This window comes from Psychrobacter sp. NPDC078409 (assembly GCF_050268505.1).
GTDB lineage: Bacteria > Pseudomonadota > Gammaproteobacteria > Pseudomonadales > Moraxellaceae > Psychrobacter.
On the sequence record NZ_JBNNGW010000001.1, the window covers coordinates 1 to 57,671 of the forward strand.

The window sequence follows — 57,671 nt, forward strand, 5'->3', positions numbered from 1 at the left end:
CTGAGCACTGATGAAGACACGGCAGTGGCTGTGCCGCTCATAGGCGATGACATCGATGGCACCGTTGCCAGTGTCACGGTACTGCAAGTGCCGCCTACCAATCAAGGTGTGCTTACCTATGAAGATGATGGACAAACGGTTGAACTCACTCCTGGTACCGTATTAACTGCTGACCAAATCACAAGCGTTGTATTCACTCCCGCGCCAAACTTCAATGGACGAGTCAGCAACATCCAATTCAGCACCACTGACGATGATGGTGCCATCTCAGCGCCAGCCACCGTTGAGATCACGGTAACTCCTGTTGTTGACATCACTTATGTTGTTATCACGGGAGACGAAAATGTTATTGAAGGTAAAGAGGCTGAATACACAGTCAAGTTTTTAGATGAAAGTGGCAACCCTGTCGTGGTTACTCAAGCCACCGATGTTACCGTTATCTTCAACAATGTCAGCACCCAAGATGCCGACACCGGCTATAACAATGCCCAAACCATTACGGTCACCATACCTACCGGACAATCGAGCGTAGCACTTGACGTTGACACCATCGATGACTATCTTGCAGACGATGGCGAAAACTACAGTCTCACCATCACCAGTGTTGGTGCCAACGAATTTGAAGCCGTCGACTTTAGTGACGAGGCGACCAACACCGTCACCACCACCATCGACAGCAATAATGCAGGCGACAGCGCGAATGAGGGCGGACTTGATAGCAATGATGTTGTCTATGTCAAACTAACCGGTGATGACAGCCAAGTAGAAGCAGACGATGCTGTACTGACGCATACTTTATCGCTTGTGGATGCTGATGGTCAGCCTGTTGTTTTACCAGTAAGTGGCAGCGTAGTGGTTAATTTATCTTATCTTAACGATGAGACCACTGCGGTTGATTTTGATGCGAGTAGCAAGCTGACTACGGTGACGTTTAATGCCAGCACTGGCAATCAAATTATCCTCACCAACAGGGTATTAAATGATCAATTAAAAGAAGGCATCGAGAATTATCAGCTATCAATAAGCTCTGTTGATGGTACCAATAGTGGCTTTGAATCTGTCCAAATTGTTACTGAAAACAGTGTCACAGGCCAGATTGTCGATGACGTTGATCTCAAACCTGATGTCAATACTGTACAAGAAGATGGCATTTTAACCGCGACAGGCAATGTATTAGCTAATGACGAAGTCGGTACAGAAACATCCGTCAGCTTGCAGAGTCAGCCTAGCGATGCAAATGATTATGGCGCGCTGACGCTAAATAATGACGGCTCGTATACCTATGTTCTAAATAATAACAGCTCTACCGTACAAGCCCTTGCCAGAGGGGAGGCAGTTGAACAAGTATTTACTTACAGAGTAGGTGATGATACTCAAACCTTAACCATCACTGTAACTGGTACCAATGACGCGCCAACCTTGGATGTCTCTGATAATAGTAATACCACTGCCAATTATGCAACGGCTTACCAAGAGGGCGGTGTTCCCGTTGCTATCAGTGATAGTAGCGCTATTGCCGACATTGATAATAACGATACGATTGGCAATGTACTTATTGTATTAACCAACTCACAAACAGGCGATTTAATTGCCATTGAAGAAGGTGATCTACCAGCAGGTATTTCAGCCACATTGTTAGGAAATAGCCGCATTGAGTTGAGCGGGAGTGCAAGCTTAGCTGACTACCAGTCCGCTATTGATGCCATCACTTTTGCCAATACCTCTGCTACCCCTAGCGAAATAGACCGTATCATTGAAGTGACAGTCACTGATATAAATAATGCTAATAGCAATACAACAACGACGGTTATCAGTGTGGATGCGACACCGCAAGCAGTCGATGATACTGCCCAGGTCACTGAAGGCGGTAAAACTATATCGTCGAATACCACGTCCCTAAACTTACTAACCAACGATGATTTGGGTACGCCAAATACAACCATTACGTCATTCACATATTTAGATGAAAATGGCATTAGTCAAACAGGAGTAACAGGCTCTGTAATCGATACTCAATACGGCTCGCTAACTATCAACGCAAATGGCACGTGGTCATACACATCGGATGATACATCGGATAATCTAAATGGCATTATCGATAGCATCTCTTATACGATTACAGATGCCGATGGTGATACCAGTAGCGCTGATTTTAATATCACAGTGGATGACACGCAGCCCACGGCACTTATTCCTGAAGTGACGCTGAATGAAGATGATCTAACTGGCGGTACTGATACGACGCCTGATGCGCTACGAGTGACGCGTAACCTTGGTATCACTAAAGCTGCAGATGACATCAGCGATGTGATATTCACTGGTGTTACCACAGCAGGGCTAGAAGCTTTAGCGCTTGAGTCCAATGGCGAACCGTTGACTTACCAAGTGAGCAATGACGGTCATACGATGGTTGCTAGTGCCATAGGTAGTGAAGTGTTTACCATTACTTTGACCAATCCCACAGATAGCACTGGAGATGCGCAAGCGTTTATATTTGAGCTACAAGGTCAGCTAGATCACACTGATGGAGTTACAATCACTTTACCTGTCAAATATGAAATTCAAGATACAGACAGTGCCACGGTGCAACAGTTTAATGTCAATATCGCAGATGATAAGGTGCTGGCTACAGATGATACACCTGTAAGTGTGGTGGAAGGCTCGTACGTTGATGGTGATGATAGTACGTTACTTACCGGTAATGTTCTTGATAACGATAAAGGTGCAGATGCGGATTTGAAAATCAATACCTTTACTTATTTAGATACAGATGGCAATACGGTTGAAGATTCTACCGATTTTGGGGTGGGTCTCGAAACGCCGACAGGTATCTTAACGGTTAATGAAGATGGTAGCTGGACGTTTGCTGCTAATAAAGAGATTGATAATCGTGACCCTGCGCCTAACCTACAAGACGATGGCTCATTTAGTTATACACTAATCGATGCTGATGGTGATGTGTCAGATGCTGCTGAACAGCCTATAAGCGTAACAGACACCGCACCGGTTATCGAAAGCGATGAAAGCGTCGTCTTAAAAGAAGGTGATTTGTTCCCTGATTCTGGTACGGCTAGCACTTATGTGGTCAAAGTCGATTCCGCATTTACGGTCACTGGCAATGAGGATAATATCTCTGATATTTACTTTATCATGGGTGATGGCGATCCAATAAACGGCCGTTTCCAGAGCAGTGGGCTACCGCTTTATTATCGCTATGCTGAGGTCGATGGCGTAATAGATTATAGCACCCTATATGTGTCGACTACCCAGCGCGGCGATCTGATTGCGGATACAGTCGATAATCCTAACAACAATGTCATATTCAAAGTGGAAATTAACCCTGAGGGCTTGCCATATACTAGTGCAGATGCCCTGACTTATACCGCCACCCTCTATGATACGATCAGGCACGATAATATCGATGCTAATAATGACGGTAGATTAGACAATATTATATTTGATCTCGATTATGCGGTAGTCGATGAAGATGGCTCGATCACTGAAGATCAGTTCGATGTCGAAGTCGAAAATAGACTATTTAATAAAGATCTTGATTTTACTATTAATGAAGGAGACTTTGCGGACCTCACTGAGGATGAAAACATTGCCCCAAATGGCAAGGATGCCCTGTTAATCAATGCTGCTGAAAACTTTGATGGCGGTGTGGTCACCATATTGAATTATGATCTATCGTCATCGATAGATTTGCAAAGTGGTGAATTTATTTATATTGATGTCAACGGCAATGCCATTAATACCGATGATCAGAATAACCCAGCCATCGTTGGTAGTTTGAGAAATATTGGCAATGGGCAAATTGAGTTTAACCCAGAAGAAAACTACTCTTCTATCGCGACGCCAAACGATAGAGCTGATTTACCAAACAGACCTAGTAGTTATGAGCAAACCCCTAATGAATTTAACGATTTTTATAGTGTGATGTTTAACCTGCGTGCACAAGATGGGGGACAAACCTTAACCAGTAGAATTAATATCGAAGTAGATCCTGTTGCCGATGCGCCTATTATCGTTATTGACGCGGCTGAAGTTGATATCGTTGATGGTGTTTATACCAACTATGTTGAAGAGGATTCATCGACGCAGCTTGGTTTTATAGCACCAATCATTGGTGATAATGGGGTTGAGGCAAGTACGGATCTGAGTATCTATGATCCAAATTATGTGAATGGCACTAAGCGCGAGAATGATGACAATATAAACGGTGGTTCTGTTGATCGTACCGAACGTTTTGGGGCGATTACATTAAGCGGATTACCTGAAGGTGCCCAGCTATCTTATATTGATGGCAGCGGCACTCAGCAGATTATTATTGCCCGAACAGGAGATGATGGTACGGTCACGATCAAACTCACTGATGGTACTCATATTGCCGATAGTGAGTTTACGGCTGATGTTGAGATGACAAGTGACCAGTTTGAATCATTAATCGTCTTTCACCCAGATCAAGATGCCACTAACTTTACAGTAACCATGAGTGTCACTGAGTATGAAGTCGATGAAAATGGTGTACCTTATCCGCTAGAGCCTAACGACTCTAGCAGTGTAGATCCTGATAGTAGCTTGATAGCAGAGACCACATCAGTAGACATACTTATCGATGTACAAGCGGTGACAGATACGACGGTTATCGATTTACTAGAACCTGTGGCTCTCCCGCCTAGTACAACTTCTATCACTCTGTCAGACGAACCCAATAATGGCATTGATAAAAACGACACGATCAATGCGGTTATCGACGAAGACAGTAGTCTAGATTTGCAATCTATATTGAATGAGACATTTGTAGATACCGATGGCTCAGAGGAGTATTGGTATTCTATTGAAGGGTTAGGTGAGCTAAATGGTCAGGTGGTGACGGTCAATGGCGTCAGCTATACCGTAGCTGATGGCACAGTCGAGCTTCCAAGAGCGCAAGTGACGGCTGAGGATCTAGACCCAAGCTTTACCTTTACGCCGCCAGCAGATTTTGCGGGTGTTATTAATGCAACACTTACACTCAATACGCGAGATAGTGATTCCGATTCTATAGATGTTAATCCTGCTATTCAGATCGAGCAGACTTCTGTGCAATTGAATATAACGGTCAATCCTACCATCGATGTGACAGTAGTGGATCCACAGGTAGGGGATGAGGATGCAGCGATTGCATTATTTACAATAAATGATGCGGGCGATTCAGTCTTTACTATTACTGATCAAGATAGTAGTGAAACATTGTCAATAGTGGGTATCTTGAAAGATCAAATTGATGATTTGATTACTGCAGGTGCCGAAATTTCTCTAAACGGTACGCCTATCACGACAGCAGATTTGACAGATGAAGGGCTTTATTATGGCTTTAATGTCGATAGTTTGGATGGCTATACTATCACACCACCAGCGCATAGCAGTGCCGATATCGCGCTCACTTATTTTGTAGAGACTACTGATGGTTCTGTCGATAGTGATAACCCCATTACTGACAATGATACCTTTGATGTCACTATTAAGGTTACTCCAGTGGCTGAGAGTGCAAATATCGATAGCGATGGTGGTAATGGCACGGATGTCACTTTAAATCCAGATCATACCTATGCTGTACCAGCATTTGAAGATGGTGATGATGATGGTGTGAGCAGTTCAGCCCCTGTTTGGTACGACTTATCGACTGATGCTGGCTTTATTTTGCTTAATGGTTGGTCGAATGAAGATGATACCAACGACTTTGGTGAACCAAGCCATAACAATAATCGTACCGATTCAGAAGAGACCTTTGCCCGTCTGATCGTCCAGATTAAAGATGATAACGGTGACTGGGTCAATGCGAGTGGGGCTCAGTTCCGTTATGACATCGCAGGTGAGCCGCAGACTGTCACAGCAGGTAAAAATGGTGTAGACGTACCAGTGGCTGGGCTTAGCAGCTTGGCATTTATTCCGCCTAATAATTATTCAGGCGAATTACGTATTCAAGAGCAAGCGGTCACCATCGACTATGATGAAGATGATGATACCGCAACAGATAAAGTCCTATCTGGCGAATCTTTCCTTTATCTGACTGTGACGCCTGTTGCTGATGATGTGCTGCTTAGTGTGCAACCTGCTCAAGGAGTAGAAGATGCAGGTAGATCTAATGGTAATCCAACCGGTATAGACGGTTATACGCCAGCTGACACTATTGACACTCCAGAGGGGGGTATCGAGCTTAAGATAAAGGCACAGTCCAAAGATACAGATGGTTCTGAAACTTTCAACATCACTATCGATGCGTTACCAGATGGTGCCTCTCTCTATGTGTGGGATGCTGATAATAGCACAAACGGTGGCTATGTCTTGATCAACCAAAACTATGGCACAGTCAATGATATTGCCACGGTAGATAATGCTGGTATTACGTGGTCGGTCACGCTCACCGATTACCAAAACGATAAAGTACCGTTTTTCATACCCCCATTGAACAGTAATGACAACTATACGTTGCTAGTCAGTGGTGTGTCAGTAGATGGCGCGGACACCAGTGAGCCTAGCACACCATTAGCATTACCTATTAAGATCACTACAGTCGCGGATAAAATCCTCAATGATGAATTGAATGAAGTTACCTTTGATTATGATGGTCAAGCCTCAGATAGCTACGCAGTCATTCTTGAAGAAAGCGACTTAGATGCTGCTGATAATGAGATAGACTTTAATACTATTTTTCAGACACCAGAGGCTATCAGATCCTATGACAATGATGGCTCTGAAGTCGTAACCTATGTCATCACAGGTCTTGATGATAGATTTACCATGCAAGGTGCCGACGTAACCTTCATCGGTGGTCAAGGTACCGCCAGACAGTGGGTTGTGACTGATGAAGCGATCAATAATGGTGAGATAGTACTCAAAACTGAAGACAATTTCGCAGGTGAGATTAACTTTAATATCAAAGGCGTCAGTACGGAGAAAACAGGCGGTAGTGAGGCAAGTCAAAACATCCAGCCTGTACAAATATTTGTCAAGCCGGATGCGCTTGATAATGATGTGGTCAATCCTACTGCTGTGCAGAATGAAAACGCGTCTGTCACGTTAGACTTTGAGCGTGCCTTTAGGCGTACAGATAACACAGATAATTGGACATCAGGCGTTGAAGAGTTAAATAGTATGGCTATTAGCTTGACTGACCTTGAGGCACTTGGCGTTCAACTCACTGTTGGCAGCATTGACGGCGTCGGTGGCGTTGTCATCACAACTGATCAAGCAGACACTGAAGGATTTTATACCATCATTCGTGGTTCAAATGGTGAGTTTAACGCCAGTATCGAGGCTACTGCAGCTGAGCCTGCCAGTGCTCAGTCTGGTTTCGTCAATCATAAATCAGGCAATGATGTCTATCAATTTGGCATCAAATATACAGTGACCGATACCGTCAGAGCTACGAATAATGAGACGGCAGATATCGTCTATCAGACAACGCTAACCCGTGATACGAACTTCGTTGTAGACGTCCTTCCTATTACTGATGCGCCATCATTAGTCAATCTTGCTGAGATTGAGACTTCAGAGACCATTGATATCGTCAACGCCGATACGGCTGATGATGAATTTATTAAAACGGTCACTCTCACCTCACCAGACTTAGATGGTTCAGAGGTGTTTACACGAGTGCAAGTAGGCGGTGTGCCTGATGGTATTTTGGTGCAAGTGGATGCTAATGGTAATGGCACCTTCGTTGACGCGGTCAAAGCTGGTGACACTTGGTACGTCGTCTTTGATGATGAAACCATAGATACGTCTATTACGGCGAGCGTAGATATCAAGTTCAGTGTAAAAGCGGGTTATGATGTAGATAATGCAGAGAACGTACCTATTACGGTTACCGCCTATAACCAAGATGCACCTGATGTTGAGCAATTAGCACAGGCAATCTTTGATTTGACGCTTGTCACAGGTACGGACGGTGGTGGAGAGGTGCCTCCTGAGTTAGTAGCAGACCTCATCGTACAGCCCATAACTTTGACTGAGGATGGAGCCGGCCAATCTTTAAATAACTTTATCGTTGGTACACTTAATCAGGTGGCTTATGACAACCAAATGTCTGCACCGATATCATTCACCATTGCTAATTTGCCTGATGATGTGGTATTAGAATCGTCCAACGGGGTCTTGTTATCTAAACAAGGCAGTACATGGTTAATCAGTGGCAATGTAACCAGTGATAGTGATATTGCCGAGTTACTGTCTAATATTAGTATTGTTCCCACCAGTGATTACAGTACAAACAACCAAAGTGAGGCAGTTAATTTAGATATCTCATTTACAGCGACTGATAGTAATGGTGACTCTGAGACTGTGACAGCAGACGATCCAGCGTTTCCAATAGGTGATCCAGGCACGAATGACAGCACATTGATTGTGCTGCCTATTACCGATTACTTTAGTTTTCATGAAGACGATCCTACAGCACCACAGAATGACGATAACATCGTCATAGAGGAAGATGCAGAAAAAACCCTAACGTTGAATCTGACAAATACTGTAGACGTAGGTAATGTCGAAGTTATTGGCGGCAATGTCTATCTTCAGTTCGCTGACAGTGCTTCCATCAACGGTACGCTTAGGGACACCAATGGTGAGCCTTTAGATACAGTCTCTAACCCTACTGGATTGCCTGTAGGGACGTACTTTGCCTTGCCAGTGGGCACAGATAATCCTACGTCTGTAAGTTTTAACTTCGTTCCTGAACCGAACGAAGATGGTGCGACTGCGATTGAGGCGTATGTAGTACACAAGGAGACGACAGATATCTCAGATCATGACACAACTACGCTAGTATCACGCAAAGACTTTGAAATCACTGTTGAAAAAGGCGCTGATCCTTTGCTGTTCGTCGTCAATGAGGCCGCGTCAAACTTAACTGTAGATGAAGATCAGGGCGAGATCGGTGTCAATACTGATATCAATGTCGTTAGTATCGTGTATGACACCGTACAAACTGATGAAGATGATCAGCCTGCGACCTTCATACTTGATAATGTCAATGATAACTTTACCGTATACTATGTCAATGATAGCGGAGATATCGTCATAGCCAACAAAACAGGGACAGGGTCGTGGAGCTTGCCAAGTACCGAGATAAACCCGACGCCCGAAATATTTATTCAAGCACCAGAAAACTACAGCGGTACAAGCAGTGCTAATGTTTCAGTATTAAGTACAGATGGGTTACAGGGTGACGCCACAACCGTGGCGCTTGTGTTTAAACCAATAGCTGATGGCGTCGAGTTAACCCCGCAGAACTCAGCGAGTGACGCCTATACATGGGTTGCATTAAATACCAACGCTAAGATGGAAGACACCGACAGCAATGGTATTGATGAAGGAGGTAGTGAGACATTAACCTTGACGATTACCCCTGAAAGTGACAAGCCTTTTGATGAAACTATGCTATTTAGGATTGGCGACACAGGAGAGGTCATCGGCTTACGTAATGCTGAGGTCGATAGCGATGGGATATCTGTTGAATTTGTAGCGGGCAGCTATGTATTAAGTGGCGTGCCTAGCAGTAGTATTAACGATATACAGATTCTGTATCAGGCGTATAACGGTACCATCACTTATACAGGCAAAACTGTCGAGACCTCAGACCCTGAGCAAGTCTTCTCTAGCGAAGAGATCAAAACTGCGGATCTGAACCTGAGTGAGTCTGTCGCTATCGAAACAGGAGAGCAAAACGATACTATCACTACCACAAATCGTAGCACTACCGTAAACTCTGGTGCAGGTGATGATCGCATTACTGGCGGCGCTGGTGACGACTTCCTTGATGGCGGTACTGGTATTAATACACTAATAGGCGGCGCTGGGAATGATACGCTAGTATTCTCTGCTGACAATACCTTAATGGATGGTGGTAATGGTATTGATACTCTACTGATTAATGTGAATAATACTACTATCGATTTTGGTGACTTTGATAATAGCGTGATTGATAATATGGAGGTGATCGACCTGACTGGGAACGATGCGCAATCATTAATCAACATTGGCACCAATGACGTCATTACCATGACCGACAGTAATAATGAGCTGTTTATTAATGGTGATGATGAGGATGAGGTATCTTTGACCGCAGATTTTGTGGCGCAGCAAGTGTCTGATCAAGCAGACTACACCCAGTACCAAAGCACAATAGATCCAACAGTTAACTTATATGTCCATGACGATATAACCATACTATAAGTAGGGTGATTCAGAGTCGATATTTTTAGGTTAATTGCCTTGCAATTTAGTTGTTATATAACGAAAAGCCATAATTTATTATGGCTGTTTGTTGTTTAGTAACTGTAAGGCTTATAGGTTAATTAGTGCATACTCAATAATATTAATAGCATTGTCTGGGAAAAATACACTTCATATACTTGTATAGACCTTACTTCTTTATAAAAGAGTATCTCAAACCAAAAAACTCCCCTAACCATTCAAGTTAGGGGGACTTTTTTATGCGTATCGACATAAACTTATAATGTCTGTAAATCCATCGAAGCGAGGTGCATTAATGGTTCTTTGAGCTATTAGCAGTAATCATTGCTAAAAGATAAATGTGAATTAAGGTAACTATTTGATGAACATAGACATAAATTTATTAAAGACAACTCCGTAAGGAGGTTGTAATAAATTCATAGCATTTATTTTAGGCTGTACTAAAACGGGTTTCATATGACTAAAGCGTTCAAAACCAATCTTACCGTGGTAAGCTCCTATACCAGAATGTCCAACCCCTCCGAAAGGCAATTCATGTTGCAGGGCATGTAATACAATCTCATTAATACAGACACCGCCAGATACTGTATGTGTGCGAATACGCTTAATATCCTTTTCTGAATTTCCAAAAATATATAACGCTAATGGTCTAGGGCGTTCGTTGATAAATACGATAGCTTCATCTAACTTTTCATAATGTATGAGTGGCAGTACTGGTGCAAATATTTCATTTTGCATTAATGCACTCTCTAGTTTAGGTTCAGTTACGATAATAGGGGGCATTAAGCGTGAGTTGATATCTGGCTTCACTTCAGTTGTATGGTGAACATTCTCTTTCGGTATTTCGTCTAGATACTTTTGAACTCTAACAAACTGAGCACTATTGATAATATGGGTATAGTCCTTGTTTGTCGTGATTTTTGGATAATGCTTTTGCATCCATTTTTTAGCTAGACTAGTAAACTGCTCATGATACTTGCGATTTAACAGTACATAGTCGGGTGCTATACAAGTTTGTCCAGCATTTAGCGCTTTACCCGTCATGATTCTATTTACAGCACTTTCTAAGTTGGCATCATCTAGTACAATCACCGGAGATTTACCACCAAGCTCAAGAGTAACTGGGGTTAGATTCGGAGCCGCTGCTGCCATGACTTTTTTGCCTACTTCTGTAGAGCCGGTATAAATCAAATGATCAAACGGTAGCTCACTAAAAGCCACCGCGATATCAACATCACCTACAACAACATTTACCATCTCTGGTGAGAAATGTTTTTCAATCGCTTCAGCAAATGCCTGTGCAAATTTAGGGGCTGCTTCACTCATTTTTACCATCACACGGTTGCCTGCTGTCAGGGCATCTATCATTGGACCAATTGCTAAATATAGTGGATAGTTCCAAGGGACCATGATACCCACTACGCCCAATGGTTGTGGTTCGATTTCATTACGAGCTGGCAAGTAAACAGCTGAAACAGGTGCCTTTCGAGTTTTCATCCAAGACTCACCATGTTTCTTTGCATGACTAATGCTTGTAAAACTTGAAAATAATTCGGCAAACTTAGTTTCACCTTCACTACGTTGACCAAAATCTGCATTGATAGCATTAGTAAGTTTATCCTTATTTTTACTTAATAAGGCTTCAAGAGTTTCAAGTTGAGATTTTCTAGTATCCCAGTCAGTTATAGGTTCTTTGCGACTCAGTTTTTGCAGTCTCAAAAACTGGGCTTGTAGATCTTTCTTGTTGGTAATGATTGCAGGTGAGCTACTTACCGAAGAGCTGTTATCAATTTGAGTGCTATCCATCATTTTCATCCTTGAAATATTTTATGAAATTATCCTAGGAGTAAGGCATATAACCATACTCCTAGGATTTTGCGTAATTGAGATATTAATCTGGTAGTACTATTGCAAAAGAGGGGTCTGGTGCTTCGAATAAACTGAAAAAAGTAATTAGATTGGCTTGATTGCCTTCTATTTTTGAGTCAGCTGACGACAATATATCCTTGAATGCTACTTTGCCAATTAGTAAATCTACAAAGAGAGGATGTGTTAAATTCAAAGTTGTTTGTACAGCCTCTTGTGTTGCTTCTGTACTATCGATAAGTCGATAGTGTAGAACAGAGTTCTCAATCCATAGCAAATAACTTTCATTTTTATCTGTGAAATGAACTTTCAGATTTGTGTCGAGACCATTGGCTTCTTCAGATTTTAGACGGACAGAAAGTGCATCAAAGAAATTAGATACAGGTGTTTGTAAAAAAACATCTCTCATCGCTGACATCTCAACACCTGCATCAGGGGTTCCTTCACGTAACTCCTTTGCTCCTGTTAGATAACTATCACGCCATGGACCAGATTCTGCTTGGTAGCCTAATTGGTCATAAGTTTTTGCTAGCAACTCTCTAGCAGCCATATTACTAGGATCATCAAATACTAAATGATTTAGAATCTCGGCGGCCCATCTATAATTGCCTTCGTCATAAGAAGTTTGAGCTTGTTTCATAACTTTTGAACTACCACCTGCCAGCTTTACATAGGCAGATGCACGTTGTGGATCTGGTAAAGGATCTAAATGTGCAGGGTTTGCATCATACCAACCGATGTAATTTTGATACACGGCACGAGCATTATGTTTAATAGTGCCGTAATACTCACGATTTGAAAATTCTGAAGCTAGACTTGGTGGAAGTGTGATATCTTCAGCAATTTCACCTGGTGTCATGCCTTTATTAATACGACGTAGGCTTTGATCATGAATGAACTTATATGTGTCTCTTTGTTGTTTTAGAAATTTTTGAATACTATCTTTACCCCACATAGGCCAGTGATGGCTTGCAAAGTAGTATTCAGCCTCACCGAATTGAGTACGAGCCTCTTCGATATAATTACTCCACTTTAGAGCATCCCTTACTTTCGCACCTCGTAAAGTATAAAGATTATGCATATTGCGAGATACTAATTCAGCGCCAGACAATGCTTTATATTCAGGGAGATAGAACGTGAATTCGGCAGGTGCTTCTGAGCCAGGCGTATACTGGAACTGGAAATCTACACCATCCACATTTAAGTTAGTAGGTGTTTTACTAACCAGAATATTTGGCTCAATAATACTGAACTGTCCAAAGGCAGGACCTTTACCTAAACCACTATCTATGTGTCCGTATTCATTGCGGGGTAGGTTCTTACCATACATATATGATGAGCGACGAAGCATTGCTGTACCCGCAAGAATATTTTCACTGGTGGCTTCTTCCATAAAGCCAGATGGAGCAATAATTGGAATATTGTTTTTTTCAATATCTTCTTGAGAAAGAATGCCTAATGCACCACCAAAATGGTCAATATGGCTATGAGTGAAGACGACGGCACTAATATTAGTAGGCATATCAGGATGACGATCTGCAAGATGTGTCATAGCAAAATTATAAGCGTACTTTGCCGTTTCTTTAGAAGTTAATGGGTCGATAACAATCCAGCCTGTATCTCCTTTAATTAACGTCATATTTGATAAGTCAAACCCACGTAACTGATAGATACCTGGTCTGAACTCAAAAAGCCCTTTTATATTGTTTAGCTTAGCTTGTCTCCAGAGGCTTGGATTCACTGAATCGGGAGCTTCGCCTTGAATAAAGTTATAAGCCTTGGTATCCCAAACATACTCTTGAGGATCAGCTATAGATGGTATCTGTATGTTTTCAGGACTTGCAATGAGACCGCGGGTAGCATCTTTGAAGTCTTGAGGATCGTCTAGGTCTAATTGACTAACTGACTTGGCATTTGCTGCAATCGTAGTAGCAGTAGCTGCTTTACCATTACTCACTTGAGCTGTTGAAGTTGTACAAGCTGCAAGTAAAATGCTACTTGCTAGCAACAACATACGGCGAGAGTTATTCAAGATAGGTTTGTACGTGCTGAAATCTTGCATAAAGGTATTCCTTACCATAATAAAATCCATTTTTTATTTAATGATTATTTTGTATTTTTAACATTGAATTAATTGCTATCAATTCAATGCGCAACGCTTACATGACCTTTAGCCATTACCATGTCGGGCATGGTTTCATTTAATTTAACGGAGCCTTCAGTTTCAATACTTGTGCGACCGTGGCTTAGATGAAAACGCTCCATCTTTATTTCCTGAGCGATTTTTTCTGCAATGGCTATCGTTGGAGCGTTAGTATTTGCACTATTAAGGTGAGGCATAATAGAGGCGTCCACAACACGTAGTCCGATTACACCTCTAACTTTGAGATCTAGATCCACCACGGATTCAGCATCGGAGCCCATCCTACACGTGCCTACCGGATGATATATAGTATCTGACTTATTGCGGATATAACCTAACAAGCCGTCTTTATCCAGTGCGGAAGCTGCATAGTCTTTAGTAATATACTTGGCAATAGGTTGTTCTTGCATGATTTCGCGCGTACGTTGAGCACCTGCCACCATCATTTCCACATCTTTTGGATGGTCTAAATAGTTGGGATCGATTAATGGCGCGGCATTTGGGTCAGAAGACGCGAGTTTTACGGTGCCACGGCTTTCAGGTCTGAGATAACAGCTATGAATAGATACTGCATATCCCCACTTAACTTGACGACCATGATCGATGACTCTAGAGATAACAAAGTGAAGCTGGGTATCTGGCCAGTCTTTAGGTGTGGCATTTGTGGCACTAAAAAAAGCAGCCCCTTCAGCAAAATTGGTTGATAGCAGTCCAGTCCCATCTTTTCTCCAATCACGAGCTCCTTTCATAAGGCTGATGCCGCCAGCAAAACCTACACCAAATACGTCTTTTGTGTTCACCTCATAGTCAAACACAACATCAAGGTGATCTTGGAGATTTTCACCAACATTAGGAGAGTCATAGACAACACGAATACCGTGCTTTTCTAACTCTTCTTTAGGACCAATGCCTGATAGCATCAAAATCTTTGGAGAGCCAAAAGCACCAGCACACAGAATGACTTCTGCATTGGCCTTAATGGTACTTTGTTGGTTATCTTTGAGGTAAACCATTCCTGATGCTACTCCGTTCTCTATGAGAACGTGAGAAGCAATTGCACCTGTAATAATAGTTAGGTTGGGTCTTTCTTCTACAGGGTGTAGATAGGCGGCGGCAGCTGAACAACGCTGCCCTTGTTTTTCACCATGGAAATGAGTTAATTGGTAAAGGCCAGCTCCATCCTGCTTATCACCATTGAAGTCGTCATTTCTATCTAAGCCATTCGCGATGCATGCATCGACAAAAGCATTAGTAATAGGCCGAGGGCTAAGAGGGTCGGCAACGTTTAACGGTCCACTGTCGCCATGAAAATGATTTGCACCGCGGACATTGTTTTCTGCCTTTTTGAAATATGGTAAGAGTGAATCGTAATTCCAACCGTCACAGCCCTCATCAGCCCAACGGTCATAATCTTTTGCACTACCACGGGTATAAACCATCGCATTAATAGCTGATGAGCCACCTAAGCACTTGCCACGAGGTTGATATCCAATACGATTGTTTAGATGCTTTTGGGGCACAGTACTGAGACACCAGTTGTTTATCTTAATTGGCTTGTCTCTCATTTGAGCAATAACTGCCGCAGGTAAACGTACTACTAGATCTTTGCCGTCACCCCCTGACTCTAAAAGGCACACTGTGACTTGAAGGTCTTCACTTAATCGACTTGCTAATACGGATCCTGCAGATCCACCACCAACGATAATATAATCAAATTCCATGATTAGTTAACTCCTTCCTTGGATTATCCTAGCTACTACTAGGCTTTTTTTGCTAAAGTTAGATATATAATCTAACGGGTCAAACAGTCAAAACACTGATAAAACTGATCAATATTTTTCATTCATGTACTTTTGTATAACCTACTATCACTTAGAAGTGTTTTAACCGTGATGCTAAATACACTCCAAAAAGTGAACGGCAATTTTAAATCAAGTCAAATTCAACACAGAGTAAATATATGGAACTCAATGAATATACGGTTCATAAGCTGACAGCGCTCTGTTATAGAAAAGCCGTAGCAACGTATCTAATACAGATAGATCGCTCATCTGATATACCCAAAATTATGTCACAATTTAGTGATCTCGATGATTTTGAAGGCGATAGAATGCCACTAGCTGTCGTCACGAATGAGTTCAATTTGGCTACCTATTTCTTTCAAGATGATTATATAGGGCTAAAAGTTTTCAATTATATCGAGATCGAGTCTTTTCCTTTTTATAAGGGAATAAGCCAATGTATTAGTCCTCTAATAAATGCCAATATTGGCATTCCTCTTATTGTTCTCTGCCGTTTGATTTCGCGTTACTTCAAAGTCATGACTGAATCAATCGAGGTTCATTTATTTGAGAGAAAAGATTTAATCCGTCTTGAGTTCAATCCAAGCATGCCTGAACAGGTTAACAAACATCAAATTGATGGCATTATTTTTTCCGTTTATAAAATTATCTCGACATTTAGCTCACTCAAACCTGTAGGGCTTACTTTGGCGCATCGGCAGTCTTCCCAAGGGTTTGAGCTATATAAACAGTTCTTAGGTGTTCCAGCAGAAATGTCTAAAACAGTCAATAGTTTAACGTATCGAATCGATAGGCCTGATCACATTTACTACTCATCGGAACACACAAAAAACACTGTAGGAAATACATTTTTTATCAATCCTTTGCATCATATGCTTGATAAGAACTTCACCGATACCAGCTATACACAACGTTGTCAGCATATACTCATAACAATCATGGGTCTGCATGAGCCGACTCGTGAGCAAGTTGCTCAGGTGCTCAATATGAGTGTTAGTAGCTTGCAAAGACGTCTAAGAGAAGAGGGTACTTCTTTTAAAGCGTTGCTATTGGAAGTTCGAAAAAAGTTAGCTTATAAATACTTAATAGAGCAGAGATTATCAGCTACAGATACGGCATTTTTACTTGGTTATCATTCTAATAGTCAGTTTTTTGGTGCTTTTAAGAGTTGGTTTGGGATGACGCCAAGAGCATATAAAGAACGTTATCTAAGTGACTAACAGCTCGTTATAGATATGCTTTGACTATAGCAGCGAGGGCATGATCATCCTTGATTTACTAACTGTATCGTATGATATCTCTTGAAAGTAGGCATATTCAGGTCAAGGAAAGTTAATACTGTCTTAATTCGGGTCAAGGTTTATATAGTACTAAAAATTCAGCGATGTCAGACTCTATATAAAGACCAACATATAAAACGGTGATCAGCTATTGAGTACTTTTATGATCAAGTGATTAGCCAGTGCATTTCCCTTTGCTTGAGTTTGATATTAGTGATCAAACATAAAAAAAGCGCCCATTACAGGCGCTATTTTTTATTCTATTTAATAAGCAAGACTCATGATAGCTTTTTGGTAAAAACTATGTTGTACCAAATATAAACTCTTAGCAGTATATAGATATTTTAGTAGGAAGCGGGTCGTAGTTAATGTGACGAGTTATCCTATCGTTATTTAAAGGTAATACGCATAAGTTGTTTAGTAAAAAATGCAATATGGCTTAACAATTCTTAAAGTTTATCTAAAGTAGAAATTGATATTATCTTTTCAATATAATGAATTTATTATTTAGTCACTATAATTTTTTGAGTGAGTAATGATAAGTAGCCACGACATTTAGACAGGTGCGAATAAGTATCTCTGTCTGACTATGACTAACTTTCAAATATCAATCCAAACGAGAGCGTGTTATGACCCTTACGAAAACAGCTAAAGCTTTTAGCTTGCTGGCTATTGTCACTGCCATACAAGTTTCATCACTGACCTCTGCCTACGCCCATGACCTTAGTGCACATACTCTGCCTGCCAAAGTATGGCAGATCACCGGCCAGCCTAGTGTCGCTGCTGATTTCATCAAATTAGAAGACGGTACTGTTTATTTAACGGATAGTCACCATCAGTTGCTCTCTTTTGGTTTGTCAGACTTTTCAGCCAATGATCAAACCTATATTCTGGAAAAAGACGCCCATATTCAAGCGATCAATCAGCTAGCAGTGATTGAAAATCTAGTAAGTAGTAATCAATTAACGGCTATCCAAAATCCAAACGATACTACTGTTATCGCCAATGATAATGGGATTGCACTAAACAAAGCTGATGCGGAAAGTTCTGTTATAACGGATAACAGTGACACGCGCTCTGTTTTATTCTTCTACTTGTTGGGTGGCTTGGTCTTAGCGAGTGGTTTGGTTTTGTTTTATGTTTTGAATATACGCGACAAGAAAAACCGACCGTCAAAAATTACCTATTCAGTTTTTGGAGTATTGGGTGCAACTGCTTTACTGGTCGCCTGTAGCAGTACTGAGACGGCCCAAAATATCGGTGCAAAGACGAAAGAGGCGATCGCTCATTTGCCAGTACCAGCCAATGATATTGACTTTATGACGTCAGTATTTGGCTCATTCGATAACGTCAGTACCCATCATGATGATAAATATCTGTATGTCGAATCAAACGGTGTCCCAAGCCATGAAATGATGACGGGTATCACCAGTTGGCAACAGCAAGTACCTATCGACCAGGATTATACCAATGAGAACAGTTGGGTCATTCCCTTACAGCCTGAGCTTGCCGATGAGCCTTTAATGGCCAAAGACAATTTTATGAAAGGGGCCATCGCTATTGCAGCTAATGGCATTCCTATATTTAACCCATTAAACAATCGTGGTGAGGACGCCAAAGCATTCGGAGAATTAGACAATTGGGGCGGGCATTCTGGACGCGCTGATGACTACCATTATCATCTTGCACCAACCCACCTCCAGTCACAAGTTGGTGAAGGTAAGCCCATTGCTTATGCGCTAGACGGCTTTCCTGTCTATGGTGAAACGGATGATGAGCTTGATGAATATTTAGGCAAATTCAATGAAAACGGTAGCTATGAATACCATGCTACCTCAGAGTTTCCGTATTTAATTGCCGGTTTGCGCGGTAAGGTCACTATAAACCCAGATACGAAAGCACCAGAAAATGAAATTTCACCACAAGCACATACTCATGGCGTTCGCCCAGCGCTAACACCTTTGCGCGGAGCTGAGATCACAGATTACAAAATTATAAGCCCGACTCAATACAGTCTAACGTATACCCATGACGGCCAAGAGCATAAGCTGAATTACGGTTGGGGCGCTACTGAAGCGACCAAAGATATTTATACTTTTGAGTTTATTGATCCAGAGGGTACGACCGTACAGAATTATAAACGCACTGATGCTCCACAAAAAAAGTAGCGTTTATTTGATGATAAAACCCAGTTGTTGGTGCTCATTGATTAAAGCCTAATGTTTGAGGCTGTGAGCTGAGTTCAAATAATAACCATATATAATGCTAAGGAACCCTAATGAAACCTATTTTAATACCTGCTTTGTTGACCACGACAATATCTGCTTTATTGCTAGCGGCTTGTAGCCAAACCCAAATAGATTCAGCGGCTACCGATGCCAACGAGCAAACGACAGCATCAATAAGTAGTGCAGATGCCAGCAGCTATACTGGCACCGCGAGCTTAACCCAAGGTGTTGCTCAGACCGATGTGACAAATGCCTATGAATGTGACCGTGGTCGTCAAACCAACATTGGTAGTATCCAGTCAACTGACGGTAAATCGTGGACAGTACCAGCAGCGACTAATTTGCTCAATACAGATTTCCCAGTGGCGTCTGACTTAAACAACCCTTGCACGGGCAACGACTATCGCACTGCCAGTGAAGCTTTAGCTCAACTTGATGGTTCAGACATCATTGAAATAGATGCAGATGGTGAAGTGTATACCGCTTACGTCTTTGCAGATAATTATTTTGAGATGTATGTAAATGGCGTAGCAGTCGGACGTGACAATGTGCCATTTACTCAGTTCAATTCAAATATAGTGCATTTCAAAGCAAAAGCACCATTTACCGTTGCTATGCATTTGGTCGATTGGGAAGAAAACTTAGGCATTGGTTCAGAGAGTAATCAAGGCTCAGAGTTTCATGCAGGAGACGGCGGTCTAGTCGCTGTGATCAAAGATAAAGACAATAGTATCATCGCTAAGACCGATGAAACCTGGAAAGCACAAACCTTTTATACCGCGCCGATTAGAGACTTATCCTGTGTTAGTGAGTCAGGTAGCGAGCGCCTATCTAGTAATTGTGTTACCACAGCTAATGTGCAAGATGGTTCGGCAGATTATGGCCTGCATTGGGAATTGCCTACCAACTGGCAACAAGCAGACTTTGATGACTCTAGTTGGCCGAACGCTACTACTTATAGTAACCAAACCATTGGGGTAGATAATAAACAAGCTTATACCAATTTCATAGATATTTTTGATAATGAAAAAGCAGATGCCCAATTCATTTGGTCAACCAATGTCGTACTCGATAATGAAGTTATCGTACGCTACACAGTCAATGGATTATAGAATTTTATTTAGATTGGTCAGCCTTTATGACAGCTACTAGGTAGTAAATTTTCAGCTATTAAACGCCTATATTAATAACATTATCTAGTACAACTGAACTTCATGCCTGAGCACTTTATACTTATAGCTAATAGTGCTCAGGCATTCTTTGCTTTGATTGAAGCGAAGTCGACATATATGACTATTATCGTCAAATACTCTCATCCATCTTTGCTTGTTCATATGAAAAACAGGCTTATTACTTAGCAGTAGTAAGCCTGTTTTTGATGTAATGATTCTCGCAGATGTGACACAAGCAGTTTCAATTTTTGGTCCGGTTGCCGTGCCTTGGGGTAAACCGCATACATGCCCATTTTCTTTCGTGTAAAGCGCTGCAAAATCTGAGTGAGCGTATTTTGCTGCATTTCTTCATAAACAAGTGCTTGTGGTAAAAAGGCAATACCTAGGTCGCTGAGAGTCGCTTGTTTAATCGCATTAAGATGATTGCTATGAAACCGACCCTGTACAGGAAGCAATTGCTCCGTGCCATCTATATATAGCGGCCATATACCATTCGCCGTATGATCAAACTTATAGACCAAACACTCATGACTCCGTAATTGTTCAGGGGTTTGAGGTGTACCGTGTCGCTCTAAATAGTCTGGTGTCGCACATATGACCCACTGGCTATCTATAAGACGTCTTGCAATGAGTGATGAGTCTTCAAGCTCTGCTGTCCTTATCGCCAGATCAAATCCTTCTTCTATCAAATCAACCAATCGATTGGTAATCTGTAAATCTACTGATATTTCTGGGTGTTGTTTACAGAATTCGGCAATGGATTCGCTCAATATTAGATTTGCAGAGACCGCTGGCATGGTTATACGTATGTTGCCTTTCATGTCCTCACCATAGCCTGTAACGGCATTTTCAGCTTCCTGAAAGGCAAATTTAGCGATTTTAGCTTTGTTATAAAGCGTCCTTCCTGCATCGGTTAAGCTTAACTTTCTGGTTGTCCTATAAAGCAGCTGTGCATTTAAGCTTTCTTCTAATCTTGCAATACGTTTGCTTACCACTGAATTCGTTAATGACAGCTTTTCAGCGACCCGAGAAAATGACCCTTCATCAACCACTTGGACGAATAAAACCATATCGTCAGCTTTGCCCATACTTGTTCCCCAATTGGTGTAATAGGTTTTAGATTATAGCAAAAAAAGAAAATAACATTATCCTTTGATGCAATATATCAATGTATTGACAAGGCGTAGAATATTTTAGGGAATTTTGAATATTTAATCGATACACTGGTGAGCAATTACTGTGTAAGACAGTTTAAAAGGTTCTAATCACTATTTTACCTACCATCTATTATGTGTTGTTCTGCGGGATTATCGTCATGGCTGCCATTTATATTTTTGGTTTTTAAGGGTCTTTAGCGTCATGAGTGACACACAATCACTAAATAAAGAGCGTCATATGCCGTCATTAAATAGAGCTTCATCAAACCTTTTCTCATCAAACATAACGCATCAAGACCAAGACAGACTTCATCCTGAGCAAGTGTTAGACAAGCTAACTCATTTACTGGGAGCCAGTAATGTACAGGCTGATCCAGAAAAAAACGAACACTATAGAATGGGGTGGCGCTCTGGTGGCGGCAATGCTTTGGCTGTTCTGTTTCCACAAACACTGCTGGAGATTTGGCGTAGTCTAGAAATATGTGTGGAAGGCGACTGCATTATTATCATGCAAGCGGCAAAAACAGGGCTGACTGAAGGCTCAACGCCGAGCGGTAATGACTACGATAGACCAGTGGTTGTGATTAACACCCTTGCAATGAATCAGTTGTATTTGGTGAATGATAACGAGCAAGTGATTAGCTTACCTGGCGTCACGTTGCACCAGTTGCAAAGTCAGCTTAAAGCCGTAAATAGAGCGCCTCACTCGGTCATCGGTTCATCGACGTTGGGTGCGTCAATTATTGGCGGTGTCTCTAATAATTCTGGTGGGGCACTGGTTAAAAGAGGTCCTGCTTATACCGAACTTGCTTTGTTTGCCCAAATAGACAAGCACGGTCAGCTAGTGCTGGTTAATCACCTAGATGTAGAATTGGGTGATACTCCAGAAGAAATACTCACTAACCTGCAAACAGGTAACTTTGATAAAAGAGCATTACCTGATACTGGTAAGCTCGCATCTGACAAAGAATATATCGCCAGAGTCAAAGACGTTAATGCAAGTACGCCAAGTCGTTTCAATGCTGACAAGCGAAGACTGTATGAAGCAAGCGGCTGCGCTGGCAAGCTGGCGGTATTTGCAGTGCGTCTTGATACCTATCCAACCGCTGCAAGAGAGAAAACCTTCTACATAGGTACCAATAGTGTGAGTGAGCTTGCACAGCTTAGAAGACAGATATTATCAAACTTCGATAATATCCCTGAAGTGGGTGAGTATATGCATCGTGATATATTTGATGTATCTGCTAAATACGGAAAAGACACGTTCCTGAGTATTAAGCATCTCGGTACCAACGCCTTACCTAGACTATTTTCTATCAAAGGCGCTATGGATGCAAAATTCCATAAATGGCCATGGATGCCAAAGCATTTCACTGACAAAGTCATGCAGTTCATCGCCAATATATTTCCAAAGCATTTACCGAAGCGAATGCTAGAGTATCGCGACCAATATGAGCATCATCTCATCTTAAAAATGAGTGATGAAGGTATAGCAGAAGCACAGGATTTTCTGAAGGTATTTTTCGACGCTTCAAATACGGGTAACTATTTTGAATGTAGTCAAGAAGAATCGGAAAGCGCCTTTTTACATCGCTTTGCAGCTGCAGGTGCCGCACTAAGGTATGAAGTCATACATGAAAAAGACGTCGGCGATATATTGGCATTGGATATTGCTATACCACGTAACGAATTAGAATGGCTCGAAACCCTACCTGAAGACATTGAACAACACTTAGAAAAGAAGCTGTATTACGGACACTTCTTTTGTTATGTATTTCATCAAGACTATATTCTGAAGAAGGGTAGTGATGCAGATCTTGTTAAAAAGATGATGTTAGAGCTACTGAGCGCACGCGGAGCCAAATATCCTGCTGAGCATAATGTCGGACACCTATACGAAGCGGAACCTGATTTGCAGAACTTTTATGCAAGCTTAGACCCAACCAATACCTTTAATCCGGGTATTGGTAAAATGTCGAAAACCAAACGCAATTGCTCGTGTTGTTTATAACTGAACTCTATAACTAATATTTAAAACTGGCCATGGGCTGATTATTTATCAGTAGCTAAGTAGCTAAGTAGTTCAGTGTTTGTCCATTATAAATTGTTCAATACATCCTCAGAAGCACTGCCGATTGGTGGTGCTTTTTTATCATTTCTAGATAAATTTATCAGTCACCTCGAGTTCAGAAGTACATTTATTCAAAATGATTTTGTTATCTATTGTTAAATACCAGTCGATGCTATGTATAATGCAGCACTAGCATAGCTCTCACTTAGTATGGCTTTCACTCATATGCCTTTAATAAGAAGATTACATTATGTCAAACAAGCGTCCTTTATATATTCCTGTTGCTGGACCCGCTCTTTTAGAGACACCTTTATTGAATAAAGGTAGTGCTTTTTCATCAGAAGAACGTAGTAGCTTTAATTTAACGGGGCTATTACCTCATAATATTGAAACGATTGAGGAGCAATCATTACGTGCTTATCATCAACTAAGCTCATTTACTGATGCGATGGATAAGCATATTTACTTGCGTAACATCCAAGATACCAATGAAACCTTGTTTCATCATCTCATTGAGCAGCATATCGAAGAAGTCATGCCGCTCATTTATACCCCAACCGTTGGTCAGGCGTGTGAAAAATTCTCGCAAATTTATCGTCGTAAACGTGGTTTGTTTATCTCATATCCTGAGCGTCACAAAATCGACGATATGCTACAAAATGCCACCAAACAAAACGTCAAAGTGATCGTTGTTACTGACGGTGAGCGTATATTGGGCCTAGGGGATCAGGGTATTGGTGGTATGGGTATTCCAATCGGTAAGTTGTCTTTATATACGGCTTGTGGTGGTATTAGCCCAGCTTACTGTCTACCTATTTTGCTGGATGTCGGCACCAATAACCAACAATTGCTTGATGATCCTATGTATATGGGCTGGAGAAATCCGCGCATCTCTGGCGATGAATATAATGAATTTGTGGACTTATTCATTCAAGCCGTTAAGCGCCGTTGGCCAGAAGTATTATTGCAATTTGAAGATTTTGCTCAGGAAAACGCGACCCCGTTATTGAATAAATATCGTGATCAGCTATGCTGCTTTAATGATGATATTCAAGGAACTGCTGCGGTATCGGTTGGTACTTTGATTGCAGCGTGTCTAAATAAAGGTCAAAAACTTAGCCAACAGAATATCGCATTTTTAGGCGCAGGATCTGCGGGTTGCGGTATTGCTGAGCATATTATTCGCCAAATGCAGCGTGAAGGATTGACTGAGGAGCAAGCTCGTAGTCAAGTGTTCATGGTTGACCGTTATGGCTTGCTAACAGATGGCATGACAGAGCTGCAAAAATTCCAAGAACCGTTAGTACAAAAAGAATCAGCTATTGCAAGCTGGGATAAAAGTAAGAAACTCGGCTTAGCGCAAGTGGTTAAACAAGCAAAAATCACCGTATTATTTGGTGTTAGCGGACAAAAAGGTCTGTTCACCCAAGAAGTGATCGAATCGCTATGTGCTAATACTGAGCACCCAATTGTACTACCACTTTCAAATCCAACGTCTCGTGTGGAGGCAACACCGCAAGAAGTCATGAATTGGAGTAAAGGTAAGGCCATTGTTGCGACGGGTAGTCCGTTTCCTCATACCACTTATAACGGTCAGTCTTTTGAGGTTTCTCAGTGTAATAACAGCTATATTTTCCCTGGTATTGGTCTAGGTGTTTTAGCAGCACGTGCGACAGGTATCAGTGATAATATGCTAACGGCAGCAAGCCAAGCCCTTGCAGATATATCAATGGAATACGAAAAAGCACCTGGTGCCATCTTACCGCCGATCAAAGTTATCAGAGAGATCAGTGAAAAAATAGCGTATGCAGTGGCATTGCAAGCGGCTCAAGATAAGCTAGCACTACCTATTACATCGGAGAACTTACAACGCCGATTAAAAGCGAACTTTTGGTTACCTGAATATCGTAACTATCGCCGTACTTCTTTCTAAGTTAGAGATTAGATAGTTAGCTATTATCAATATTGCAAACACCATAAAAAATCACCTTAACTTGAACAGTTAGGGTGATTTTTTTCTATGCATTAATATAAAACTATAAGGTCTGTATGGTCGCTTATTTTGGTGGTGAGTTAGTCAACGCCTTGATAATTTCAGATATTTTAAAGGTGTTCTAAGAAGTGTTAGTCGATACCTCTTAGAATACCTCTATCGTTAAGGTATGGAAGGTCAGGGTGTATTATCGACACGCAATAAAAAACCCTTGTAGCGTAAGGCTTACAAGGGTTTAATCGGTACTACTCATATCTTAACTGGTGCGCCCACCAGAATTCAAATTACTACATTAAGCTTATGATAAATAATGCTTTTATAAGTTCGGCCAATAAAAATACCGTAAATAATACCGTAAGTAACTAAAATGATAGTTTAAATGCTGCTTTTCTCAAATTGTCTGACCTCCGTTATCAAATCCGTACAGTTAAACCTAGGATATTTTAGTTGCGCAGCCTGATGGTAAAAGTCAGACCATACCTTGCTTGGTGATCTATAGACCAAACTCTTTTTAATGCTAATCACACTACGAGCATAGTTTTTGTTTTGAATCAGGGCGAAACAGTGCTTCGCTTTATCCTCTAATATCCTTCGTTCCTCTTCGAACATTATAAATTGGCGTTTATTCTTTTCCGATATGGCTATCTTCTTGACAGCCTTGGCTTTAAATTTGTCATTTTATGTTCTGATTTTTTGGTCATGACAAACTCCGGTTAATAAGCTTAGTTTTGCAATTTTAATTGTAAAGTTCCTTCAGCATAGCTCAAACAGCATCTAACGAAAATACATCGTAAGGTCGCCCTTCACTACCTGGCGCAACATATTGCATCTCATTTTCCCAGCCATCGGTCGGATAACCACCTTTAATATACCCACCTTCAGCATAGCTCAAACAGCACCTTCTCATATAACACACTAATGACGTTTAGGTGCTTTCACGTATATTCTTTTTTTAATCTCTAATCACAACTTCAATTGTAATTTTAATTAATCAGTTTCTTATGAGATAAACTTTATAGATATTAGCTATGCTTATATATGCTATTAATTTATAACGTTTGACTGTGACTTTTCAGCAACATATATTAGAGAAAAACAAGTAAAACCTATTAAATATAGCCATCTCCCATAGGGTGTAGCCAAATATACTTTAGTGAGTGTATTAGGATTTTTAATATACTTTTTAAGTAATTTAGAAACAAGGAAACGTTCAAAATGAAAATTTATAACCACGAAAATCAAATGCTTCATCATCCGAAAAGCTATTTTTCTCGAGGGAAAATGCGTCAGCCGCAAGAAAAGCCTGAGCGTTTGACTGAGCTTTTAAAAGCACCAGAAGCTCTAAACTTGAAAATCACGATGGCTAAAGAGATAGGTATCGCCCCGATTTTAGCAGTGCACGATTTGGGGTACGTGAACTTTTTGAAGAACGCTTATAGTGAGTGGATAGCGGTAGACGAAGACATGGGTGAAGAGGTCCAGACTACTATCTATATGCCAAATAATAATGATGGCTTAGGTATTTTGGCAAAAGCCGCCAAATATCAAGCGGATGGTAGTGCCCCTATCGGTGAGCATTCGTGGGATTCTATTTACTGGTCAGCTCAAACGGCTCTCAACGCGGCTGAGTGCTTATTGAATGATGCAGATCATCAGAACTCTAATGAGAATAAGGTACAAATATGTCTAACCAGACCTGCAGGGCATCATGCTCGCAAGAGCGCGGCAGGTGGTTTTTGTTATTTAAATAATGCTGCCATCATTGCTGAACATCTTCGTCAGAAATTTCAAAAAATTGCCATCATAGATACGGATATGCATCACGGTCAGGGCATTCAGGAGTTATTCTACGACCGTAGTGATGTGTTATATACGTCTGTACATGGCAGTCCTATTAATTTTTATCCAGTAGTCGCAGGTCATGAGCACGAACGAGGTGTAGAGGCGGGCTATGGATATAACATCAATTTTCCAATGCCACATGGCACAGATGAATCCGGATTTTTTCATTACGTCGATCAATCAATCGACGCTCTAAAACTCTTTGACCCAGACGTTATTGTTCATGTTTTAGGGTTTGATGTTTATAAAGATGATCCACAAGCCAAATGTCATGTTAGCACTGAAGGCTTCAAAATTTTGGCAGAAAAAATCCAAGCAATAAACAAACCGGTCATTGTGCTGGTCGAAGGAGGGTATTGCATAGAAAAGCTCAATGAAAACTTACAAGCTTTCATCTCTGGATTTACTGCAGAAAAAATCATCAATAATAAGTGAGTAGCTGTAGTTAATGATCGATTGTTCATTGAGCTATCTAGCGAAATTAGAACCTAATTAAAGGTCGGACTAAAATGATTAAAAATACTGAGATTACTGCCAGCGAGAGTCGCTTATGGGCATCTTTGATGGATATGGCGAAGATTGGTCCAGGTATTGCTGGTGGCAGCAATAGACAGGCACTAACAGATGAAGATAATGAAGGTCGCACCCTTTTCAAAAATTGGTGTGAAACTGAAGATATGGTCGTAAAAATCGATGAACTTGGTTCTATGTTTGCCTTCAGAGAGGGTACTGATCCAAGCGCACTACCTGTCATGATAGGTTCTCATCTCGATACGCAGCCTACGGGTGGTAGATATGATGGTATTTTAGGCGTTTTAGCTGGATTAGAAGTTGTGCGTTCACTTAATGAACATAACATTGAAACTAAACACCCAATCGTCGTCGCAAACTGGACAAATGAAGAAGGTTCACGCTTTGCACCGTCTATGATTGCATCAGGCGTCTATGCCGGTAAATATGATCTCGAATACGCATACAATTGTACAGATCCAGACGGTATTAGTATAAAAGATGAGTTAATACGTACAGGTTGGCTGGGCGATATGCCCGTAGGTAAGCCTGAGATACATGCTTATTACGAATATCATATTGAACAAGGTCCCATCTTAGAGGCAGAAGATAAGTTGATAGGGGTTGTAACACATGGTCAAGGTCTGGCTGCTCTTGAAGTGACGCTGACAGGTAAGGCTGCACATACTGGCTCGACACCCATGACAATGAGGTCAAACGCTTCCTTGGCAATGGCCAAAATAATTCATGTTACTCATAATTTGGTCATGGACAATCAACCTAATACCGCAGTTTCAGTTGGAAAGATTGATGTTTCTCCAAACTCTCGCAATGTCCTTCCAAGTAAAGTGGTATTTACTATAGATATCAGGGGAGCTTCGCAAGATAAATTCGATAAGTTATGTAATCAGATAAAAGCTAGGGTGCATCAAATATCATCAGAGTTTGATGTGGGCTGTTCTATAGAGGTAGTAGGGCACAAAGAGCCTGTAGCCTTTGACCCTAAGCTAGTGAAGATAATTCGTGATGCAACTAGTAAGTTAGGTTACTCGAATACTGATATTTGCTCTGGTGCTGGACATGATGCCTTTTGGATAGCAGATGTAGCGCCTTCTGCGATGATTATGTGTCCTTGCGTAGATGGTATATCGCATAATGAAAATGAAAAGATTTCCTCTGAATGGGCGGTCGCAGGCACTAATGTGTTGTTACATGCTGTTTTAGAGACAGCTACCATAAGCAGTGGTAAAAATTAAATTAGTTTTGTCAGGGTTTATCTCTAGAAGAAACGTAGCAACGATCAGTTATTAGTGAATACTTAAGTATTATTTATATGAAGGATTTATTAGGAAAGTTACTCAATTTAATAATATAACTAGGATGTTCAATATAAGAGCTTCCATTCTAAAAGTGGTCAGTTGTTTCAGTATTCATATTGAAGTCATTGTTACTGCAAGATATGCAACAATCTATAGGGAAGTCGATTATGTATAGTTCAAATGAAAGTCTGATTTTAGGTTCTTTAGTAGTTATATATTTCTTATTTTTATTTGGTGTATCGTTTTATATAAATAAGAAAAGTATTAAGACATATGACGATTATAACGTTGCAGGAAGATCTGTATCGATCTTTCCTCTTATCTTAACATTTGTAGGCACTGCGGTTGGTGGTGCGACGTTATTAGGTTTTATGCAGAATGGCTTTTTATATGGAATGGGACAACAATGGCTAAATTTCGCGATTTTCATTTCAGGCGTGCTGATGCTGGCGTTCTTTTTAAAGAAAATTCGGGCAATTGGCGAAAAGTATCAAATGGTGACGATTGCAGATTACACTGTTTTAAGGTTTGGTGAGGGGGCTAGAATTCCTACGGTTGTAAGTGTCTTAGTTGCAAACTGTGCGCTGACAGGAATGCAATTTGCCGCTATTGCCACAATACTTAATTTGACAATGGGGTTAAATATAACAACTGGCATTTTGATTAGTTGGGTTCTACTTACGTTAAAGACCTATTACGGTGGAATGAAGTCCGTGATTTGGCAAGACGCTTTTCATGGAACAATACAGACAATCGGTATTTTTGTCTTATTTGTAACCGTAATATTGGCTTCTGGTGGTTTGCAAGAAGTATCTAAACAAGCCACACTTGCTAACCAAAGTGAGTTTTTAAGTATTCTTGGTATTTCTCCTTCTGAAGTGTTTGTTTATCTATTAACTATTGGGGCTTATCAGTTCCTTAGACAAGACTTGTGGCAAAGATTTTGGGCTGCTGGCAGCGCTAAAATAGCTAGAAACGGATATTGGATAGCTGTTGTCTTAGGTGCTCTAACCGCTTTCATGATTATTACTATTGGTGTTATGGCCCGCTTTGGGTTGAATTTAGGAGAAATTGATTCTAGTCTCACTTATTATATAGTAATTGGAGACGTATTTAGTTTTCCAATGATTGTAGTGATGATTATTGCACTGCTTGCAACTGTTATATCAACAGCCGACTCTTTCTGTATGGCTGGTGCCTCTTCAATTATAAACGATATCATCAAACCAAGACTACAGGACAGCACAGACCTTGATAGTCGCTTGTTAAAATATAGTCGCCTTTCAGTTCTGATAGTTTCAATTTTTTCTTTACTACTAGCCTTATCTATCCCGAAATTAGTTGGTTTATGGGTGACAGGTGCAGCTATGTTAGTGTCAAGTTTATTAGCACCAGTCATTGCTGGCTTATTTTGGAAAAAAGCGACTCGATTAGGTGGAATAGTGGCCATGTGGGTTGGTTTAATTGTAGCGGTAATTTGGCAAATACTGGGACATCCATTTGGTTTGCATCCTATATTTATAGGTTTTCCAATTTCAGTTTTATTAGTTATTTTTGTGTCATTAATGACTAGTGATAATAGTAGTAATATTTAGTAACTAATAAATTATTTGCTCAATTAGTGTTTAATATTCAGAAGCAATAACTAGTATTTAAAGTGATTGTCCTATGATTATTCGAATAAGGGGTCTCATAGGATAGTCAGATAATTCACAATTTATATAATAACGTTGTGGCTAACATTATTTGAAGTCACTTAGGGGCAAAAAATGAGTGATCTAAAACATGGTGGTCAAGCCATTGTAGATAGTCTTAAACAACACGGAGTAGATCGAGCTTTTATAGTGCCGGGTGAAAGTTATTTAGCTGTACTTGATGGCCTGTATAACTCTGATATTCAAACCATTGTTTGTCGTCACGAAGCTGCGTGTACTTATATGGCTGATGCACATGGTAAATTTACAGGTAAACCTGGTATTGCCATGGTGACCCGTGGTCCAGGCGCTGCGCAAGCTTATACTGGCGTTCATACGGCTTGGCAGGATGGTGTGCCACTGATATTATTTGTTGGACTTATACCAGTTGCTGATAGGCAGCGTGAGTCATTCCAAGAGTTTGATCCGATACAGTGGTTCGGTAGTCAATGTAAACGAGTATTCATTCTTGACGAAGTCTCTAGGGCATCAGAAATTGTTGCCAAAGCATTTCACGCTGCTTTAGAGGGTCGACCAGGACCTGTTGTAGTTGGATTACCTGAAGATATTATTCAGCAGCCATTTGAACATCAGCAGCACCCTGTTATCCCTGTCGCTAAAGGTACAGTTACACAATTAGAGCTGCAATCAATAATTGATGCACTATCAATGGCTAAAAAACCTTTAATATTTGTTGGTGGTCAAAATTGGGACGCTCAAACATGTCAAAAATTAACTAAGTTTGCGGAATATAATCATATTCCCATCATACATGATTGGCGGGCCTCTGACAGAATCCCATTTGATTCGCCCGCTCATGCAGGTTACTTAGGATATGGTAGAGCAGATGAATGTGCAGAATTACTAAATTCGGCGGATGTGTTGTTGACAATAGGTACTGTGCTTGGCGATGTGGCTAGTGATGGTTACACCTTGCGTCAATCATTCGATCAAGTCAATTATGTTGTCAATTTAGATACCAGCTTACGCGGTCATAGCGGCGCTACCACTTCTCATATCGCCGCAAGTCCTATTAGTTTTATAAAAGCAATTGCTGAATATAAACTTGACGAAATTGATGCTCAGCCACGTCTTTCATGGTTCAAGCACTGTCATGAACAACAGCGTCAAGACAGCGCTTTCCCAAAAATGACTATTTCTTCTAATAGTCATGAAAAGTGTGCCAGTATGACTTTGGTGATGAAAAAGTTGGTCAAAATTATTCCAGAGGATGCTGTGTATAGTTTTGGTGCAGGCAACCATTGTTTGTGGGCGCAGAAATTTCTACCAACAAAAGTGTTTCCAAGTCAGTTAAGCAGTAGGAATGGGGCAATGGGCTATAGTGTGCCAGCGGGCATCGCTGCTGCATTAGAGTCTCCTGAACGTTTATCTATTGTTGTTACTGGCGATGGTGAGTTTATGATGAACGAGGCAGAATTATCTACTTCGGTACGTTATAAAGCTCCTATTTTAATTATTATTATGGATAATGGTCAGTTTGGCACTATTCGTCAGCATCAAGAGGCTCATTATCCGGATCGTGTGTCGGGTACACAGCTTCAAAACCCTGATTTTGCTTTGATGGCGCAGTCTTTTGGTGCTCATGGTATTACAGTAGATAGTAATGAGCGAGTCGAAGAGCAAGTGGCAGAGGCCATGCGAGTTGTAAGTAACGATCGCAAAACTGTGGTAATGGATGTGATTACTGATCCTGCTGAGTTAAATCCTTAATAATTTTACTAATCAGATAATTATTTCAAAATAATTGTTTATGTCAAGTTGTTAAATTTATAAAGGCAAGCTGGCAAAACTGTTCAATGCCTTCAAAAAGAAGCTTAACATTAAGTGTTAGGCTTCTTTTTGTGCTGCATATGATTACAGCTCTTAATGAGCTAACAATTTAGGTGTTAATTATTTTGTTATGACAAAGAGGTGTTATGACAAGCCATACAATAAGTCAGCATTTATATTGACTCACTATCTCTAGCTATATTGTATTATGGACTGATGACAATAATGAGAGGTGAGTTGAGGACTCGGAGACTAAGTATATATTGCGAAGACTAATTCATCCATACCTTTGGCAGACCTTTCATATCAATATATTTAGAATATAAGTGCTGAAATTACTATGATACAACGGAAGTTAGCAGACAATTTAAATTGGACATTACTCCACGTATTAATTGCTATATGTGAAGAGGGGAGTATTAGTGCGGCGGCTGATCGTCTAAACATTACACAATCTGCAGTTAGCCAAAATCTCAAAAAGCTTGAAGATCAACTCGAAAACCAGCTTGTTATTCGTAATACTAAGCCGCTAGAGCTCACGCCGATCGGTCGTTATTGTCTTCAAGTTGCTCAAACGATATTTACAGAGATTACTTCTATTGAAGCGATGAAGGGCAGTAATCTACATCTTCTGGAAGGTAATATTAAACTATTAGTCGTTAGCCGACTTCATAACCCCAAATATAATGATTTTTTAGTATATTTCAAAAAAAAATATCCGAATATTACGTTAGATTTGACGGTCAAATCAAGTACAGATATTTTGAATGACTTGAAGCAGAAAAACCCTGCTATTGGTATTTGTTTAGCAAAGCATACATCCGATACTCTCAATCAAAAGATACTTTTCAATCAACGTTATTACCTATATTGTGGATATCACCATCCTTTGTTCTCAGTAAAAGATCTGAGCATTAGTAATATATTAGAAGAAAATTTTATTGCATTTAATAGCGAAGCTATTGGTGATGTTCTTTCACCAATAACGTTATTTAAAGAAGCCCATGATTTTACTGGTCATGTTAGTGCTTATACAAATAATTTAGATGAGCTGGTACGACTGATTTACACTGGATATGGCATAGGTGCTTTGCCGGATCATTTTGTTGCTGCTACTCATCTAGTATCTAAGCTTAGACGCTTGCCCCCGAAAGATGGGATTGCTGATATACCTGTGTATATTTTTTGGCACAAGCATCGTGCTTTGTCCGCTATTGAAGCCAAATTTATTGAAGAAATTATAGAATTTGATGTTTCTTTTTAACAAAAATTCATAAATATAATACGATCTAATAGGAAAAATACTTATAGTTATGCGTATGAGCAGATAGAAAAATTGCTAACTAAAACTTATCAATATATTACCATCTTGAAGGGCGATATATTAATAAGAGAGTCTGCTTTGATTGTTTATTCTGAATTGAGCATACTAATTAGTAACTAGTATGCTTTTTTCAGGAACTAAAATTCCAAAGCCACCTGCTTGAGTATCTTTTTGAATCATGATTTGTTCGGCGAGGTTCTTACCGAATACTTTTTTGAACTTTCTTTTTATGGTGGATAGGGTGTTTGAAAAATAATCATAATCTACGATCACCTCATCGACCACATTTTTAGATTTATGTTGATCGTATATTTCATTAAACATTTTCATGTGTTCAGGATCAATGGTGTCTTCCTTAATGTCTTTTGAAGGGTAACGTAAAGTCTTACCCAGCAATTTCAATTCAGCTGCTACAATATATAAGCTGAATTCTTTAGGAGATAACTTGCAATAGTCTGTACCGATGAAAATTTTTCGCTCATCGTTATTTGCTATTTTTAACTGAATTGGTTTCAAAGACTTGTCAATAGTCTCAACTATTTCAGAAAATCCTTTATTGGATAAAATACTTTCTTCATCAAGCAAGCTTCGCATTCTTACAAATGGAATCTCGGCGAGCCATATTTCTGCTTTATTAGCATCACCAACGACAATTTCATTCTTATCAGAAACGAGAGATGAACGAGGAGTAGGGTAGAAGAAGTTTACAGCTCTCTCAAACTCCTCAGTTATCAGCACATGTGATAACCTATCTTGTGGTCTGCCATATAGTGACAGCGCATAACCAGCATAGTAGCCCATTGTTTTACGTCCACCGGCTATCGACACATGCACAGCTGTATTATCAGCTTCAGTAAATCTTCGAACTACCTCACAAAGTTTATTAGCCATAACTGCATTTTGATTAGGGGTTTTTATATCTTCAAGTACTTCACCATCAACTATGAATTTGAAAATGAAAAATATAGCACAAATGTGGGGATTGGAGTTAAAATTATGGGTTATGAGCTTTCTCATCAATTCCTAAAGAAGTTTTAGAATTTTGGTTTGAAGAGGAGTTTTTTGATGGAAATCATATTACCTACTTTTAAAATAGTAGTATGATTCAAATAATAAACAACCTAGAAAATAAAATTATAGGTAGTTAGATATACTAGCCTCTATGACAAACATATGTGTCTGCCATCATGATTGCTTCTCTTAATCATGGTTCTTTAAAAGATACTCTTTCGATCGTACAAGCTTGCGCAATTACATTTCTAGGTAATGCCAGTAATACCCTGCAGCAAGATGTTTTTTCTTTTTAGGCAGTTGGTATCAAGAAGATCTAGGTGTGATGGCAGTGACACCAGTTGCATTACCTTTGGTTTAGCAGTGGTGGCAAGCTCTAATCACTCGCAGCACTGCTCAAAAGCGGTGGTAAAAGCAATCAGAAGTTTATGGAACGATCAGAAGAATATCTGCTCAGACAGTATTCATCAGCTGATTAATCAAACCAAGCATTCATCTAAGCGTCATGGCGCGGCGGCAACCCTCGCGATGGTTGTCTGTGAGTTAGATAGTGCTGAAACCAGAAAGGCAACGATAACGCATGTGGGCGACAGTCGTGTTTATCAGTTATCGAAAGGTGCATCACAGTGGCAGTGCCTAACTCGCGACCATAATCTATTGAACGAACTTATTGACCAGCAGGCACAAGAGCAAGGTCGCCAAGCGGAGTTTGCAGACTATAGCCGAGAGGGCATGGCAGGGAGTTTATATAGCATCACTGAATGCTTTGCATTGACGGCTGATGACAGTTACTTAAGCGGTGAAGCGCCAGAAAGGAGCTTTTGCAAGATCGATATTAATAGCGGCGATTGTATCATGGTTTGTACGGATGGCATTCATGACTTAGTGCCGAGTCATGAATGGCAACTTATCAGTGCTAAAACGGATTTACAAGCTTGGCTAATCAATCTCAAGAACCAAGTTTATGACTCTGATGGCAATGCTTATGACAATGGCACCGCGATATTGGTTCGTTTTGTTTAGTAACGAGTTGATTACTTCATCAGTCTAATAGAGAAGCTACTATGCCTGCACATCCAATCGCCAGCTATACAAAGTCAGCACGTCTGTTTGCTTTATATCAAAGCCTTCCTCGGAGTGAAGCGAATGCTGTATCACTGACAGAGCTTATGCAAAACTACGGTGATAATCTTGATAACTGTACGAATGAGCGTAAAAATCTAGAGAATGATCTGATTGGCTTAAACCAAGTCTTTAACGATATTTTCTATAGTGATGCATTAATTCGGGTGCCAGCATGGGGAAAGAATATTAGTGGCAAGACGGCACGGTTTTATATTGAATCCAGCTTTAGTATCGATATCATTAACGAGCAAACAGTGTTCTTTTGGGAGATGCTATATAAATATACTGCAAACTAGGTAGGTTAGAGCCGACCGACGATACCCAAATTAAATTGATTTAAAAGGTGCAAAGGTATGCCTGTCAGCATCTTTATGAGCGTCCCTTATCGATAGATCAGCAAATTACTATTATCGATGACAATTGGAATCAAGTCAGCGCTACGGTTGCTAATACTACTCGTCTGCAAGATTGGTTGGTAAGTATGTCGCAATTGTCCGTCGTCATTGAACTACTAGAGCTAAAGGTAGTTATCCTTGAGCGCCTAGAAAGTGGGATGCAGCTTTATAACAGTAATTAACGATTTCACTTTAAAAAGGAGCCGAGTATGACAGTAGATAGTATTTTTAAAGATAAACAGACTATAAAAAACGATATAAATGAAAAATGTAATGATGAGCTTCAGATAGAGCCCATACCTTTAGCTACTTTATATACGCCACAATCAGATAGCTACCTCTTGTCTGAGGTTGGGTTTATCGTTATAGAAGATGGCTGGGATGAACAGTCATTGCTAAATCTACAACAACAAGTCGGTTGCACATTGTTTGCGCTACAAACCACAGATAAGCAAATTGATAGATTCGAGGTTATAGACGGGATTATTATTTGCAAAGCGGATGAAGTTGCGCAGGTAATAACTGTATTTGAATCAGTATTATCTGATCGGAATAAGGTTGGTATAGATGTTAATGATATCAAAAGATCCTGCGGGGCTGAAAAGCCTGCTAAATTTATACAAGCTAGGGTAACGGGCATACCAGATGCAGAACAAATAAAGAGTACCGTTAATCATCTGCTCAATCAAATTCCTGAAGGTCTTAGTACCCAGTATATGATGCTTGATATTAAAAGCGATCATAAACTATCTCTTGATGAGTTTTTTAGTATCACAACTGCGGTTGAAAGTCGGATTTCTGACGATTCAGAAGTGTTTTACGGCAATAGGATGATTGATAAACCTGACCATTGCTGGATGGGGACGATATATGTGACAGGTTAGCCTAGCATTAAATACAAATATAGTTTGAGCTACGTTGTGAGTGTGGCAGGTAGGCAAATGATCATTAATTAAATCATAAGGAGTGTGAAAAATGACAACAATAGATAAAGATTTGTTTGATGATTTTATCCAAGCTCAAAATGCTATCTATTCACAAGTGATTGAAGAGCTGACCCAAGGTCGTAAGCGCACGCATTGGATGTGGTTTATCTTTCCACAGGTTAAAGGGTTAGGGCATAGTAAAATGTCTCGACGATTTGCAATAGGGAGTCTGGAGCAAGCGAAAGCGTATTTGCAGCATCAGGTCCTTGGAGCACGGTTAATAGAGTGCGCTGAATTACTACTATTGCACCCTGACAAAAGCGCTTTAGATATCTTTGGTTCACCGGACAATCTGAAGCTGCAGTCTTCGCTAACGTTGTTTGCCTTTGCAGCTGGTAATAAGTCTGTATTTGAGCAGCTTTTATACCAGTTCTTCGCTGGCAGTTACGATATAAACACTATCAAGATGCTAAAGCAAATCAATGACCAGCAATAAAAATGAATATGATTTAACTAGTGCTAAAGTTTGATACTTCTAACCATACCAAGAAATATTAATTATCAGTGAGTATAGCAATGAAATATCATATGGACGAATCATATATAGATGACACACCTAATGCATTCCTCTACCAACGAATTATGGATCGTTACCCTAGGTCGGTTATTGGTTGCTTTATTATCAGCGAGGATTGGGATGAGCAGGCGCTACTAGAGCTAAAAGAGAAGTCAGAAGCTTGGTTTTTAGTGGGATTACAGATAGATGATATGGATTTTGATCGCTTAGATATTATCAAGGGTATTGTTAAATGTCAGCCTGATGAAGTAAAAGCTGTTACCGATCTACTCAATGTGAACGCTGCAAGTACCATCATCGGTATAGATGTTGTAGATATCAAAAACCTATTTGAATGTAGTAATTTATTCCAATTCGTTCAAGCAAGCGCCATAGGTGACTCTGAATCAAATTTAGTAAAAGTAACGACACATAAGCTTGTGAATCAATTATCAAAAGCACACCATACTAAAGGGTTGTTTATTGGAATGGAAAGCGTTCAAAGCTTACCAATAGAAGTTTTTGCCTACATAGCAGATGCTGTTGAAAGATTATTACCTAATATTGGTGAAAATATATATTACTGCTCAAGTATGACTGATGAGCCTAACTCTTTTCATTTAAAAGCAATATATGCTGAGGAGGAATAAATTTATATTATATTTAGGAAGCTCTCAGAAGGGCTAAACAACTTAAGCTGTCTTATTTTTTCGATCAATCCTAGTATGTATCAACTTTTATTCTGTAAAGTATGGACAGGCCACTAAAGTCTTGATTTAGCATAAACTTGTAGTGGATTAGCTTTTCATCAAGTAGACGATTTGGTGATGTATCAGAAAGCATGTCGATTAGGTTTTGAACAAATATTGAGGTCTTTGTAGAATTAGAGAGCTTAGCCTAGGTTTTTATTCACTTTTGTCGCTAGCATACCTGCAGAGCATTACCGATTATTTTAAATGTACTAACAATACTTTTACTGAAAGAATTAAGATAAAGTTAATGTCAAAAAATGATTCATCCATTCTCCACTAATCAACTTATTAGACTCCACACAAAATGGAATTACCCAAAGTCGTAAATCACTAGCTAGCTTAAAGTAAGGCATGGGTAAGGTAAACTTATCATGCTTAGGATAAATAAGCACCAAATCACCATTACCAGATAGATACTTATGGCCGTAGGCAAACATTTGATAAATATCACTTTGGCTCAGATCAAAGTTTTTTTGACTATTAGAGCTATTAATTAACTTCCATTTTGTGTCCATCACGTAGCGGTGCTCACCACGATGATCAATCAGTAAGTCTGGTTTTAAATAGAAGCGGTTTTTATCTGTATCAGACAGCTTGTCTCTTGCTTCAATCATGTGCTTACTAGAGGCTTGAGTTTTAAGCTGCCATGGAGACGTAACCATTTTTTTCAGACAAGCAGCAACGTGTTCTTCGAATAAACGTTCCATTGGAAACAGTAGAGAGATACCTCTATGTAAGCCTTTTTGGAAGTGAGGGTTCATTTTTTCCAGAATTATTTCACACCAGGGTTTTATATCCCTATAGTTATCCAATGTTTTGCTATTGGACCATCTAGGCATTAGATTCAAGGGATTGGTAAGGCTTTGAACAGGGTCTAATATATGTGATAGCTCATTTGCCAGACGCCAGTTTTCAGGACTACGACAGTTATCTTGGATGTAATCTAGTGCAGATTTCATAAGACGGTTTTCTAAACGATTAGGATGATAGATATCATGTCTTATATGAAAAAGGTGGGCACGCTCAGCAGGTTGACGCTGCTGAGCAGTAACGTTCAACTGACCACGTATGAATCGACTTTCTTCTTCTATTCTTAGATAGTCAAACCGCAAGCCTGAAGCAACTAATCCGTTTAGTTGAGCTAAGAATTGATGGTAAATCCACTCATGTATAGGTAGGTTCATGCGGGTGAGCTGAGCTGCATGAGCTTCTTTGTAGGGAAGGTGTAGCGCTGAGCACAGCATCTTACACAATACAGCTCTGCCGTTTTGTGGGTCATACTCTGAATTACTTATCTTAAGTAAGACTTCTATACCTTCACCAGCAGGACTTTGTAGATACCCTACATAAGAATGCAGCCTCAGGCAGTCAGGTTTTTCAAAGCTAATAAATCTACCAGAATTTGGCTGTTCGCTTAAGCTCACTAGCCAGTTAAAAGTATCGGGTTTTATGACTGCTAAATCTGGGGTAGGACTAGCCGAGGTGTCAGTAGTGAGCCTAGCGTATTCTCTGACCTGAATATGTTTTAGCATTATTCAGCCTGTAGATTAGAAGAGACAATCCCTGCATATGCTTTGGCACGATTGAAAGCCTCATTATTGATACGATAACGTCTGTCCATAATTTGGTCGGTCACACTATCATGAAACAGCGATTTAACATCGGGTGTTAAGTTATCAACTTGAATGAATTTATCATTACTGTCTTTTGCAGGGTCGTTAAGCACCCAGCCAATACGCTCCCAATCTGAGAAGAAATACTCCTGTAGTAAAGGAATAATACGGTTCTCAAATATACTGGCGAGCTCTTCTTCTCTTTCTTCATCTGATTGTAGGCCCATAAGTGACCAGAAGTAAGCATGACCTATAGTGTGCTCTCGATCTAATAATACTTCGATACGTTGATTTATCACTTCAAGTAGTTCAGATACTGAAACGTTATAAATTCTTACTTTCTCCAAGCGCTTAGGTTCTGGTAGTAGCTCAATAAATTCAAACCTACGGCGTAGCGCGAAATCAATTTGCGCCAACGATTTATCCGCAGTGTTCATCGTACCAAGTACGTATAGGTTTGAAGGTACTGAGAATTTCTCCTTAGAGTAGGGCAACGTAACTTCGCGGGCATCGCTCCCGTCTTTGCGTTTATCAGCTTCTAATAATGTAATCAGCTCACCAAATATACGCGAAATATTACCTCTATTTATCTCATCGATTATGATTAAATGAGGTTTATTAACTGAGCTTTCAGTTGAATGTACAGTAAGTAGCTCTTTAAGTTTATCTCGGTTAATCGTACTGTCTTTAAGATTATACAAAGTCATTTGAGAGAGCGCTTTTTCAAATAGCTTTTCTTTCGGAAGGCTTGTTTCATACACTCGTAACCATTTAACCTTTCTTGACTGTTGGTAGCCTATACGATCAGACAAGTCTAGAAATTCATAGTTTCCAGTTACCTCTGCTATTGCGCGAAATTTATGATTACCATCGGAGATAATTACTAGGTCGCCAGTTTTAATGACGTTCTTAAAGCTATTAACGGCAGTTGCTAGATAATTGTAAGGGTCATCCGAAAGAGAGATGTTACGGGTAGACTCAAACTTTGAAACGACCTGCTTTCTATTCTCACAACCCGTAAAGTTAATATCTTCGCCCCAGCCTAGAAGGATATAGTTATTCTCAATACACTCATTGAAAATATCTTCACCCTCGTCTTCTAGTGTATTACCAAGGGACAACTTCCAAATTTTCTTACCATCAATATTAACTGACTGCGTTGATCCAGTTCTTTCTTTCGCATTGGTATCGGCCAAACTGCATATACTCCTGAAGATACCTGGTATAACGTCATAGCTGATTATTGATTGGTTATCAGGTCCTTTATTGACGGTAGGTCTAATGCCCTCAATAAAGTCTTCGTAGGCAAAGCTTTGATGAAAGGTTGTGAATGCAATGCGCCCTTTACTAGTTAGCTCATCATACTTTTGCTTCAGCAGGATACGCTTTTCATCATCTGCTAGGTCCTTAAGCACCAACGTTTGATACCATTCGGGCTCAATACACTCCACAGCAAGTTCTGTTGTTTTATAGGTTTTACCTGTACCAGGAGGGCCGTATAAGATTCTGTTTAGTGGCTGTGGTATATAATCGTCATCGATCCCATATTCAGTACTTTTGGATGAAACAGTATTAGAGGTTTTAGCTTTATTCTTATTTTTATTTAATAACCATGCTTCATACGAAATCTCATAGAAAGTCTGATCGGTTTTTGAGGCTACGTTATCCATGGTTTCTTGATAGTTAAGCCAACCGTCTTTAGGGGCATCAATGTTCTTAGAAGTAAGCCAAGGACGAGTTTGACTATCAACAGGTAAATACTTTGATGGGTCTATGTAAAATAGATTTTGGGTAAGTTTGGTAAAAGCAGTACCTGGAATATCCATAGCAGAGTTGAATAAGTCATCATCAACATTATGAGCGCGCGCTTGATGAAATATCTGCCAAAGCATAGGGATGTACTCTGGCTTTCGTATATAACCGTATGGAAACATCCAGACCTTCTGTGGATTTGATCTAGGCAAACCATTTAAGTCAGTTGGTATAAGATTTTGTAGTTCTAGCTTAGTAAGTAATTTTGTAAGGATTTCAAGGCTTCGAGTTTCACCATACTTCATTATTAACGAAAAAAATGAGAAGGGATCCATGACCTTGACTTTGCTTTTTTCGTTTTTTATTAATTGATCCTGAAGCCCATTATCTATCCCAATCGCTATGAGAATGTCGACTAAATCTTCTTGCTTGTTTTCAAAATCAACCAGCCAATCCGAAATTGCTTTGAAGGCTGGTATCCAAGTAAATTCATATTGTTTGTTTTGACTCAATGTCATCTCCATATCTTTATAGTTATTGTCTACAAAGTTTAAGTCTTCCATTGCATCTACCAGCTCATCTCGCATTTTCCACTCAAATAAATTGCTAGAGTCATATCTACCTGTCATGACAATACGCCAATAAATTTGACCACCTTCATTGCTGACAATCTGAAATCTATTCAGTTCTTTTTGAACCTGTTTACCGAATTGAGTAATAGCACCATTAAACGTATTGTGGTGTAGATCGTACTTATCACCAAGAGCTTTACAGGTGGATTTATGACCAGGTTCTAAATAAAACGCTATTAAGACATCTAGATAGCTACGCTTCATTATATTTTTATTAGAAAGTAATTGCTTCCATTCATCTTTGGTAACAAAGGCTGGAGATACGTAGTCGCCTTCTTTGACAGTTATTATTTCCATTGATAGTTCCGTTAGCATTTAATGATGCATGGTGAAAATTGATACTATTTATTAAGGATATATCCTATTGGATTAGGTTGTTTAACTATCGCAGCTATCTTCCTGATAGCTGCTATTTTTTCAAATAAAACTTTTAGCCATGCTATCAAGTTGAGTCTTAACTTTTTTCTAATGTGGCATGATCTGAGTGAGCAAGCGCCAGAATCATTCACTATAGTTGTATTCAGCAATATGACACGGCTCATGCAATATCACGTAGTCGATGCTTAAAGTAGATACAACTAATATATTTATTTAACCAATATTGGACGATGATTTAACTCTAGGTTGTTTAGGTGATCCATTAACTCAACCATTTTGGCTGACAGATCATCTAAATCAAAAGTTTTAAATGACCAAGATATACCCCAATAAGTATTGTTCACTTCATACCAGGTTTCATTAGGCAAGCTCAACCATGAATCACCAATGATAGTTTTGAACTCTTCTACCAACTCATCAGACTGCTTGGCAATATGCAAATTAATCTTATGCGATATATCATTATCGCTAGCCTTCATCCAGAGAACGATATCAGAGCCTGTTGTCCAATTAAGATTAGAGAATTTAATGACAGGCTCATAGTAATACCACTTAGCGTGTTTTACTTTACATTCAAAGTTTTGTAGGCCACTAGTATTTAAGTCTGATGAAATTCTTGCTCCAATCTTAGGCATTAGATTGTTGTAGATATAATCATTTAATTGGGCAAATTCATTTAAGTTTTCAGTTAAAAAAGAAATCTCATTTGTATTGATATCAGTCATTGTGTTTAAGCCTTTTAAATGTAATAGGAACTCTCTGGCAAACAAAGTCCATTTGTTATAAGGGTTGTCGAACATAGTTTTTGATAAGCGTTTTTCAATATGCTCAACCAGTTCGTTGTATGAGATACCATGCCAGCCATCTGCTGCCAGATCTGCACTGACGCTACCATTGAGGCAGAGAACCAATTTAACGAGTGCCTTTAGAGTTGAGCCTTCAGTTCCATTATTGATACGTTCATTACCAAAGGCTGTGTATTCATCAAAAGGGTTGTTTTGATGATGGTAGATTTTACATTCGATCACTATGACTGCTGTGTCGGTCTCTATGAGTAAGTCAATACGCTTGCCAGTTTGCGTAGATACTTCTGTTTCTACACTCTCAAAAGTACCTAAGTCAGATAGTATGTTCTTTTTAGCAATAGCAGATTCTAGACCTCTAAAGAAACCGTTACCTAAATTATGGTGGTTGGCTGAATTTAAAAAGAAGCTGAGTAGCTCAGTTGTTGGGTTCTCAAAATGCCCTCGTGTGCCAACATCAAATAGATTTAACTCCTCATCCGTAAAGTCTAGTGCTCTGAACTTATCTATAAGGGCTTGAAACCTGTCAAGGTCATAGAGGGCTTGCGCTGATGTCATTGTAATTCCTTTTATTGGTCGTTTTTATATTGTTGGCTTAGAGCTTCTTAGGGATACCCTTAAATTGATGCACAGCGTAGTGTACATCACTGCTAATGTTCACTACGACAATCCGAAACTACCATTGGCTACGTACTTGCGTTTCAAACTCATCAAGCAAACTTAGTTTTTCAATGAGAAACTCATGTGCAGTATCTTTGTCAAAAGACTCATAAGGTGATTTATAGCATTTAACTTTGCCTGAACCCTCACTCCAAGTCGAGCTACAGTTCTCCTGTTTTAAATAGGAGTCTGCTATTTCACGTTGCTCTGGTGTGTTGATATTAAATGCATAGTAATTTATACAAAATTTATTATTTTTACGCCCATCAAGGAATAGAACAACATCTGTCTTGGTTTCCCAAGATTCGAATGAGAAACGAAGGGCAGGATAACCATGCCAATGATGAAGCTTGGTGCGCACCTTTTCATTTGGGAAAGCCCCTTGTAGTTTTTCTAATAGTTCTTTCTGATAAGCCTCAATGACCTTTTGTTTAATATCCTCTGCTTGTTTTATTTCAGCCAGATTTTCCAAGACGTATGATACAGTCTCATGAGGCATGGTTGAATCAGATATAATACCTTCCAAATGTAATATAAATTCACGAAGCAAGACCAACCATTTATTAAGTGGCTGAGTAATAAAGGCACGTGCTAACTTTTCTCTAATGCTATCAAGAAATATAGGGTAGCTTAAAGAAAGCCAATTATTAGGCGCTTTACCATTAGGCGATAGTACAACATAGATATGCTGTTTATATTTGAACTCATCATTGGACTCTATATGTTTTTGATAAGTTTTAAATGGATTCACTTGATGGTGATAGATTTTATTTTCAATCACCATCACCCAGTCATTACCCTCTAACAGTAAGTCAATTCTTTTATTACTCTTGGTGGTTACTTCACGCCCAGGCTCATTGATGACAGAGAAATCGCCAAAGTCAAAATTGGCTGACTTTGGATTGGCAACAGTTAGAGCATCAAATAGAGCCTCCATCATCAGGTTGCCTAAGCCATGCGCACCTTCACTGTCACAGAAAAAGGCTAGCACATCAGAGGTTGGGTTTTCGTAGTAACCACGGCCACCAATGCTGAATATCGTCTGTTCAGGTATTTCTGGAGTGGGTAAGCTCTTGATATGTTCTATTAATTTTTTTAACTGAATAATATCCATCAATTGACCTTAATTCGTTTATTGCTTCTTAATAATTGCGATGTAATAAAACATCCGCTATTGATATCAATTTTGAAACTATAACTATAGGCTGGTTCAAACAATCACAATGGTCAAAGCTACTGATCGAGCAACTAATGCTTTTCGAGTTTTTTTGAGAGATTATTTCCTTTTTACTCTTTTTAAGTAATCAAGATATTGAGTTGTAGAATCTTCTTTGACTTTGAGGTTCTGAGCAGTATTATCTGTGCATCGAGTTCTTATTGTTCGTGGTTTGGATTTGGTTCTTAATGTGTTTTCACTTATAGTATTAGCTGTGGCTATTCTTCCATAGGTGTTCGATGCCACTTTATCTCTTGGGATGCGGACAAATTGTTCTTTAGTGACTGGTTCAACCTTACTTTGAGAGTTGGTTTTATCTTCATTAACGAGCTTTAATTCAGAGATAAGATGCTCATTACTTTGTTCTAAGATACTGATATGTGTCTGACCTCTTTTAATAACTTCTTTCAATCTGCTTATTTCATCATTTATCTCTACAAACGATTTACTCTTTTTAATTAGCTGATTCTCCAATTCAGTTTTTTCATAAGCTAGGTTATGGTAGATGGATAGAGTTACTGGTTTTCTTTTTTTGTTCTTTCCTATTCGTTGGTCTGTTGCTATCTCAACAGGTCGCTTTCCTTCCATACCAAGTTCTAACTCCAACATTTCACACCATTCATCCAACATCATTAGTTCATTTTTGAGTTTATAAATCTTATTATCTTTATTTTCAAGTATATTGAACGGTTCGAAATCAGGCTTTAACATTGAAGTTAAGGATAAGATTCTTTCATCTTTATCTGCTACTTCAGTAGTTAGTTGCTGGTTAATAAGAAGTTGGTTGTGAAAGACGCTTTCATAGTGACTGCGACTATTTTTAGCCGCGATCATCTCAGATTTAGTTTCTTCCATTCTGTATTCTAATTTTTCAATTATTTTATTTAAGTTCTCAATCTTTTTATCTCTGTCTTGAAGAGTCTCTAGCACATTAGTTGTTGTACCATGTATTGATTCAAACCCCGATATTAATAGCGTCACCTAGGAAAAGTAAGTTTCATACCCCAGCCCTCTATACTATATAACTAATAGCATATAGAGCTTTTTCGAATTGTCAGAGTAAGATTGATCCATGGCATATGCAGATATTGATGATATTTTAAACACCACAGTATTGAGGGGTTTACTACCTAATAAGTTATAATTTTAATAAGAACTTGATCTGCTTTAGCGTTAACTATTTCTAGTATGGGTCTCAATTTTCAGTATAGCTCGACTATAAAATTGACTACGTCAGTGTATTTATAACGACTCTAATGCTTGCTAGCATGCTTGAGCTAAATAAGGGTCAACACTGTCCTGTTTAAGTAGCCATTTAATATAGCCAACACCTTCAGAGCTCGCAGCTAAATCTGCAATAGCCTCACCCTTATGTTTACCAAAACTTAAATGCGTGGGTATACGTGCCATTTGACTAAACTGATATAAGCTCTCCACATCACTTATTTCCTGACCCTGACTATTGGCCAAATCAATCAAACTACCAAGCACTAGTTCAGTGAAGTAAATATCAGCAATAGCAGCATGTGTATCCTTTGCTTGAGCACGCGCTATATCTCGGTGAAAGTGATAGAGAAGGGACACTAGCTTATGGCTCTCAAGCGTAGGGAGAAGGAAGTTTGCCATCGCATTGGTACAAATCAGACTAGGTATATGGGTCACGCCAGCATTTTTAAGAACAGCCATGTCAAAATCAATGTTGTGTCCAATTAAATACTCAACACTGTTGGGCAGTCTAAAATCTGTATGAGGTGGCTCATCCGCAATATCCTCATCACAAATATGTGATATCGCCATAGAGCCCAAGCTAATTTCTTTGAGAGGATTAAAGCGCTTAGCTCTTGGTTCCTGTAATACTGTCACCTTGCCATCGTTTATTTCAACAATAGAATAGGCCGCTTCAGTCATGTGCGGTTCAATAAGTCCCGTCGTTTCTGTGTCAAGTATATAAGTAGTCATAATTTCATTTGTAGTTCTGATTTGAGGATGAGATTTAAAATAGGGAGATATTTGATGTTATTAGCATCGGCTCAGACAGCTAATAGTAAGTAACAAATTAACATATAAATTGTTAATAGCTATAATTTATTGGACTTATTGATTAAGCGAGCTCTAGCCGTTGAAACTATATATTAGGACTAAACTAAGGATTCGATCATGAAAAATTTACATCTATAAAAACCAATAATCGAACGATGTAATAATATCTCCCAACTTCTTAGCATTAAGGATGTTATTAATTATACTAGCCTTAGTCGTTCTACCATCTACGAGATGATTAACGAGGATTCTGATCGCTACGATCCAACATTCCCGAAAAAAGTACAACTTACAAAATTCAGAGTAATGTGGGTAGCGAGTGAAATAGCCGAGTGGATTAATAACAAAATCGGGGAACGCTTAGCATAAACAATAGAAAAGCTACTGAATAAATATTATGGGTGTAGCTACCTTAGAGTGAGCACTAGCTGAACGTAATAACTAAAAAGATGTAATTCGTTTGAAGTTGATTGATATGATAAGTTACTCTAGCAGGGTTGGCTGGATCAAATAAAACAGCTTCATTTTTAGGCCCAGCATTACATAACGAAAGGCTTAGTAGAGTTAAACCCATATAAATCCGCTACATCCTCCTCCTCGCTAACCATAATAGTGTATAGCTTGCACTCAGCTTCCTTGTATCGAAATTATTTGAGCTAAACTATAGTATAAGTCTGAACTACAGAGAGTTAATTAATCGTACCTCTAAGGATCCTTATAGTGCCTACAGCAGAATTTCAGCTTAACTTTCTAAGACGTATTCAATGGTTGCTTGAATCTAGCTCTTATACCTCGACCTATAAATTTGCATTATTAATATCAGTAACCAACCTCTCTATAGAGTCTGGGACTAGTGATAACAGTGAATGCATTATTTCTTATGAGCAGTTGGCAGAGCAGTTTATTCAGCTTTATTGGACACAAGCATTACCATTCTCAGATCAATATGGTGAATCTATACTCAAGCAAAGCAGTACAACAGGCAAAGCTAAGGTCATTACTAGTATCTTAACCTTGCAAGAAAAAACTAAGACGACCAACTTAAATATAGCTCGGACACGTAATATCAAAAAGTGGCAATCGACAATTAAAGAAATAGCCCGAACGATTAAAAACAACCCTGCCAAGTATCTACAAAGTGCAGAAGATAAAGTTAGCCGTGAATTCTTTTATATCTATAACTCAAGAGAAAAAGTAATCATATTAAAGTCTGGGATCGCTTACTGTTTTGCGCGGTTTAGTCAGATAATCCATAAGCTTTGCCAGCAATACTGGACAGAGTTTGTACGTAACAATCGTCACAACCAATCATATTTCAGTGATGATATTGATTTACAAGGTTTTTTTTAATCAAACACGCCAAGATCTAAGCTTGTTAGTACCTATACTAAATGATACACAGCATGGTCAGTGCTTCTACTGTCAAAAACCATTAAAGAAAGACGTCGAAGTTGATCATTTTGTACCTTGGTCAAAATATCCCAATGACACGACTCATAATTTTGTACTGACTGATCATAAATGTAATAACAGTAAACGTGACTATCTTGCTGAAGAGAGGTTTTATGAGAAGTGGTTGAGGCGTAACCAACAATATGGACAAGTTATTGAAAAAGAAACACACGGTATTGGCTTTATAAGCAATCAGAAGCGTTCAGAAACTATTAGCCAATGGGCTTACCAAGTAGCTGTAGAGCATGAAGACCTAGTCTGGTCACCAGAGTCAAATATAAGGCTACGTACTATCAACCCTGAGCTATTACCTAGATTGAGGGGTTGATAGTTTAAATATATCTATTTTATGACTAATCGCTTGTTGAGAATCAGTGTAGAGCTAATTATACGCAAATCTTATCTGATTAATTCGATACAGATTAAATTAAATATGCTTATCGTTCTGAAACAATTACGTTATAATCATTAGTCGACAATTTAGCTCAACAATTTTCTAGAAAACCTGAGTTTATATTCAAATGACTAAAGTTTTAAATTCTAATGGTTATTAGCTTTAATACAGCGCGTATCATCTAAAATTAAAAGTATTAATAAATTGGTTTTTATAGTTTTTGCAGGTGAAGTACTCACTATCACACGCATTTATCAAATTTAAAATAAAAGTAAGGAACGGCATTATGTCGCAACGTTATGCACCCGGTATTCGTGTAGAAATTCGTGATGCTGAGTGGCGAATTAAACGTACTGATCACACTTCTGATGGCGGCTATCTTCTGACCTGTGAAGGCCTGTCTGAGCTAGTTCGAGGTCGTGAAGCGGCATTTTTAACTAAGATTGAACCCAATATTCGTATTCTGGCACCGGAAGAGACAGATCTGGTGGATGATATCAGTAGCAGCTATCGTGCAAGTCGTCTGTATTTAGATACGTTGATTAGACAAGCGCCACCAGTGGATGAGAAGATATATTTAGGCCAAAAAGCAGCATTAGATGTGATGCCGTTCCAGTTTCAGCCAGCACGCCAAGCATTGCAACAACCTCGGTCGCGTATTTTAATCGCTGATAGCGTGGGGCTTGGTAAAACTCTCGAAGCGGGTATCTTGGTCAGTGAGCTGATAGCACGTGGTAAAGGTAAGCGCATCTTGGTATTGGCCGTAAAGTCTATGTTGACTCAGTTTCAACAAGAGTTTTGGAACCGATTTAGTATTGGCCTGACCCGCCTTGACTCACAAGGATTACAACGAGTCCGTAACCGGATTCCTACTAATCACAATCCCTTTCACTATTTTGACCGCTCGATTATCTCTATTGATACCATTAAGCAAGATATTGATTATCGTCATTATCTAGAGCAGGCATACTGGGATATTATCATCATTGATGAGGCGCATAACGTAGCTGAGCGCAGTAGTCATTCGCAGCGGGCCCGCTTGGCTAAGCTATTGGCCACACGTTCTGATACGCTCATCATGCTATCTGCGACACCGCATGACGGTAAGCCAGAAAGCTTTGCCAGCCTTATGAACATGTTGGATCCTACAGCAATTGCTAATCCCTCTGATTACGCAAAAGAAGATTTTCGTGATAAAGGTTTGGTCATCCGCCGCTTTAAAGAAGATATTCGTGAGCAACTTAGCAGCAATTTCCCTGATCGTGACATTGCTAAGCGTATGTCGACAGCAAGTGTGCCAGAAGAGCATACCTATGACACGCTACTAGAGACAGAGTTTAAGACGCTTAAAAGTGCGGGTGCGGGGCAGCTGTTCCGAACCACGTTAAGTAAAGCGCTATTCTCAAGTCCTGCTGCTTTGCTAAGCATGATTGCCAACCGCTCACAGCGTCTTAAATCAAGGTTAGAAAAAGAGACGGCTGAGGATAAGCGAGAAGATATTCAAAGTGATTTAAACCAACTGCATACGTTACTCAAAGCAGCAGAGAGCATTGATTCTAAAAGCTTTAGTAAGTATCAAAAGCTGGTAGAGCTGCTGAAAATGGATACCGAAGAGGGGCTAAGTTTTGATTGGGATCCAAAAGACTCGTCAGACCGTTTGGTTATCTTCACAGAGAGTATCCCAACGCTTGAATTCTTGGAAACGCATCTGCCGAAAGATCTTAAGATCAAGAAAGACCAAGTGCTTATCTTACGTGGGGATATGAGCGATAAAGAACTGGCACAAACAGTAGATGCATTTAACCAAAAGAACCATCCTGCTAGATTGCTGATTTGTTCTGATGTGGCATCAGAGGGTATTAACTTGCATCACTTGAGTCATCGCATGGTGCACTTTGATATTCCTTGGTCATTAATGGTGTTCCAGCAGCGTAATGGTCGTATTGATCGCTATGGTCAAACGCAACAACCTCTGATTCGTTACTTACTGACAGACAGCAGCAACCAGAAGATTAAGGGTGATAATCGTATTCTAGAGGTGCTTATCGAAAAAGATGCTCAGGCTGGCAAGAATATTGGTGACCCCAGTGAGTTCAACAAAGAAGAGGGCGAAGCGATTACTGCTGAGTTGATAGAGCGTGATAATAACATCGATGATTTGGATGATCTGCTAGGAGACTTCTTTAACGGTACATATGAGACTGGTAGCGAGCCTGTAGATATTGTTGAGTCATTCACGCCAATCAACGAGAGCTTAGCAGTTGATGAGATGCTGGGTATCCGCCCACAGATATTCGATAACGATATGGACTATGCTACGGCCGCAGTTAATTGGCTACAAGAAGATGCGGGTGTTGCGCTACAAGTTAGTATTGATGGTGATATGCTGCGTTTAACTGCGCCTAGTGATCTCAAGCAGCGCCGCCGCTTTTTACCAAAAGAGGTGTGGCCGCAAGACGATCGCTTTGTATTAACTAGCGACAGTCAAAAAATCAGTGATGAGCTCAAGCGTTGCCGAGAAGAAGACACCCCGTGGCCTAGCATTCACTATCTGTGGCCCCTTCATCCTGTTGTGCAGTGGCTATATGATCGCTCGCTCAATGCGTTTGGTCGTCATACGGCTCCTGTCATCCGTATTCCGCAGCAGCTGGAGCAAGATGAGCATTGGTATGTGCTACATGGCGGTTTCCCCAATCGCCGCGGGCAGGTACATCTACAAAGCTGGTGTGCCGTGCATATCAAAGACAATCAAGTTATCGACAGCTGCGATTTGGAAGAGTTCTTACAACGGATAAACCTAAATAAGCTGGTTAATCCAGGTCGCCGTAGTGAGACCAGTGCGTTATCTAAGCTGCTACCTATAGCTATAAACCATGCCAAGCAACAGCTGGAGCAAGAGCGTATACAGTATGAGCAGACCAGTAATGCTGTATTAGAGGAGCAAATAGACGCGCTAAATACGCTAAAGAGTAAGCACATTAGCCAGTTGGAGCTTGACCTAGAAGGCTTGAGCGGTAGCAAGCAAGATACAAAACGCTATAGCCGCGAAAGTGAAATTAATCGTATTTTTGATGATTATTTTGAATGGTTAGAAAATACGCAGCTCATTGAAAAACAACCTTACATACAAGTCGCCGCAGTCTTTACCGGCATGCCCCATCAGGATACAGGAGCCGTGCTATGAATTTAACCGGAATCAGTAATGAAAACGAATTTTATAGCCAGCACTATATGGCAGAGATATTTGCCGGTGACAGTGATGTAAAAGGGCTTCAAGACAGCTGGCAACAGCAAGAAACTACAGCTCGCGAAGCGGCACTGACTGAGCAAGATAAGAAAAATGCTTGGCGCACGCCTTGGAATCAAATGAGCAGAAATGCTCGAGAGACGTTGTTGCTACTTGATGAATATGGTCACAAGCAAAGCATTTCAGACAGACTAACCTTGGGTCGTGATGTATTACGAAGCTTGCTGTCTACCTTTGAGCTGCCTTATGCACCTCGTGCACAGTATGTCGAGCATACCCAAAGTTATGTGCCACTACTGGGTGAGATAAAAAACAGCCAAGGTGAGCCGCTGTTATGGATTTTAGAAGCTCAGGCGCTAGGCAGTGATTATGATGCTGATAGCGATCCACTGGCATTGCCTCTGTATTCGGCACAGATGAAAGGCTTAGAGGGTTATCCTTCATTCGAGCAACAATCAGAGCAAGAGTCAGAAGGTAATTGGCAAAAACTGCTATCTAGTACGATATTTAGCCAAACCCTGCCACCACGTTGGGTCATTCTTGCCAGCCCTTATCAGTGGCTGTTAATCGACCGTAGTAAATATGCTCAGAACCGCTTAATTCGCTTTGACTGGAAAGAGATATTCAGTCGCCGTGAGTTAGATACTCTAAAAGCAACCACTGTGCTGCTTCATAAAGAAGCTCTGTTAGATGCCAAGGGTCAAACATTACTAGATACGCTTGATGAAAATGCGCACAAACATGCTTATGGCGTATCAGAGGATTTAAAATATGCACTGCGTGAGTGTATTGAGCTATTAGGTAATGAAGCGTCACAGCAGCTGATTGCCAAAGCCAGTCAGAATAAAAAAGGCATTTTTAGTGGTAAAAACCAACTAGACCCTGATGAGCTGTCTCGCCAATGCTTGCGTTATATGTATCGATTGCTGTTTTTGTTCTATATCGAGGCGCGTCCTGAGCTTGGCTATGCGCCAACGGGTAGTGAGGTATATCTAAAAGGCTACTCATTAGAGCACTTGCGCGAGCTTGAGCTGATGCCACTGACCAATGAGCAAGAGCGTCAAGGTCGATACTTTAACGACTCGCTGAATATTCTGTTTGCACTAGTATCAGAGGGTACGCCTGAGCAGCATGGTGATATATTTGGCGCAGCGCAGCAGACCGGCCGTGATGCCTTTACCATGACCGCGCTCAAGTCGCACTTATTCGATCCCAAAAAGACTGCGTTACTTAGTAAGGTTGTCTTCCCGAACCATTTATTACAGCGTGTGATTCAGCTGATGTCGTTGAGTCGTCCGGCCAAAGGCAAGCGTCGCCGTGGTCGTATCTCATACGCACAGCTTGGTATTAACCAGTTGGGTGCGGTCTATGAGGCATTATTGAGCTATCGCGGCTTCTTCGCTAACGAAGACTTGTATGAGGTAAAAAAGGCGGGCGACAAATACAATATCCTAGATACTGGCTATTTTGTTAATGCTGAGGCATTAGAGCAATATAAAGACGATGAGAAGGTCTATGAAAAAGAGGCTGCTGACCAATATGGCAATAAACAGCTGAAAAAATACGCTAAGGGTACGTTTATCTACCGTATGGCAGGCCGTGACCGTGAGAAGTCTGCGTCTTACTACACCCCAGAGGTGTTGACCAAAAGCTTAGTGAAATATGCGCTAAAAGAGCTGTATGTACAGCAGCTTGAACCTCTGGTTAATGACCGTGAACGGGCTGAAAAGCTATTGCAGTTTACGGTGTGTGAGCCGGCGATGGGTAGCGCGGCGTTCTTAAACGAAGCCATTAACCAGCTTGCTGAGAAGTATCTAGAGCTGATGCAAAGCGCCAACGATGAGCGCATTGCGCAGCAGGAGTATGTCAAAGAGCTACAAAAAGTCAAAATGTATCTGGCAGACAACAACGTCTACGGGATTGACTTAAACCCAGTAGCGGTAGAGCTGGCAGAGGTGTCATTGTGGCTAAACGCCTTGTCGGCAGACCGCTTCGTGCCTTGGTTTGGGATGCAGCTGTATAACGGTAACTCATTGATTGGTGCGCGCCGTGAGGTGTATAAGCTGACTCAGACGGGTGCCAAAAAGAACGACTCTAAGCAGTGGTTGCAAAACGCGCCAGAAGCGGTTGCTATGAATAAGCCACGTGCGAAGGATGAGATTTGGCACTTCTTACTGCCTTCGGAGGGTATGGCTAATTATAAGGATAAAGAGGTTAAGAGCTTATATCCTAAGCAGTTTGACACTATCAAGGATTGGCGCAAAGACTTCTTAAAACCGCTCGATGGCGACGAGCAGCGCCGTCTGAAGGCACTCAGTGAGAAGGTCGAGGAGCTATGGCAACTGCATACCAAAGAGCAGCGCAATATCCGTCAAAAGACCACTGACCCTTATGATATCTATGGGATGCCCAGTACCGGACGTACCCAGACCTCGATCGACTATAAAGATCAGGTGTTGACTCAAGAGCTGTATGCCGAGGGTCTAAGCAACAGTAGCGCTTTTGGTCGTCTGAAGTTAGCAATGGACTATTGGTGTGCATTATGGTTTTGGCCGATTGAGCAAGCAGATGAGCTGCCAAGCCGTGATGAGTGGCTGTTCGAGCTTGAGAGCTTACTGCTGGGTGATACCATTGGAGTGCAGACAGGCAATCAGCAAGACTTGTTTGCAGAAACGCAGAACTTAGAGGAAGGCAAGCGCTTCGTTAGTAAATACGGCGTGGTCGATACCAAGCTGCTCAAGCAAGCCTTTCCGCGTTTGGCACTGGTTGAAGAGCTTGCTGATGAGCATAAGTTCTTCCACTGGACACTACAGTTTGCGGATGTGTTTGCTGGCAAGCCGAAAAAAGATAAAACTGATCAAGTCCATGATGGTGGTTTTGACTTGATGTTGGGGAATCCGCCGTGGTTATTAGTTGGTTGGAACTCCAGTGCTGTATTAGGGGATTTTGAACCACAATTAATTTTGCGCAACTTTAGTGCTAATAAAGCAGGGCAGTTGCGTGATGGGATTTTTGAGCAGAACCCTGCCGTAAAAAGTGCATGGTTAGTGGAGTATGAACAAAGCACCGGTACGCAAAACTTTCTCGGTGACATAAGTAATTATCCATTGCTGCAAGGTCAAAAAGCTAACCTCTATAAGTGCTTTTTGCCACAAGCATGGAACAATACCAGCGAACAGGGTGTCAGTGGATTTCTACACCCAGAAGGTGTTTATGATGATCCAAATGCAGGAAGTTTAAGGACAGCTATCTATCCTCTCTTGCGTGCACACTACCAATTTCAAAATGAGTTTGGATTGTTTCCAATTTATAATCGTAGTAAGTTTAGCGTTAATATTTTTGGTAGGAAGCGTAATACTCCAAGGTTTGACAATATAGCTAACTTGTTTGTGCCACGAACTATTGATGGTTGTTACCAATTAGCTGGTAGCAGGTTAGTGAGTGGAATAAAAATGGATAGTGGTGAGTGGAATGTTGAAGGGCACCCTGATCGTATTATCCATGTTGGCGAGAAGGAGTTAACTCTTTTTGCTCAACTTTATGATGAAGTGGGAACTCATTATCTAGCTGCTCGATTACCAGGTATTCATGCCAAACAATTAATTAAAGTAGTATCAAATTTTGCTGCTCAACCTAAACGCTTAAGTGACTTACAAGAAAGCTATTTTTCAACACAGCATTGGAATGAGTTTAACGCGCAACGTGATGAAACTATTCGGCGTGAAACTTGCTTTCCAAAAGACGCCAGTGAGTGGGTTCTATCTGGTCCTCATTTTTATGTTGGAAACCTTCTCCATCAAACACCAAAATCCATATGTGAGACTCATCGTGCTTATGATGGAGTCGACTTACTCACGCTCTCTGATAGTTATTTACCAAGAACTAATTATGTGCCGGCGTGCAGTTATGATAACTATAGAGCACGAACGCCATATGTAAGTTGGAGTGAGAAGGGTCAAGAACAAGCTGGAAAAGTAACAGATTATTACCGCCTAGCTCTAAGAGCAATGATTAGTGTTGGTTCTGAGAAAAGCCTTATATCATCGTTAATTCCAAAAAAAGTGGCACATACTAATGGAGTTAGAACATATGCTTTTAAATCTGAGGATTTATTAATAGCGGTTTCTGGTGTCTGCTTTTCAATAATTTATGACTTTATGATGAAGCTTTCTGGCCGAACTAATTTACACCAAAGTATTGAGGATTATGCTTTACCAGAAAAAGTTGTTTCCAACCCTATCTTTGAAAGTAGGGTCTTAGTATTATCTTGTCTCACAAACCATTATAG

General features: G+C 40.2%; 33 protein-coding genes and 1 pseudogene (1 of these 34 running past the window's edge). 22 read left to right on the top strand and 12 right to left on the bottom strand.

Going from position 1 to position 57,671, the window contains the following annotated elements; translation table 11 throughout:
* Positions 1–24: 24 nt before the first annotated feature.
* Positions 25–10,218, top strand: coding sequence for a VCBS domain-containing protein (locus ACQKC9_RS00005; protein WP_427620017.1), 10,194 nt, complete (start codon positions 25–27; stop codon positions 10,216–10,218).
* Between the two features lie 375 nt (positions 10,219–10,593).
* On the opposite strand, the gene ACQKC9_RS00010 is transcribed toward ACQKC9_RS00005, so the two are convergent.
* From ACQKC9_RS00010 to ACQKC9_RS00020, 3 genes are all read right to left on the bottom strand, one after another.
* Positions 10,594–12,048 carry a coniferyl aldehyde dehydrogenase gene (locus tag ACQKC9_RS00010; protein WP_427620019.1) on the bottom strand — a complete coding sequence of 485 codons (1,455 nt, stop codon included), beginning with the start codon at positions 12,046–12,048 and terminating at the stop codon, positions 10,594–10,596.
* 82 nt (positions 12,049–12,130) lie between these two features.
* A complete protein-coding gene (locus ACQKC9_RS00015) occupies positions 12,131–14,167 on the bottom strand; it encodes an alkyl/aryl-sulfatase (protein WP_427620021.1) in 2,037 nt (678 codons plus the stop codon).
* Between the two features lie 83 nt (positions 14,168–14,250).
* Positions 14,251–15,969 carry a GMC family oxidoreductase gene (locus tag ACQKC9_RS00020; protein ID WP_427620023.1) on the bottom strand — a complete coding sequence of 573 codons (1,719 nt, stop codon included), beginning with the start codon at positions 15,967–15,969 and terminating at the stop codon, positions 14,251–14,253.
* Between the two features lie 239 nt (positions 15,970–16,208).
* Between ACQKC9_RS00020 and ACQKC9_RS00025 the strand changes: the two genes are divergently transcribed.
* From ACQKC9_RS00025 to ACQKC9_RS00035, 3 genes are all read left to right on the top strand, one after another.
* Entirely contained in the window at positions 16,209–17,270 is a 1,062-nt protein-coding gene (locus ACQKC9_RS00025; protein ID WP_427620025.1) for a helix-turn-helix transcriptional regulator, read from the top strand.
* Between the two features lie 689 nt (positions 17,271–17,959).
* Complete coding sequence (locus ACQKC9_RS00030; protein WP_427620026.1) at positions 17,960–19,498, top strand: YHYH protein; 1,539 nt, start codon at positions 17,960–17,962, stop codon at positions 19,496–19,498.
* 110 nt (positions 19,499–19,608) lie between these two features.
* A complete protein-coding gene (locus ACQKC9_RS00035) occupies positions 19,609–20,670 on the top strand; it encodes a hypothetical protein (protein WP_427620027.1) in 1,062 nt (353 codons plus the stop codon).
* 242 nt (positions 20,671–20,912) lie between these two features.
* Here the strand turns inward: ACQKC9_RS00035 and ACQKC9_RS00040 are convergent, their stop codons facing one another.
* Complete coding sequence (locus ACQKC9_RS00040; protein WP_397478042.1) at positions 20,913–21,818, bottom strand: LysR family transcriptional regulator; 906 nt, start codon at positions 21,816–21,818, stop codon at positions 20,913–20,915.
* 271 nt (positions 21,819–22,089) lie between these two features.
* Here ACQKC9_RS00040 and dld point away from each other — a divergent pair, with 271 nt between their 5' ends.
* Positions 22,090–23,898 (top strand): D-lactate dehydrogenase, encoded by a 1,809-nt coding sequence (gene dld / locus ACQKC9_RS00045; protein WP_427620028.1) that lies wholly within the window; start codon positions 22,090–22,092, stop codon positions 23,896–23,898.
* A gap of 310 nt (positions 23,899–24,208) precedes the next feature.
* Positions 24,209–25,891 carry an NAD-dependent malic enzyme gene (locus ACQKC9_RS00050; RefSeq protein ID WP_101205849.1) on the top strand — a complete coding sequence of 561 codons (1,683 nt, stop codon included), beginning with the start codon at positions 24,209–24,211 and terminating at the stop codon, positions 25,889–25,891.
* An 823-nt stretch (positions 25,892–26,714) separates the two neighbouring features.
* Here the strand turns inward: ACQKC9_RS00050 and ACQKC9_RS00055 are convergent.
* Positions 26,715–26,840: pseudogene (locus tag ACQKC9_RS00055) on the bottom strand (type II secretion system protein GspG); the annotation flags it as partial.
* Positions 26,841–27,166: 326 nt separating this feature from the next.
* On the opposite strand from ACQKC9_RS00055, the gene ACQKC9_RS00060 reads away from it, so the two are divergent.
* From ACQKC9_RS00060 to ACQKC9_RS00080, 5 genes are all read left to right on the top strand, one after another.
* Positions 27,167–28,228: a histone deacetylase family protein gene (locus ACQKC9_RS00060; protein ID WP_427620029.1), complete on the top strand. Its 1,062-nt coding sequence runs from the start codon at positions 27,167–27,169 to the stop codon at positions 28,226–28,228.
* A gap of 74 nt (positions 28,229–28,302) precedes the next feature.
* Positions 28,303–29,559, top strand: coding sequence for a Zn-dependent hydrolase (locus ACQKC9_RS00065; RefSeq protein ID WP_427620030.1), 1,257 nt, complete (start codon positions 28,303–28,305; stop codon positions 29,557–29,559).
* Between the two features lie 230 nt (positions 29,560–29,789).
* A complete protein-coding gene (locus tag ACQKC9_RS00070) occupies positions 29,790–31,217 on the top strand; it encodes a sodium:solute symporter family protein (protein ID WP_427620031.1) in 1,428 nt (475 codons plus the stop codon).
* 174 nt (positions 31,218–31,391) lie between these two features.
* A complete protein-coding gene (locus ACQKC9_RS00075) occupies positions 31,392–33,047 on the top strand; it encodes a thiamine pyrophosphate-dependent enzyme (RefSeq protein ID WP_427620032.1) in 1,656 nt (551 codons plus the stop codon).
* 400 nt (positions 33,048–33,447) lie between these two features.
* Positions 33,448–34,371: a LysR family transcriptional regulator gene (locus ACQKC9_RS00080; protein WP_427620033.1), complete on the top strand. Its 924-nt coding sequence runs from the start codon at positions 33,448–33,450 to the stop codon at positions 34,369–34,371.
* A gap of 165 nt (positions 34,372–34,536) precedes the next feature.
* Here ACQKC9_RS00080 and csm6 read toward each other — a convergent pair whose 3' ends face one another.
* The gene (csm6, locus tag ACQKC9_RS00085) at positions 34,537–35,448 is read right to left on the bottom strand and encodes a CRISPR-associated ring nuclease Csm6 (protein WP_427620034.1); all 912 of its coding nucleotides are present in this window, start codon (positions 35,446–35,448) and stop codon (positions 34,537–34,539) included.
* A 360-nt stretch (positions 35,449–35,808) separates the two neighbouring features.
* Here csm6 and ACQKC9_RS00090 point away from each other — a divergent pair, with 360 nt between their 5' ends.
* The 6 genes from ACQKC9_RS00090 (at position 35,809) to ACQKC9_RS00115 (ending at position 39,094) form a co-directional block, all read left to right on the top strand.
* Positions 35,809–36,465, top strand: coding sequence for a PP2C family protein-serine/threonine phosphatase (locus ACQKC9_RS00090; protein ID WP_427620035.1), 657 nt, complete (start codon positions 35,809–35,811; stop codon positions 36,463–36,465).
* 41 nt (positions 36,466–36,506) lie between these two features.
* Positions 36,507–36,863, top strand: a complete 357-nt coding sequence (locus ACQKC9_RS00095; protein WP_427620036.1) for a hypothetical protein — start codon at positions 36,507–36,509, stop codon at positions 36,861–36,863.
* A 47-nt stretch (positions 36,864–36,910) separates the two neighbouring features.
* Complete coding sequence (locus ACQKC9_RS00100; protein WP_414559906.1) at positions 36,911–37,144, top strand: hypothetical protein; 234 nt, start codon at positions 36,911–36,913, stop codon at positions 37,142–37,144.
* A 27-nt stretch (positions 37,145–37,171) separates the two neighbouring features.
* On the top strand, positions 37,172–37,846 hold the full coding sequence (locus ACQKC9_RS00105; RefSeq protein WP_427620037.1) for a hypothetical protein: 675 nt from the start codon (positions 37,172–37,174) through the stop codon (positions 37,844–37,846).
* Positions 37,847–37,937: 91 nt separating this feature from the next.
* The gene (locus tag ACQKC9_RS00110; protein WP_427620038.1) at positions 37,938–38,384 is read left to right on the top strand and encodes a DUF1810 domain-containing protein; all 447 of its coding nucleotides are present in this window, start codon (positions 37,938–37,940) and stop codon (positions 38,382–38,384) included.
* 92 nt (positions 38,385–38,476) lie between these two features.
* Positions 38,477–39,094: a hypothetical protein gene (locus tag ACQKC9_RS00115; protein ID WP_414559909.1), complete on the top strand. Its 618-nt coding sequence runs from the start codon at positions 38,477–38,479 to the stop codon at positions 39,092–39,094.
* A gap of 335 nt (positions 39,095–39,429) precedes the next feature.
* Here ACQKC9_RS00115 and ACQKC9_RS00120 read toward each other — a convergent pair whose 3' ends face one another.
* The 6 genes from ACQKC9_RS00120 to ACQKC9_RS00145 all read right to left on the bottom strand — a co-directional run bounded on the left by ACQKC9_RS00120 (position 39,430) and on the right by ACQKC9_RS00145 (position 48,209).
* The gene (locus ACQKC9_RS00120) at positions 39,430–40,728 is read right to left on the bottom strand and encodes an McrC family protein (protein WP_427620039.1); all 1,299 of its coding nucleotides are present in this window, start codon (positions 40,726–40,728) and stop codon (positions 39,430–39,432) included.
* Positions 40,728–43,490 (bottom strand): AAA family ATPase, encoded by a 2,763-nt coding sequence (locus ACQKC9_RS00125; protein WP_427620040.1) that lies wholly within the window; start codon positions 43,488–43,490, stop codon positions 40,728–40,730. The genes ACQKC9_RS00120 and ACQKC9_RS00125 overlap by 1 nt, the downstream gene beginning before the upstream one ends.
* A 290-nt stretch (positions 43,491–43,780) precedes the next feature.
* Positions 43,781–44,932 (bottom strand): PD-(D/E)XK nuclease family protein, encoded by a 1,152-nt coding sequence (locus ACQKC9_RS00130; protein ID WP_427620041.1) that lies wholly within the window; start codon positions 44,930–44,932, stop codon positions 43,781–43,783.
* A gap of 118 nt (positions 44,933–45,050) precedes the next feature.
* Positions 45,051–46,148: a PD-(D/E)XK nuclease family protein gene (locus tag ACQKC9_RS00135; protein ID WP_427620042.1), complete on the bottom strand. Its 1,098-nt coding sequence runs from the start codon at positions 46,146–46,148 to the stop codon at positions 45,051–45,053.
* A 162-nt stretch (positions 46,149–46,310) separates the two neighbouring features.
* Positions 46,311–47,105 (bottom strand): hypothetical protein, encoded by a 795-nt coding sequence (locus tag ACQKC9_RS00140; RefSeq protein ID WP_427620043.1) that lies wholly within the window; start codon positions 47,103–47,105, stop codon positions 46,311–46,313.
* A 408-nt stretch (positions 47,106–47,513) separates the two neighbouring features.
* The gene (locus ACQKC9_RS00145; RefSeq protein WP_427620044.1) at positions 47,514–48,209 is read right to left on the bottom strand and encodes a 3'-5' exonuclease; all 696 of its coding nucleotides are present in this window, start codon (positions 48,207–48,209) and stop codon (positions 47,514–47,516) included.
* A 264-nt stretch (positions 48,210–48,473) separates the two neighbouring features.
* Between ACQKC9_RS00145 and ACQKC9_RS00150 the strand changes: the two genes are divergently transcribed.
* From ACQKC9_RS00150 to ACQKC9_RS00170, 5 genes are all read left to right on the top strand, one after another.
* Positions 48,474–48,659, top strand: coding sequence for a helix-turn-helix transcriptional regulator (locus tag ACQKC9_RS00150; protein ID WP_427620447.1), 186 nt, complete (start codon positions 48,474–48,476; stop codon positions 48,657–48,659).
* A 351-nt stretch (positions 48,660–49,010) separates the two neighbouring features.
* Positions 49,011–49,640: a hypothetical protein gene (locus ACQKC9_RS00155; RefSeq protein ID WP_427620045.1), complete on the top strand. Its 630-nt coding sequence runs from the start codon at positions 49,011–49,013 to the stop codon at positions 49,638–49,640.
* Positions 49,641–49,662: 22 nt separating this feature from the next.
* Complete coding sequence (locus ACQKC9_RS00160) at positions 49,663–50,070, top strand: HNH endonuclease domain-containing protein (protein WP_427620046.1); 408 nt, start codon at positions 49,663–49,665, stop codon at positions 50,068–50,070.
* Between the two features lie 352 nt (positions 50,071–50,422).
* Complete coding sequence (locus ACQKC9_RS00165; protein WP_427620047.1) at positions 50,423–53,320, top strand: DEAD/DEAH box helicase; 2,898 nt, start codon at positions 50,423–50,425, stop codon at positions 53,318–53,320.
* A protein-coding gene (locus ACQKC9_RS00170) for a hypothetical protein (RefSeq protein WP_427620048.1) crosses the window boundary here: on the top strand, positions 53,317–57,671 show its 5' portion. It continues 673 nt past the right edge of the window; only the first 4,355 of its 5,028 coding nucleotides appear in the window; its start codon is at positions 53,317–53,319; its stop codon lies beyond the right edge, outside the window. The genes ACQKC9_RS00165 and ACQKC9_RS00170 overlap by 4 nt, the downstream gene beginning before the upstream one ends.

What these genes read in the sequence shown, in the direction of transcription:
- ACQKC9_RS00065 (WP_427620030.1), top strand. Translation starts at nt 28,303, where the DNA reads ATGATTAAAAATACTGAGATTACTGCCAGCGAGAGTCGCTTATGGGCA.
- csm6 (WP_427620034.1), bottom strand. Translation starts at nt 35,448, where the DNA reads ATGAGAAAGCTCATAACCCATAATTTTAACTCCAATCCCCACATTTGT.
- ACQKC9_RS00030 (WP_427620026.1), top strand. Translation starts at nt 17,960, where the DNA reads ATGACCCTTACGAAAACAGCTAAAGCTTTTAGCTTGCTGGCTATTGTC.
- ACQKC9_RS00040 (WP_397478042.1), bottom strand. Translation starts at nt 21,818, where the DNA reads ATGGGCAAAGCTGACGATATGGTTTTATTCGTCCAAGTGGTTGATGAA.
- ACQKC9_RS00080 (WP_427620033.1), top strand. Translation starts at nt 33,448, where the DNA reads ATGATACAACGGAAGTTAGCAGACAATTTAAATTGGACATTACTCCAC.
- dld (WP_427620028.1), top strand. Translation starts at nt 22,090, where the DNA reads ATGAGTGACACACAATCACTAAATAAAGAGCGTCATATGCCGTCATTA.
- ACQKC9_RS00105 (WP_427620037.1), top strand. Translation starts at nt 37,172, where the DNA reads ATGACAGTAGATAGTATTTTTAAAGATAAACAGACTATAAAAAACGAT.
- ACQKC9_RS00145 (WP_427620044.1), bottom strand. Translation starts at nt 48,209, where the DNA reads ATGACTACTTATATACTTGACACAGAAACGACGGGACTTATTGAACCG.
- ACQKC9_RS00035 (WP_427620027.1), top strand. Translation starts at nt 19,609, where the DNA reads ATGAAACCTATTTTAATACCTGCTTTGTTGACCACGACAATATCTGCT.
- ACQKC9_RS00120 (WP_427620039.1), bottom strand. Translation starts at nt 40,728, where the DNA reads ATGCTAAAACATATTCAGGTCAGAGAATACGCTAGGCTCACTACTGAC.
- ACQKC9_RS00125 (WP_427620040.1), bottom strand. Translation starts at nt 43,490, where the DNA reads ATGGAAATAATAACTGTCAAAGAAGGCGACTACGTATCTCCAGCCTTT.
- ACQKC9_RS00130 (WP_427620041.1), bottom strand. Translation starts at nt 44,932, where the DNA reads ATGACATCAGCGCAAGCCCTCTATGACCTTGACAGGTTTCAAGCCCTT.
- ACQKC9_RS00010 (WP_427620019.1), bottom strand. Translation starts at nt 12,048, where the DNA reads ATGATGGATAGCACTCAAATTGATAACAGCTCTTCGGTAAGTAGCTCA.
- ACQKC9_RS00050 (WP_101205849.1), top strand. Translation starts at nt 24,209, where the DNA reads ATGTCAAACAAGCGTCCTTTATATATTCCTGTTGCTGGACCCGCTCTT.
- ACQKC9_RS00110 (WP_427620038.1), top strand. Translation starts at nt 37,938, where the DNA reads ATGACAACAATAGATAAAGATTTGTTTGATGATTTTATCCAAGCTCAA.
- ACQKC9_RS00070 (WP_427620031.1), top strand. Translation starts at nt 29,790, where the DNA reads ATGTATAGTTCAAATGAAAGTCTGATTTTAGGTTCTTTAGTAGTTATA.
- ACQKC9_RS00020 (WP_427620023.1), bottom strand. Translation starts at nt 15,969, where the DNA reads ATGGAATTTGATTATATTATCGTTGGTGGTGGATCTGCAGGATCCGTA.
- ACQKC9_RS00015 (WP_427620021.1), bottom strand. Translation starts at nt 14,167, where the DNA reads ATGCAAGATTTCAGCACGTACAAACCTATCTTGAATAACTCTCGCCGT.
- ACQKC9_RS00075 (WP_427620032.1), top strand. Translation starts at nt 31,392, where the DNA reads ATGAGTGATCTAAAACATGGTGGTCAAGCCATTGTAGATAGTCTTAAA.
- ACQKC9_RS00135 (WP_427620042.1), bottom strand. Translation starts at nt 46,148, where the DNA reads ATGGATATTATTCAGTTAAAAAAATTAATAGAACATATCAAGAGCTTA.
- ACQKC9_RS00115 (WP_414559909.1), top strand. Translation starts at nt 38,477, where the DNA reads ATGGACGAATCATATATAGATGACACACCTAATGCATTCCTCTACCAA.
- ACQKC9_RS00025 (WP_427620025.1), top strand. Translation starts at nt 16,209, where the DNA reads ATGGAACTCAATGAATATACGGTTCATAAGCTGACAGCGCTCTGTTAT.
- ACQKC9_RS00165 (WP_427620047.1), top strand. Translation starts at nt 50,423, where the DNA reads ATGTCGCAACGTTATGCACCCGGTATTCGTGTAGAAATTCGTGATGCT.
- ACQKC9_RS00140 (WP_427620043.1), bottom strand. Translation starts at nt 47,105, where the DNA reads ATGGAAGAAACTAAATCTGAGATGATCGCGGCTAAAAATAGTCGCAGT.
- ACQKC9_RS00095 (WP_427620036.1), top strand. Translation starts at nt 36,507, where the DNA reads ATGCCTGCACATCCAATCGCCAGCTATACAAAGTCAGCACGTCTGTTT.
- ACQKC9_RS00060 (WP_427620029.1), top strand. Translation starts at nt 27,167, where the DNA reads ATGAAAATTTATAACCACGAAAATCAAATGCTTCATCATCCGAAAAGC.